Origin of the sequence: Microbulbifer agarilyticus S89 (assembly GCF_000220505.1) — a bacterium.
GTDB classification, from domain to species: Bacteria; Pseudomonadota; Gammaproteobacteria; order Pseudomonadales; family Cellvibrionaceae; genus Microbulbifer; species Microbulbifer agarilyticus_B.
The window spans coordinates 1-57,671 of sequence record NZ_AFPJ01000036.1 but is presented as its reverse complement, the minus strand read 5'-3'; the positions used below and the strand labels follow the sequence as shown (position 1 = coordinate 57,671).

General features: G+C 54.8%; 43 protein-coding genes and 1 tRNA gene (1 of these 44 running past the window's edge). 16 read left to right on the top strand and 28 right to left on the bottom strand.

Features of this window, described 5'->3' with window-relative positions:
- Positions 1 to 297, bottom strand: the beginning of a protein-coding gene (locus tag AS89_RS0111225; protein WP_029249963.1) for a DUF502 domain-containing protein. 333 nt of this gene lie to the left of the window's left edge; the window shows 297 of its 630 coding nt (coding positions 1-297); the start codon lies at positions 295 to 297; the stop codon falls past the left edge of the window.
- Between the two features lie 71 nt (positions 298 to 368).
- Here AS89_RS0111225 and AS89_RS0111220 point away from each other — a divergent pair, with 71 nt between their 5' ends.
- Positions 369 to 1,187 carry a glutaminyl-peptide cyclotransferase gene (locus AS89_RS0111220; protein WP_010132732.1) on the top strand — a complete coding sequence of 273 codons (819 nt, stop codon included), beginning with the start codon at positions 369 to 371 and terminating at the stop codon, positions 1,185 to 1,187.
- Positions 1,188 to 1,201: 14 nt separating this feature from the next.
- Here AS89_RS0111220 and AS89_RS0111215 read toward each other — a convergent pair whose 3' ends face one another.
- A complete protein-coding gene (locus AS89_RS0111215; protein WP_010132731.1) occupies positions 1,202 to 1,666 on the bottom strand; it encodes a hypothetical protein in 465 nt (154 codons plus the stop codon).
- Between the two features lie 162 nt (positions 1,667 to 1,828).
- On the opposite strand from AS89_RS0111215, the gene recQ reads away from it, so the two are divergent.
- Both recQ and AS89_RS0111205 read left to right on the top strand, forming a co-directional pair.
- Positions 1,829 to 3,700 carry a DNA helicase RecQ gene (recQ, locus tag AS89_RS0111210; protein WP_010132730.1) on the top strand — a complete coding sequence of 624 codons (1,872 nt, stop codon included), beginning with the start codon at positions 1,829 to 1,831 and terminating at the stop codon, positions 3,698 to 3,700.
- Positions 3,701 to 3,784: 84 nt separating this feature from the next.
- Positions 3,785 to 5,137, top strand: coding sequence for a serine hydrolase domain-containing protein (locus AS89_RS0111205; protein ID WP_010132729.1), 1,353 nt, complete (start codon positions 3,785 to 3,787; stop codon positions 5,135 to 5,137).
- A 15-nt stretch (positions 5,138 to 5,152) separates the two neighbouring features.
- Here the strand turns inward: AS89_RS0111205 and AS89_RS19055 are convergent, their stop codons facing one another.
- On the bottom strand, positions 5,153 to 6,091 hold the full coding sequence (locus AS89_RS19055; RefSeq protein WP_010132728.1) for a DUF533 domain-containing protein: 939 nt from the start codon (positions 6,089 to 6,091) through the stop codon (positions 5,153 to 5,155).
- 213 nt (positions 6,092 to 6,304) lie between these two features.
- Here AS89_RS19055 and AS89_RS0111195 point away from each other — a divergent pair, with 213 nt between their 5' ends.
- On the top strand, positions 6,305 to 7,291 hold the full coding sequence (locus AS89_RS0111195; RefSeq protein ID WP_010132726.1) for a calcium/sodium antiporter: 987 nt from the start codon (positions 6,305 to 6,307) through the stop codon (positions 7,289 to 7,291).
- A gap of 21 nt (positions 7,292 to 7,312) precedes the next feature.
- Here the strand turns inward: AS89_RS0111195 and AS89_RS0111190 are convergent, their stop codons facing one another.
- The 8 genes from AS89_RS0111190 to AS89_RS0111155 all read right to left on the bottom strand — a co-directional run bounded on the left by AS89_RS0111190 (position 7,313) and on the right by AS89_RS0111155 (position 14,741).
- On the bottom strand, positions 7,313 to 7,627 hold the full coding sequence (locus AS89_RS0111190) for a chaperone modulator CbpM (protein ID WP_010132724.1): 315 nt from the start codon (positions 7,625 to 7,627) through the stop codon (positions 7,313 to 7,315).
- A gap of 14 nt (positions 7,628 to 7,641) precedes the next feature.
- Complete coding sequence (locus AS89_RS0111185) at positions 7,642 to 8,634, bottom strand: DnaJ C-terminal domain-containing protein (RefSeq protein WP_010132722.1); 993 nt, start codon at positions 8,632 to 8,634, stop codon at positions 7,642 to 7,644.
- Positions 8,635 to 8,737: 103 nt separating this feature from the next.
- On the bottom strand, positions 8,738 to 9,511 hold the full coding sequence (locus AS89_RS0111180) for an OmpW/AlkL family protein (protein ID WP_010132721.1): 774 nt from the start codon (positions 9,509 to 9,511) through the stop codon (positions 8,738 to 8,740).
- A 439-nt stretch (positions 9,512 to 9,950) separates the two neighbouring features.
- Positions 9,951 to 10,256: a BolA family protein gene (locus tag AS89_RS0111175; protein WP_010132720.1), complete on the bottom strand. Its 306-nt coding sequence runs from the start codon at positions 10,254 to 10,256 to the stop codon at positions 9,951 to 9,953.
- Positions 10,257 to 10,292: 36 nt separating this feature from the next.
- Positions 10,293 to 11,081 (bottom strand): co-chaperone DjlA, encoded by a 789-nt coding sequence (djlA, locus tag AS89_RS0111170; protein ID WP_010132719.1) that lies wholly within the window; start codon positions 11,079 to 11,081, stop codon positions 10,293 to 10,295.
- Between the two features lie 188 nt (positions 11,082 to 11,269).
- Entirely contained in the window at positions 11,270 to 12,583 is a 1,314-nt protein-coding gene (locus tag AS89_RS0111165; RefSeq protein ID WP_010132718.1) for a sodium ion-translocating decarboxylase subunit beta, read from the bottom strand.
- Between the two features lie 11 nt (positions 12,584 to 12,594).
- Positions 12,595 to 14,403 (bottom strand): sodium-extruding oxaloacetate decarboxylase subunit alpha, encoded by a 1,809-nt coding sequence (gene oadA / locus AS89_RS0111160; RefSeq protein ID WP_010132717.1) that lies wholly within the window; start codon positions 14,401 to 14,403, stop codon positions 12,595 to 12,597.
- An 89-nt stretch (positions 14,404 to 14,492) separates the two neighbouring features.
- Positions 14,493 to 14,741, bottom strand: a complete 249-nt coding sequence (locus tag AS89_RS0111155) for an OadG family protein (protein WP_029249960.1) — start codon at positions 14,739 to 14,741, stop codon at positions 14,493 to 14,495.
- Between the two features lie 305 nt (positions 14,742 to 15,046).
- On the opposite strand from AS89_RS0111155, the gene AS89_RS0111150 reads away from it, so the two are divergent.
- The 3 genes from AS89_RS0111150 (at position 15,047) to ppnN (ending at position 17,991) form a co-directional block, all read left to right on the top strand.
- Entirely contained in the window at positions 15,047 to 16,090 is a 1,044-nt protein-coding gene (locus AS89_RS0111150; protein ID WP_010132715.1) for a tRNA dihydrouridine synthase, read from the top strand.
- Between the two features lie 239 nt (positions 16,091 to 16,329).
- Positions 16,330 to 16,406 (top strand) — tRNA-Arg (locus tag AS89_RS0111145).
- Positions 16,407 to 16,608: 202 nt separating this feature from the next.
- Positions 16,609 to 17,991, top strand: coding sequence for a nucleotide 5'-monophosphate nucleosidase PpnN (gene ppnN, locus AS89_RS0111140; RefSeq protein ID WP_010132714.1), 1,383 nt, complete (start codon positions 16,609 to 16,611; stop codon positions 17,989 to 17,991).
- A 332-nt stretch (positions 17,992 to 18,323) separates the two neighbouring features.
- On the opposite strand, the gene AS89_RS0111135 is transcribed toward ppnN, so the two are convergent.
- Complete coding sequence (locus AS89_RS0111135; RefSeq protein ID WP_010132712.1) at positions 18,324 to 19,175, bottom strand: SIS domain-containing protein; 852 nt, start codon at positions 19,173 to 19,175, stop codon at positions 18,324 to 18,326.
- Positions 19,176 to 19,406: 231 nt separating this feature from the next.
- Here AS89_RS0111135 and AS89_RS0111130 point away from each other — a divergent pair, with 231 nt between their 5' ends.
- The 3 genes from AS89_RS0111130 to murQ are packed head-to-tail and all read left to right on the top strand — an operon-like array spanning position 19,407 to position 22,945.
- Positions 19,407 to 21,017: a sodium:solute symporter gene (locus AS89_RS0111130; RefSeq protein WP_010132710.1), complete on the top strand. Its 1,611-nt coding sequence runs from the start codon at positions 19,407 to 19,409 to the stop codon at positions 21,015 to 21,017.
- Positions 21,014 to 21,922, top strand: coding sequence for a BadF/BadG/BcrA/BcrD ATPase family protein (locus AS89_RS0111125; protein ID WP_010132709.1), 909 nt, complete (start codon positions 21,014 to 21,016; stop codon positions 21,920 to 21,922). The genes AS89_RS0111130 and AS89_RS0111125 overlap by 4 nt, the downstream gene beginning before the upstream one ends.
- 48 nt (positions 21,923 to 21,970) lie before the next feature.
- A complete protein-coding gene (murQ, locus tag AS89_RS0111120) occupies positions 21,971 to 22,945 on the top strand; it encodes an N-acetylmuramic acid 6-phosphate etherase (RefSeq protein WP_010132708.1) in 975 nt (324 codons plus the stop codon).
- An 81-nt stretch (positions 22,946 to 23,026) separates the two neighbouring features.
- Here murQ and AS89_RS0111115 read toward each other — a convergent pair whose 3' ends face one another.
- From AS89_RS0111115 to AS89_RS17375, 10 genes are all read right to left on the bottom strand, one after another.
- Complete coding sequence (locus AS89_RS0111115) at positions 23,027 to 23,674, bottom strand: C39 family peptidase (RefSeq protein ID WP_010132707.1); 648 nt, start codon at positions 23,672 to 23,674, stop codon at positions 23,027 to 23,029.
- 14 nt (positions 23,675 to 23,688) lie between these two features.
- The gene (gene glcF / locus AS89_RS0111110; protein ID WP_010132706.1) at positions 23,689 to 24,996 is read right to left on the bottom strand and encodes a glycolate oxidase subunit GlcF; all 1,308 of its coding nucleotides are present in this window, start codon (positions 24,994 to 24,996) and stop codon (positions 23,689 to 23,691) included.
- Complete coding sequence (locus AS89_RS17385) at positions 24,996 to 26,072, bottom strand: FAD-binding protein (protein ID WP_010132704.1); 1,077 nt, start codon at positions 26,070 to 26,072, stop codon at positions 24,996 to 24,998. The genes glcF and AS89_RS17385 overlap by 1 nt, the downstream gene beginning before the upstream one ends.
- Complete coding sequence (locus AS89_RS0111100) at positions 26,065 to 27,528, bottom strand: FAD-linked oxidase C-terminal domain-containing protein (RefSeq protein WP_237709676.1); 1,464 nt, start codon at positions 27,526 to 27,528, stop codon at positions 26,065 to 26,067. Before AS89_RS0111100 ends, AS89_RS17385 begins: the two co-directional genes overlap by 8 nt.
- Before the next feature lie 14 nt (positions 27,529 to 27,542).
- Positions 27,543 to 28,730 carry an acyltransferase family protein gene (locus AS89_RS0111095; protein ID WP_010132702.1) on the bottom strand — a complete coding sequence of 396 codons (1,188 nt, stop codon included), beginning with the start codon at positions 28,728 to 28,730 and terminating at the stop codon, positions 27,543 to 27,545.
- Between the two features lie 3 nt (positions 28,731 to 28,733).
- Positions 28,734 to 30,587 (bottom strand): exo-beta-N-acetylmuramidase NamZ domain-containing protein, encoded by a 1,854-nt coding sequence (locus tag AS89_RS18435; RefSeq protein ID WP_010132701.1) that lies wholly within the window; start codon positions 30,585 to 30,587, stop codon positions 28,734 to 28,736.
- Positions 30,584 to 32,686, bottom strand: a complete 2,103-nt coding sequence (locus AS89_RS0111085) for an aminotransferase class I/II-fold pyridoxal phosphate-dependent enzyme (protein WP_010132700.1) — start codon at positions 32,684 to 32,686, stop codon at positions 30,584 to 30,586. The genes AS89_RS18435 and AS89_RS0111085 overlap by 4 nt, the downstream gene beginning before the upstream one ends.
- An 80-nt stretch (positions 32,687 to 32,766) precedes the next feature.
- Entirely contained in the window at positions 32,767 to 34,161 is a 1,395-nt protein-coding gene (locus tag AS89_RS0111080) for a Na+/H+ antiporter NhaC family protein (protein ID WP_010132699.1), read from the bottom strand.
- A 217-nt stretch (positions 34,162 to 34,378) separates the two neighbouring features.
- Positions 34,379 to 35,296, bottom strand: a complete 918-nt coding sequence (locus AS89_RS0111075) for a S66 peptidase family protein (RefSeq protein WP_010132698.1) — start codon at positions 35,294 to 35,296, stop codon at positions 34,379 to 34,381.
- A 207-nt stretch (positions 35,297 to 35,503) separates the two neighbouring features.
- On the bottom strand, positions 35,504 to 37,120 hold the full coding sequence (locus tag AS89_RS17375) for a serine hydrolase (RefSeq protein WP_158217359.1): 1,617 nt from the start codon (positions 37,118 to 37,120) through the stop codon (positions 35,504 to 35,506).
- Between the two features lie 150 nt (positions 37,121 to 37,270).
- On the opposite strand from AS89_RS17375, the gene AS89_RS0111065 reads away from it, so the two are divergent.
- Positions 37,271 to 38,767 carry a transglutaminase-like domain-containing protein gene (locus AS89_RS0111065; RefSeq protein WP_237709675.1) on the top strand — a complete coding sequence of 499 codons (1,497 nt, stop codon included), beginning with the start codon at positions 37,271 to 37,273 and terminating at the stop codon, positions 38,765 to 38,767.
- Positions 38,768 to 38,970: 203 nt separating this feature from the next.
- On the opposite strand, the gene AS89_RS0111060 is transcribed toward AS89_RS0111065, so the two are convergent.
- The 5 genes from AS89_RS0111060 to AS89_RS0111040 all read right to left on the bottom strand — a co-directional run bounded on the left by AS89_RS0111060 (position 38,971) and on the right by AS89_RS0111040 (position 47,595).
- Entirely contained in the window at positions 38,971 to 39,750 is a 780-nt protein-coding gene (locus AS89_RS0111060; protein WP_010132695.1) for a MurR/RpiR family transcriptional regulator, read from the bottom strand.
- A 34-nt stretch (positions 39,751 to 39,784) separates the two neighbouring features.
- The gene (locus AS89_RS0111055) at positions 39,785 to 40,879 is read right to left on the bottom strand and encodes a dipeptide epimerase (protein WP_010132694.1); all 1,095 of its coding nucleotides are present in this window, start codon (positions 40,877 to 40,879) and stop codon (positions 39,785 to 39,787) included.
- Positions 40,880 to 40,890: 11 nt separating this feature from the next.
- Positions 40,891 to 42,375 (bottom strand): NlpC/P60 family protein, encoded by a 1,485-nt coding sequence (locus AS89_RS17370; RefSeq protein ID WP_237709674.1) that lies wholly within the window; start codon positions 42,373 to 42,375, stop codon positions 40,891 to 40,893.
- Between the two features lie 186 nt (positions 42,376 to 42,561).
- On the bottom strand, positions 42,562 to 45,516 hold the full coding sequence (locus AS89_RS0111045; protein WP_158217358.1) for a TonB-dependent receptor: 2,955 nt from the start codon (positions 45,514 to 45,516) through the stop codon (positions 42,562 to 42,564).
- Between the two features lie 528 nt (positions 45,517 to 46,044).
- Positions 46,045 to 47,595, bottom strand: coding sequence for a tryptophan halogenase family protein (locus AS89_RS0111040; protein ID WP_100169356.1), 1,551 nt, complete (start codon positions 47,593 to 47,595; stop codon positions 46,045 to 46,047).
- Between the two features lie 148 nt (positions 47,596 to 47,743).
- Between AS89_RS0111040 and AS89_RS0111035 the strand changes: the two genes are divergently transcribed.
- Entirely contained in the window at positions 47,744 to 49,342 is a 1,599-nt protein-coding gene (locus AS89_RS0111035; protein ID WP_029249958.1) for a tryptophan halogenase family protein, read from the top strand.
- Positions 49,343 to 49,409: 67 nt separating this feature from the next.
- Here AS89_RS0111035 and AS89_RS0111030 read toward each other — a convergent pair whose 3' ends face one another.
- On the bottom strand, positions 49,410 to 52,112 hold the full coding sequence (locus AS89_RS0111030; protein WP_010132689.1) for a TonB-dependent receptor: 2,703 nt from the start codon (positions 52,110 to 52,112) through the stop codon (positions 49,410 to 49,412).
- 758 nt (positions 52,113 to 52,870) lie between these two features.
- Here AS89_RS0111030 and AS89_RS0111025 point away from each other — a divergent pair.
- The 4 genes from AS89_RS0111025 (at position 52,871) to AS89_RS0111010 (ending at position 57,646) form a co-directional block, all read left to right on the top strand.
- The gene (locus tag AS89_RS0111025; RefSeq protein WP_237709673.1) at positions 52,871 to 53,845 is read left to right on the top strand and encodes an MFS transporter; all 975 of its coding nucleotides are present in this window, start codon (positions 52,871 to 52,873) and stop codon (positions 53,843 to 53,845) included.
- Positions 53,842 to 56,115, top strand: coding sequence for a M1 family metallopeptidase (locus AS89_RS0111020; protein ID WP_029249957.1), 2,274 nt, complete (start codon positions 53,842 to 53,844; stop codon positions 56,113 to 56,115). The genes AS89_RS0111025 and AS89_RS0111020 overlap by 4 nt, the downstream gene beginning before the upstream one ends.
- Positions 56,116 to 56,222: 107 nt before the next feature.
- Positions 56,223 to 56,678 carry an NlpC/P60 family protein gene (locus AS89_RS0111015; RefSeq protein ID WP_010132684.1) on the top strand — a complete coding sequence of 152 codons (456 nt, stop codon included), beginning with the start codon at positions 56,223 to 56,225 and terminating at the stop codon, positions 56,676 to 56,678.
- Positions 56,663 to 57,646, top strand: coding sequence for an N-acetylmuramoyl-L-alanine amidase (locus tag AS89_RS0111010; protein WP_237709672.1), 984 nt, complete (start codon positions 56,663 to 56,665; stop codon positions 57,644 to 57,646). Before AS89_RS0111015 ends, AS89_RS0111010 begins: the two co-directional genes overlap by 16 nt.
- Positions 57,647 to 57,671 lie beyond the last annotated feature (25 nt).

Genomic DNA, 57,671 nt, shown 5'->3' with positions numbered 1-57,671 from the left:
ACCCGGTGCCAGCTTACCCAGCCAAAAATCCAGGTGCTTGTGTATCCAGCGCCCGACGCTGGTCTTGACCAGCAGGCCAATGACAAAGCAGATCCCCAGACTCAGGGCTATGACGATCAGGCGGGCAAAGCTATCCTTGAACTCGGTATGCGCCTGCATCCATTGTGTGGCCGGCGCCACCAATTCGCTGATCTGGCCAAACAACCACTGGAACAGCAAAATAAAAATCGCGATCGGTAGTACGACGGCCAACCCACCCAACAGGGTCAAAGTGATGAAAGCTTTTATTCTGGTCATAACACTGTATTAATCGAAAACTGACAAAAACCGGCACAACACCAGCGAACCCCGGATAACCGTATCAAAGCATGAAAATACCTCTCGCGGCACTGCTCTGGCTCACATTGTTTACTCCGGCACTGTCTACTCCGGCATTTGCCGCAGCTACCCCGGGACCCGTGGATTTCGAGGTGCTGGAGCGCAAACCCCGCCCAGACGACCGGTTTACCCAGGGCCTCTTCTTTGACGGCGAGCGCTGGCTGGAGAGCAGCGGCCTGTATGGACGCTCCTGGCTGGCGGAGTATACCGACCCCAGTGCTAACCCGGTAAGACGAAAATGGCTTGCGGGTAATCGCTTTGCCGAAGGACTCGCCGTATTCAATGACTACCTCTATCTGCTGACCTATCGCGCAGGCGAGCTGCAGATTTACGATCGCCGTAACTTCAACCTGGTGCACCTCCTGCACTACAAGGGCGAAGGCTGGGGACTGACCAGCGATGGTGAATCACTGATCATGAGCAACGGCAGCAATACCCTCACCTTCCGTACACCAGACGGGTTCAAGGTCACCCGTCGCCTCAAGGTTACGGGAGGCGGGCAGAATTGGTCCCTGTTAAATGAACTGGAGTATGTAAACGGCCTCATCTGGGCCAATATCTGGCAGGATTCCCGGGTAATCGCGATTGATCCTGAGACGGGGAAAGTTCGAGGCTGGATTGATCTTGCAGAGCTCGCCAAGCAGAGCCTGCGCGGACGGCAGCATGTGGACGCAGTTGCCAACGGAATCGCCTGGGACGAGGGCCGCAATGGGCTCTGGGTAACGGGAAAGTACTGGCCCGACCTCTACCTGTTGCGCCCGCAGGGGCTCGGTTTTGACTCTGCGGAAGAAGATAGCGGGACGCAGTAACGTAGGTACGACAGTCAGTTGCGGTAATAGTCGATCACGGTCAGGAAACCGCCGCTACGCATCGACTCCAGCGCAGGACCTCGCATCTGCAGCCGGTAACCGCGTCGCTGACGCTCGAGTGTGACGCCGTCCATTCCCTGATCGCCATCAAACAGCATCGCCTGCTGGCCATTTGCCGCCCGCCACTGTACCCCCTCTACGTTACGCATTCCCGGCAGTTCAATTGTCAGGGCCTGCAGGTCCACAGGCAGCTCACGCATTTCCATGCGCGCAATACCCGATGACGTCGCCAGGGAGTAGTTCAACTGATGGGCAGGGGCAGGCTTCCACCCCAAATGGGTATCGGCCACCGCTGACTGGGCAAGGCTGCGGGGGTTAATGGGCTCTGGCTGATTGGACACACAGCCGGCCAGGCTGAGCAAAAAAAGAGCAGCCAGTGTGCGAAAAATAGGCGTCGACTTCATTGTCATTGCGCGCATAGCATTATCCTTATCTATGTCGGCCTTGCCCGGATTATAGCTCAAGGTCTCATTTTTTGGACAAACAGGGCGCCAACAGCGAGGCAAGCCACGCCAATTTTTATCAATCAAAACCGCAGTGCTCGTTCGCATTCGGCCAAAACCAGGCGGTATACTCACGCCATGAATGACGCCCTATCCCCGCCGCAAATAACGCCCCAGTCGTCCCCCGACTATATTCTCGAGCACACCTTTGGCTACACCGATTTCCGCGGTGACCAGAAGGCCATTATTGACACGCTGGTAAGCGGGCAAGACGCTCTCGTGCTTATGCCCACCGGCGGGGGTAAGTCGCTGTGCTATCAGATTCCCGCTCTGGCGCGCCCGGGCTGCGGTGTAGTGGTTTCGCCACTGATTGCCCTGATGCAGGATCAGGTCGAAGCGTTGCGTGCCGTGGGCGTGGCCGCAGGTTTTCTTAACTCTTCCCTCGACTATCAGGAAGCGCAGGCGCTGGAGACGCAGCTGCTGCAGGGCGACCTTGACCTCCTGTACCTTGCACCGGAGCGCCTGCTGCAACCCCGCACATTGGATCTGCTGAGCCAGGCAAACATCTCCCTGTTTGCGATCGACGAAGCCCACTGTGTTAGCCAGTGGGGCCACGACTTCCGCGCCGACTATCTGCACCTCTCATGCCTACACGAGCGCTTCCCCAGCGTGCCACGAGTGGCCCTCACCGCCACCGCGGATCAGCGCACCCGGCAGGAAATTGCCAGGCGTCTCGACCTGGAGAATGCCCAGCATTTTGTCAGCAGCTTTGACCGCCCCAACATCCAGTACCGAATTGCCGCCAAGGACAACCCGAAACGGCAGCTGCTGCAGTTCCTCAGGCAGGAGCATGAGGGCGATGCCGGTGTCATTTACTGCCTGTCTCGCAATAAAGTTGAGACCACTGCCAGCTGGCTACAGCAGCAGGGCTTCAATGCCCTGCCCTACCACGCCGGCCTCTCGAGCACGGTGCGCGCCGAGCACCAGCGCCGATTCCTGCGGGAAGACGGCGTTATCGTGGTCGCCACCATCGCCTTCGGCATGGGAATCGACAAACCCGATGTACGCTTTGTGGCGCATTTGGATTTACCGAAAAGTATCGAAGCCTATTATCAGGAAACCGGCCGCGCCGGCCGTGATGGCGAAGCAGCCTCAACGCTGCTGTTGTATGGACTGGAAGATGTCGTAAAACTTAACCAGATGAACGCCAGCTCGGAGGGCAGTGAAGAGCACAAGCGCCAGGAGCGACAGCGTCTGGATGCAATGCTGGGCCTGTGTGAGATCACCAGTTGCCGACGGCGGGCGTTGCTGCGCTACTTTGGCGAGGAGCTCGAGCAAGACTGCGGCAATTGCGATACCTGCCTGAATCCGCCCGTCACCTGGGATGCCACCGACGCCTCGCGCAAGCTGCTGTCCTGTATTTACCGCACTGGCCAGCGCTTCGGCGCCGCTCACGTGATCGACGTACTGCGCGGCGCAGACACGGAGAAAATTCGGCAGTTTAACCACAACCAGGTTTCCACCTACGGGATCGGCTCAGACCTGAGCGCCAACGAGTGGCGTGCGATCGCGCGCCAGCTGGTAGTACGGGGGTACTTGCAGGTAAATGCGCAAGCCTTCAATGCCCTGCAACTCGGCGAGCTGTGCCGGCCGGTATTGCGCGGCGAAGAATCATTGCACCTGCGCACCCTACCCAAGGCATCGAAAGCGGGGTCGCGCTCTGGCAAAGACGGCCGCCAGACCGGTGCCACCGTGGAGGTGACAGTAGAGGATAAGCCGCTCTGGGATGCGCTGCGGGCCCTGCGCAAGTCACTGGCTGATGACCTGGGCGTGCCGCCCTATGTGGTGTTTCACGATGCGACATTGCGGGAGATGCTGAGCGCGAGGCCACGCAACGAGGACGAGATGTTGGCTATCTCCGGAATTGGCGACAGCAAACTGGCGCGTTTTGGTGCTCCCTTCCTGGCTCTGCTGGCAGAGTTTGGATCGGTCACCAATGCCGACTCTTAATAACCTAGAATCGAAACGCGCCATAGGGAATGATGGAGCGCATTGGGAGTACCCCGGCAAACCGCTCTTGGAAAACAATAATCTATGAAGAAATTTATCCTGACCCTGCTTGCCATCATCGCAGGGCTGCTCATTCTACTGTCACTCCTGGCCCCGACTCTACTCGGCTTTTCGATTACCCAACTGAGTAATGCCGTGCGCGTCTCCACGGGCATGGGCGCCAAGCTCGCCTGCTCAGGGCGCTACCTTTCCGGTTTTAGCCACACCCGTAACCTCGACGACCTCGCTTCCTACTCCCCAGCCAACCGGTTGCTTGATCTCGAGTACGACGACCAGGTCAAGCGCGTGACCGCAACACTGATGGGTATGGGGGAAACCAGTGCGACCTACCGCCCGGGACTGGGTTGCACACTGGATATCGGTGATACCAGCGCCCTGGATGACGTGACAACTACCCCCATCGCTCACTCCGCTGCCGCCTGGCCACGGGGCAACACCGTCACCAGCATCGTGCCGGATCAACAGCAGCGCCTGGAAGCGATCCTGCAACAAGACAATCACGCAGGTTTAAACACCCGCGCGCTGTTGGTGGTCCAGGATGGCGAACTTGTTGCGGAAGCCTATGGTGAGGGCATTACACCGGAAACACCACTGCTGGGCTGGTCCATGGGCAAAAGCCTGACCGCCATGATGGTGGGCCGCCTGCAAGCACTGGACCCGCAGGTGGATATGTCGCGACCCCTGTTTCCCCAGTGGAATGATGACCGCAGTGCCATCAGCATGGAAGATTTACTGCAGATGTCTTCGGGGCTGGCGTTCGACGAAACCTACGCTCCCGGGAGCGACGCTACCAGGATGTTGTTCCGCGCCCACAGCGCCTCAGATATTGCCCTGCAAAGCCCGCTGACCAAGGCTCCCGGTGAGTACTTCTCCTACTCTTCGGGCACCACGAACCTGCTGTCGCGGTGGATCTACGACCGGCTAGGTGCAACGCCGCAAAGCAACATGGACTTTTTCTACCAGCAGATACTCGCCCCACTGGGTATGCGTCATACAACGTTTGAAGTAGACGGCAGCGGCGTGTTTGTGGGCAGTTCCTATATCTATGCGTCGGCCCGAGACTGGGCGCGCCTGGGTCTGCTCATGCTGCAAAATGGGGATTGGAATGGCGAGCAGTTGCTAAGTGCTGACTGGGTGACTGACGCGCAGACACCCAACCAGAGCGACAACGAGCCCCGCTACGGCTACCAGTTTTGGCTCAATAGCGGAGGGGATGAACTGCGCTACCCGGAACTACCGGCCGATAGTTACTTCATGCTGGGTAACCGCGAACAGATCGTCATGATTTCACCGTCCACCAAAACCGTTATGGTGCGCCTGGGGTGGTCCAAAAAGAACTACCCCACCGGTGAGAATTTTGCGCAATTTCTACCGTAAAGGCTGCTTTGAGGCCTAACGCGGCAGCTGGGCTTCAACCACCTGTGCTGCCTGGTCGGAAACCCCAAGTCTGTCCGCGAGCGCGGCCATATAGGCTTTTTCCTGCGGATTATCCGGGTTGATAGTCATGGCTGAAACCAGGTACAGATTAAATGCGGTGGCCGGATCGTCCACCGCCTCGACCACTTCGTCCAAGCTAATCGGCGTGGTGAGGAAGGTGCGCAGCTCTTCCAGCTCGCTGCTGTCGAGCTGACCTTCCAGGGCTTGCATGATATTTCGCTGCTCCGACTCATCAATGCGGCCATCGGCCTGTGCCGCAGCCACCATGGCTTTCAGCATCAGCTCCGCCTGTTCACCTCCGGCTGCGCCATTTGCCGCCTCAGTATTCACAAAGCCAAACAAACCTCCTTTGCCCTGAGGCTCCAGCTTGTTCCACCCACCCGGGTTGTTTTGCGGCCCCTGCGGCCCCTGCTGACCGAACTTGCCGCCGGCACCACCAAAAATTTGGCCGAGTATCTCTCCCAGCCCACCCATTCCGCCGCCACTCGGTGCGGCACCACCGGGCGCTCCGCCAGGCATCCCTCCCGGGACGGCACCACCAGACTGCTGCATTTGGGCAAATATACGCCGCGCCATTTCCATCAGTACTGCGGCACCTCCAGCCCCTGCACCTGCAGGCACGGCTCCACCGAAAATATCGCCACCGCTCCCGCCACCACCCGGCGCATTACCTGGAGAATTGCCCGGTTTGAAACCGCCTGGCTGGCCCGCACGCGCAAGAATGTCCTCCAGACTGGGTGAACCATCAGTCGCACCCGGCTGTTTCGGTGGCGCCACCTTGGAGAAGTCTGGAGGCGGTGTGCCGGGAGCAGGCGCCGATTGCTGCCGAATCTTTTTATTCAGCATGGACATACCTGCCCCAATCAAGGCACCCAACAAAAGCTTCTTGTTCATCGCCCAACGCCTCCTGTCCACTCGCAGTAGCAGAGATAAAATCAGACCAAACTGTAGAGTCCGCCAGATTCGGCCACCAGATTTGTGTCATCTTGATTTTTGCACTGGAACTGCTTGGCTTTGTGGTTACAATCGGCCACCAGTTTTACCCCTGGAGTCACAGCCGGCGAAGCGGTTGCGACGAATGGACATTCAGAACTTTTAAGGACCGCTATGATTCTCGCCCTGATCGCCATCGTTGCCGGATTTATCCTGCTGATGTGGAGTGCTGATCGCTTTGTCGATGGCGCTGCTGCAACGGCAAAACATGCCGGTATGCCGCCACTGCTGATCGGTATGGTGATCGTGGGGTTTGGCACCTCTGCGCCGGAAATGGTGGTGTCTGCCATGGCCGCCCTGGACGGTAGCCCTGGCCTGGCGCTGGGTAACGCCTACGGTTCCAATATTGCCAACACCGGCCTGATTCTGGGTACTACTGCGCTCATTATCCCCCTGACCGTCCACAGTAAGATCATCCACAAAGAACTGCCGTTGCTGTTGGCAATCACCTGTTTAACTGCAGCATTCTTCTGGAATGGTGGGCTTAGCCGCACCGAGTCCTTCATTCTGTTGGCCGGCTTTTTCGGCGTGATTGGTTGGTCCATCTATTCTGCGATCAAAGGTAAAGGCGACGAAATCGAAGGGGGCATGGAACAAAACCTGGAAGAGCACGACATGCCACTGGGCAAGGCGCTGTTCTGGGTTGTGGCGGGCCTGGTATTGCTGATCGTGAGTTCGCGCATGCTGGTGTGGGGCGCGGTGACCATCGCCCAGCAGCTCGGCGTCAGCGACCTTATTATCGGCCTCACTATCGTCGCCCTAGGCACGTCATTGCCAGAGCTGGCCGCCACCCTGGTGGCGGCGAAGAAAGGCCAGCACGATATCGCCATTGGTAATGTGGTTGGCTCGAATATGTTTAACCTGCTGGCCGTGGTCGGCATCGCGGGCGCCATCGCGCCGATGCCAGATGTACCGCATGAGCTCATTACTCGGGACTGGCCAATGGTAATGGGTCTCACCATTGCCCTTTTCATCTTTGGCTACGGGTTTCGCGGGCGCCAGGGGCGCATCAATCGCGTGGAAGGCGCCATCCTGCTGGCAGCCTATTTGGCCTATACGTCCTATCTCGCCTTCGAAATCACCACCAAGGCAGTCGCCTGAGCAGCAAAGCCTGAACCGGTATTAACGGCGCTCAAGCCGCCGAATTCTAGCGCGGAGCTGCTCGATCTCATCGAGTAGCTCCAGTGCCAAGGCGGCACCTGCGTGATTCACCCCCAGATCCCTTTCCAGCCGGTACACGCGTCGAACTCGGCGGACACAGATACCACTGAACTGCACTCCACCACCTTGGGTTTCCGCATCAATGACGCCCTGATCCACCAGGCTCATCACCTGCTCGGCAGATAGCCCACAGGCGGCACACAGCTCGCGGAGCGTCATGCGGCTTTGCTCATCCAGAATTTCGACTTGCCCAATCCATTGATCATCAGACTGCATATTCGAGCCTCTCTTTACACACCGCTTCTTGGGTCAAACTGGAAGGCGCCCTGAAAATTGCGATACGCCTCTTTCTCTGCATCCGTATTCGCTGGTGGCGTCACCACATCCAGAACCACATACAGATCGCCCGGCTCTTTCGCCGGTAGCCCCTTGCCCTTCAAGCGCAGCTTGCCACCATTCTTGCTATTGGCAGGCAGCGTCAGATTAAGAGTGCCGTCTGGCGTTTGCACAGGAACCTTGCCGCCGAGTGCAGCCTCCCAGGGCGCCACCGGTAGGTCCAAATAGACCGTTTTCCCTTCAACACTGAACCGGGAGTGTGAATTGAATACGATTTCCAGGTAGAGGTCGCCGGGCTTGCCGTCGCCAATACCCGGCTGCCCCTGGCCAGCGAGACGAATCTGCTGTCCCTCCGTCACACCTTTTGGAATCGTGATATTGAGCTTGCGCTCTTTGATTTCAGGGCGTCCATCGGGACCAAGCTCCGAATGCTTGAGTGAAATTTGTCGCTTGCTGCCGCGATAGCTATCTTCGACATCAATGGCAATCTTCGCGTGCGTATTTTCCCCCTGCGCGTGAAACTGTCCTCCACCTTGATGAAAGCCGCCCTGATGAAATCCACCTTGATGAAAGCCGCCCTGGTGCGCACCCCCGTGCTGAAATCCACCCCTGCCAAATAGACTCTCAAAAAAGTCGCTGAATGCTTCCGGGTCCGCATCGGTGTAACCACCTCCGCGAAACTCAAACCCCTGATCCCAGTCGGGTGGCGGACGAAAGTCCTCGCCGCTATTCCAGCTTTTACCCAGCTGATCGTAGGCTGCGCGCTTCTCTGGATCTTTTAACACTTCATACGCTTCGCTCACTTCCTTGAAGCGCTCTTCCGCATCATCCTCTTTACTCACATCCGGGTGAAACTTGCGCGCCAGTTTGCGATAGGCCCGTTTGATTTCATCTTGCGCTGCGGTGCGCTCGACACCGAGTATCTGGTAGTAGTCGCGGTACTCCATGAACAGACCAGTCCATTAACTTCGAAACTATCTAAAGAAAAAGGCACCCGAGGGTGCCTTTTCCGTTCTTCCGTGAACGCTATCTATTAACTGCGGTTAGCAATTAAAAAGAGTAGCCAACACCCAGGTTGAAGATCCATGGGCTGTAGTCGACGCTTGAAGTCACTGCGCGTCGACGCGATGTCAGCGGATCAGTGACTATTGTTTCGGTGAAGTAAGTGGTCAGATCGGTATCGGCATCGATGTACAGTACTGCCGCATTCACCAGGAAGGCACTGTCACGACCGAAGCGGAAATCTACGCCCGCCTGGCCAGCAATACCCCAGGAATGTCCCAGGCCGTATTGAACATTACGAATATCCAAGCCAAGCAGCGGATCATTGATCGTGTCACTCAACGCAGCGCGGATATTCTCATCACTAAAATCGGTGTAGTTCACACCAATACCAATATATGGCTGACCCAGGCAATCACGGCTCAGTGGGTACCAGTTTACAAATGCGTTGGAATATTCCGCATCAAAACTACCAACCCGGAAACGCTCATCGGTATAGATGAAACCATCCGAATCACGAATACCTCTGATGTCGAGATCGTGGTTAGTAGACCCGATATACATCAGCTCTACGCCCCAGTGTTCCGCCGGCAACCAGGCGCCAGAAATGTTCCAGGTGGTATCCGAATCAACATCGAAATCAGCACCAAAAACATCGTCACTCAAGCGGAACTGCTTGTCGTCGTCATTGGCATCAACCCAGCTGGCACCAACACGAACAACAAAATCTCCATCACTCCACATATCAGCAGCTGCATGCTGGGCACTAACCATGGCAGCAACAGCGATCGCAAGCGGTGTCAGAACGCGTGTCATTTTCATTGAGAACTCCATCGTATTCGGCAAATTAAACAGCAATTAACCCAATCACTTGTCAGTCTAGACACGGAAGCGAACCGCTGTAGAAAAAACAACCAAAAAAAATCTTCAGTTGTGGAACTTTTGCGCGTTTCTGTCGTGCACTTCGTTAATTACAAATAACGATACGCCGGGCGTGAAAATCCACAGCATAGAAACACAAACCGTAGGCAGGGAAAAACGTGCCATTTTTGATAAAAATAGCGCCAAACCAGGGAGCAAAGATGAAACTCGCGCCAGGGATGCGTTCGCACAAACCGGCGCGTAGAAAGAAGAGGAAATTTTCCGTCAGCTATTCAAGCGTCAGGTTTTTTTGAAAACGGAACGTCGAGAAAGGTAAAGAAATGTTGTGAGAAAAAAACGGGCCGGATTTCACCAACCCATAGCCCTGCCCCTACACACCTTACCCCTTGCCACCACCAAGGCACTGCGGACTTTCCGGGGCCTGCCCCTGCCATTCTTGCGGTGTGTATAAATGAAGGGCGAGGGCGTGGATAGGGCCCGCCATTTCCTCGGCTAGCACTCCGTACACTTTCTGGTGACGCTGCACCTTACGCAGGCCGTCAAAGTCACTACTAACCAGCACCACTCGAAAATGCATTTCCGCCCCTTCCGGTACGTTATGCATATGGCTCTCACACTGTACCTCTATATGCGAGGGCGCCAGCTCTGATGAAAGTTTTTCCTGAATCTGTTGTGCAAGTGACATGGTCTTCTCTTGGATAACGAATTGGGATTGCCTTTATCAGGCCTGGTTCACCGCCGCCTCGCGCTTACGCGCGGCAACAATAGTGTCGTAAGCCACGGTAATGCTTTTCATCTGATCTTCTGCGTGGCGCATAAACTCTTCCGGCAAACCTTTGGAAGCGATTTTGTCCGGGTGGAATTCCGCCGCCTTGCGTCGGTAAGCCAGCTTGAGCTCTCGATCACTCACATCCGGGCTGCATTCCAGAACATCGTAATGCGCCTTGAGACTTCCCTCGCTGGTGGCGGGACCACCGTGGCCAAACTCATTAAACATGGCGGTAAAAATAGATGCATGCAGCCCCAGCTCTTCAGGGATCTTACGCAATATCTGCTCTTCCGCGGGATGCAGCTCACCATCCGCAAACGCCACCGCAAACAACAAGCGGTAAACCATTTCGCGCATAGCCTGATTGCGGATAAGCTGGCGATATTGGCGGGCATAGTCGTAAATCGAAAACTGATCTGACTTGGCATTCTGAAAAATCTTTATCGCCTGCCGGCGGTCCTCTACATTCAGGCGCAGATTGTTATTGATGAAGTCATCGATGAGCTGGACCTCAGCCTTCGATACCTGGCCGTCCGCCTTGGCCATTTTCGCCAGCATCGAAAACAGCGCGACAATAAATACCGTTTGCGCACCATCGCGATTGAGCGGGATGCCCTGCTCGCTGAGTCTTTTCAGCCCGGAGCTAAACGAACTGCCGACCCAGGCACCCAGGGCAGCACCAATCGGCCCACCAAACATCATGCCGATACCGGCGCCGATACCCGCTCCCAACCAGGACATAGCCTCTCCTTCCGGGCCCCGATAAGGACCACTGACAGTAAAACGGCAGCCATCTTACCACGAGGGAGGCAAGCACCCTATGGTGCGAAGCATCCGCCCCGGAAAGAAGAAACTAGTCGGTCACACGTAAGTTTGAGCAATAAAAAACCCCGCTAGAGCGGGGTTTTTCACCTAACCAGTCGCGGCCGTTAACCACCCATGGCCCGCACCATGGTAATCATCACCCCGGCGGCAACCGCAGAGCCAATTACGCCGGCCACATTGGGGCCCATGGCGTGCATCAGCAGGAAGTTGTGCGGGTTCGCCTCTAGGCCCAGTTTGTTGGACACCCGGGCCGCCATCGGTACCGCGGAAACACCTGCAGAACCGATCAGTGGGTTCACCTTGTTCTTGCTCACCATGTTCAACAGCTTGGCCATCAGTACGCCGGCCGCCGTACCAATCGCGAAGGCCACAATACCCAGTGCCAGAATACCCAGGGTTTTCGGATCGAGGAACTTGTCCGCGGCCAGCTTCGAGCCAACAGAAAGCCCCAGGAAAATGGTGGTGATATTAATCAGTGCATTCTGTGCGGTATCGGACAGGCGAGAAACCACGCCACACTCGCGCATCAGGTTACCGAAACAGAACATCCCCAACAGTGGCGCGGCATCCGGCAGGAACAGCGCAACCAGAATCAGCAGCACCAGCGGAAACACGATCTTTTCGCTTTTGCTCACATGGCGCAGCTGCACCATTTCGATACGACGCTCCTGCTCGGTCGTCAGGGCGCGCATTATCGGCGGCTGAATCAGTGGCACCAGTGCCATGTAGGAATACGCCGCTACCGCAATTGCACCCAGCAGGTCGGGCGCCAGCAGGCTGGATACATAGATGGCCGTTGGGCCGTCGGCGCCGCCGATAATACCGATGGCGGCCGCATCCGCGATAGAGAAATCCATAATGCCCATCGCGGACATGCCAACGGCACCAAGGACTGTGGCAAAAATACCGAACTGGGCCGCAGCGCCGAGGAACAGGGTACGCGGGTTGGCCAGTAGCGGGCCAAAGTCCGTCATCGCGCCTACGCCCATAAAAATCACCAGCGGTGCAACACCGGAGGCGATGGCAACGTTATAGAAGTTATACAGCATGCCATTGGAGAAGCCCGCGTCCGCGGCAACTTGCGCGGCGCGTTCCGCAGCGGCCGCCGGCGCATTCTCCAGAGCAACCTTGAGGCTTTCCATCGACTCAAAGCCCGCGAGGCCCAGCGCCTGGGAAAGCTGTGCAAGTACACCGGCGTCGCCGGAATACATCGCCGCCTCCACTGCCGGCAGCGCCAAATTCGCGCCGGGAATATTCGCCAGGATTCCACCGAAGCCAATCGGCACCAGTAGCAGCGGTTCAAAGTTTTTGCGGATCGCCAGGAACAGAAGCCCCAGGCACACCACCATCATGGAGAACTGCCCGATGGTCATCTGGTTTGCCCCAGATGACAGCCAGAGATTTGCTAAATTTTCCACTGTGGCCTCCGTTACGCGATGGCCAGCAGGTCATCGCCCACCGCCACGGCATCACCCTCTTTCACAGTGACGCTGGTCACGCTGCCAGCGCGCGGTGCGCTGACCGCGGTTTCCATTTTCATGGCTTCCAGGACGACGATGGTCTGGCCCTCGGCAACCTGATCGCCCGGCTTTACCAGCACCTTGAAAATGTTGCCGGCCAGAGGTGCTTTTACCGGCTCGCCGGTGCCCGCCGCTGCCGGCGCGGCAGCCGCAGCAGGTGCCGCGACAGCTTCACCGCCGACTTTGACCATACCGGTAACGTCGCCACCATCGGCAACGGTCACGGTGTAACTCTCACCTTCCACCGACACGGTGTACACACTTTCGCCGTCGTCGTTCTTCACCTCGGAGCTTTCGTTGCCGGTAGGCACAGGCTCAAATGCATCCGGGTTATTGCGGTTCTTGAGGAACTTGAGGCCAATTTGCGGAAATAGCGCGTAGGTCAGCACATCATCGATCTCGCCCTCACCTGCAGTCAGTGCGATATCGTCCTCGGTGGATTTCTGCTGCAGCTCGGCAGACAACTTGTCCAGCTCCGGCGCAATCAGGTCCGCGGGGCGACAGGTAACCGGCTCGGCGCCATCCAGTACCTTGTCTTGCAGTTCTTTATTGACGTCCGCTGGCGTCGCACCGTATTCGCCTTTGAGCACGGCAGCGGTTTCTTTGGAAATGGATTTGTAACGTTCACCAGTGAGGACGTTCAATACCGACTGGGTGCCGACAATTTGCGAAGTTGGGGTAACGAGTGGAATGAAACCCAAGTCTTTGCGCACACGCGGAATTTCTTCCAGTACTTCATCCAGGCGATCGCCGGCACCCTGTTCACGCAGCTGGTTTTCCATATTGGTCAGCATGCCACCTGGTACCTGCGCAACCAGGATTCGGGAGTCGACACCCCGCAGGGAGCCTTCGAACTTCGCGTACTTCTTGCGCACCTCGCGGAAATACGCCGCAATTTCCTCGAGCAGATTGATGTCGAGACCGGTATCGCGATCGGTGCCTTCCAGAATTGCTACCACCGATTCCGTGGGACTGTGACCATAAGTCATGGACATGGAAGAAATGGCGGTATCGATATTGTCGATGCCCGCTTCCACGCACTTCAGTGCGGTCGCCGTAGACAGGCCGGTTGTCGCGTGACACTGCATATGGATCGGAATGTCCACCGCGGCCTTCAGCTTGCTTACCAGCTCGTAGCCTTCATAGGGACGCAGCAGGCCCGCCATATCTTTGATGGCGATAGAGTCCGCACCCATGTCCTCGATCTGGCGCCCCAGGTCTACCCACAGGTCCATGTTGTGAACCGGGCTTACGGTATAAGAAATAGTGCCTTGCGCATGTTTACCCTGCTTCTTTACCGCAGCCAGTGCAGTTTTCAGGTTGCGCATATCATTCATCGCATCGAACACGCGGAATACGTCCACACCGTTGGTGGCCGCGCGCTCAACAAACTTATCCACCACATCATCCGCGTAGTGACGGTAGCCGAGAATATTCTGGCCACGGAACAGCATTTGCTGCGGCGTATTGGGCATCGCTTTTTTCAGTTCGCGAATACGCTCCCATGGGTCCTCGCCAAGGTAGCGAATACACGCATCGAATGTCGCACCGCCCCAAGACTCGAGAGACCAGAATCCGACCTTATCCAGCTTTTCTGCAATTGGCAGCATGTCATCCAGGCGCAGGCGTGTAGCAAAAAGCGATTGGTGGGCGTCACGCAGGACTACGTCGGTAATCCCAAGCGGGGATTTTTTAGCTAAAGAGTTAACCTCAGTCATAGCTGATCTCTCTTCGAAAATTGATCTTGGAAAAATGAATGTTGTCGTTATGTGCTCCGACCTAAACCGGTGCATTCATTATGTAAAAACTATTTGGGACGATTGCGGTGTTGCTTGATGGCCTCTTCGATGATTTTACGAAGACGCGCATTGCCGACAGTCGATTGCCCCGCTGATGCAGGGGAAGGAGCGGCTGCGGGTTCAGCCTCGGGGAAAAAGCGCGTCATCACGCGTGACATGACGGTGGTGCAAATCACCAGCAACAGCAGAAATGTAAATACAATGCCCATGCCGAACAGTGTGATGTCCAGGCCCTGCTGCATTAATGCTTCTTGCACGGTTCTTCCCTCATTTTTTGTATTTTATTGATGCGGTATTGGATACCAGCCATTGAGCGGGCGATATTATCGGTAAAAGAACCTTTCAAAATCAAACACTTATTAGTTACAGAAGCAACCAAGAACCCCTATAAAAGCGTCATTTTCGTCCATTTTACCTGCCAGATCTGTCCATCTAACTTTTCACGCCCAGGGGGTTTCACAGGTTACCGAGCCCCGCCAATCGCCATTGCGCAATAACTAACCAAGTGAGAGAAATTCTCGTACAATAGCCACCCTGTTGTACCGCAATACCACGCCATTTCATGACCACAAAACCCGACGCCAAGCCAGCTGCATCTTCGATCCCGGTTCCGCTCATCTACCAGGCCCCGATGGAAGGTGTGATTGACCACCACGTGCGCGCACTGCTGTCCAAGATTGGCGGGGTCGATGTTTGTGTCACAGAGTTCGTACGCGTTACCCAAACCAAGCTCCCCAAGCGGGTCTTTACCCGCCTTTGCCCGGAGCTCGACCAGGGCGCGCAAACCCCTTCCGGTATTCCAGTGCGCCTGCAGCTTTTGGGAGGCAACCCCCAGGCGATGGGGTACAACGCAGCGCGCGCAGTAGAAGCCGGCGCGAAAGCGATTGACCTGAATTTTGGTTGCCCCGCGAAACAGGTGAATAACAGCGACGGCGGCGCATGCCTGCTGCAGTCTCCCGCGCGGGTCGAGGGAATTGTGGCGGCGGTGCGCAGAGCAGTGCCCGATGAAATACCGGTGACAGCAAAAATTCGTCTCGGGTTTAACGACCGCAGTAGCTACATGGATAACGCCAGAGCCGCGGAGGCCGGTGGCGCCTCTGAACTGGCCGTGCACGCGCGCTCCAAGGTCGATGGCTACCGCCCGCCCGCGTACTGGGAATACATCGGTGAGATCCGCCAACAATTGGGTATCCGGGTGATCGCCAATGGTGACCTGTGGACACTGCAAGACTTCCAGCGCTGCCGTGAAGTTACCCAGTGCGATGCCTATATGTTTGGTCGCAGCCTGTTGGCGCGCCCGGATATTGGCCTGCAGATTCGTGCCCTGTGCGCGGGGCAAGAGGTCTCGCCCATGCCGTGGACCCAGGTGGTTGGGATACTCCACGAGTACTACATCACCACCAAAGATCTCTACCCGGCCAAATACCTGGGTAACCGGGTCAAGCAGTGGCTGGCGTACCTGAAACTCAGCTTCCCGGAAGCGCAAAGCTTCTTCGAACAGATCAAGCGACACCGGGACCACGACATTATTGAGCAGGCGTTTGCCGTGCACCGGGGTACACAGGCCCCCTCGCCCACATCCATACGGGAAGAAAACGCCGCCTGAGCCCCGCAAGCTGGCCCACCAAAGGCCACATTTCCCGCCCCGCAAGAAAAGTGAAAAAACTGCTTGCATTGGGGGAACAGGCGCGGCAGAATGCGCGCCCTATCGAGCTGAAGCGAAGGTTTCGGCCAACAGCCAAAGCTCGGTAACTTGCGGATTTTAAAAGAGTTTTTAAAAAAATCTTTTAAAAAAAAATGTTGACGAAGCCAAGGCAAGTCACTATAGTTCGCAACCACAACGACGCGCTCGTAGCTCAGCTGGATAGAGTACCTGGCTACGAACCAGGCGGTCGGAGGTTCGAATCCTCCCGAGCGCGCCATACAAGAAGCCCTGAACTCGAAAGAGTTCGGGGCTTTTTCTTTTCCCCATGTGAAAATTCAACCCGACTCCCCCGTCAGCTATCCTTATTCAGACACCGGCCAATAAAACCTCTGTCGCGTGGCGCCACCCACGGAAAGTAATCCGGCGCACCCGGCATTGAGTAAAACGGTTACTGAATAACGAGTATTACAGGGGGCTGTATGACCACTGAACTTATCGATCTTGTAGACGCGCGCGTATCGCCCACGGGCCAGTTCGATATCCTCTCCAAATACGAAATCCATAAACTCACTGATACCAGTCGCGGGCCCGAAAATACAATTTTTCGCAACTGCGCCCTCGCCGTCCTGAACTGCGGCAACTACCAAGACGACGGCAAGGAACTCCTCGAGCAATACGCCGACTTCAATATTTCCGTCATCCCGACAGAGCGCTCGGTCAAACTCAAAGTGTGCAACGCGCCCGCGAGCGCGTTTGTCGATGGCCGCATGATCCAGGGCATCGCAGAGCATCTGTTTGCCGTCCTGCGGGACATCATCTACGTTCGCAGTGAAATTACCGGGGACCCTCGCTACGACCTGGTATCGGCGCAAGGGGTAACGGATGCAGTTTTCCATATCCTCAGGAATGCCGGTACCTTCGACCGCACCCGGGCACCGCGCCTAGTAGTGTGCTGGGGTGGGCATTCCATCTCGCGCGAGGAATACGATTACACCAAGAAAGTGGGCTATGAGCTTGCCTTGCGCAGCCTGGATATCTGCACTGGCTGCGGCCCGGGCGCAATGAAAGGCCCAATGAAAGGCGCCACCATCGGCCACGCCAAGCAGCGGGATCGCGATGGGCAATATCTCGGTATTACCGAGCCGGGGATCATCGCTGCCGAGGCGCCAAACCCGATCGTGAATCAGCTGGTGATCATGCCGGATATTGAAAAAAGGCTGGAGGCGTTTGTGCGCACCGGGCACGGCATCGTTGTGTTCCCCGGCGGCGCTGGCACCGCAGAAGAAATTCTCTACCTGCTCGGCATTTTGTTGCACGAAGAAAACAAGGATCAGCCGTTTCCGCTCATATTTACCGGCCCCGCCAGTGCGGAAGAGTATTTCTTTCAGATCGACCAGTTCATCGGCGACACCCTTGGCGAAGAAGCACGCGCGCGCTATCAGATCATCATTGATGACCCTCAGGAAGTTGCACGGCAGATGTCTGCGGGGATTTTAAAGGTACGCCAATTCCGCAAGGAAACGGGCGATGCCTACTACTACAACTGGCAGCTAAAGATATCCACGGAGTTCCAGCGGCCATTTACCGCAACCCACGAAAATATGCGTGACCTGGCCCTGCACAACCACCAACAACCTTACTTGCTCGCTGCCAACCTGCGCCGCGCCTTCTCCGGTATCGTTTCCGGCAACGTGAAGGATGAGGGCATCCGGCACGTAGAAAAGCACGGTCCCTACGAACTCCGCGGTGATCCATCGCTGATGAAGAGTATGGACAAGTTGCTGGATTCCTTTGTGAAGCAGCAGCGCATGAAACTCCCGGGCTCAGAGTACAGACCCTGTTATCGAATAAGTGCTGGCTGACGCCACACCCCATGGAATACAGGCGCGACTGAACTAAAGAGGGAGGGGTGAACTAAAGGAAGAGGTGAGAAAAAATTGGAGCCCTGCAGGGCTCCAAAGCCAATTCAACAAAGAGGAAATCAGAATTGGAAGTACAAGGTGAATGACACCGGAACGGTAAATTCTCACTTACTGAGCCAGCGTCAAAGCCCGCGAGGTCATAGGTACTGTCGCTATCAAAAACAATAATTCCACAACCGCACGAGAAACAAGAATATATTATTCCTTATTTGTTAATTCAACCCCAGATCAGGCATTTTTTATTACAGGCCCGAATTCAGCGTCAAAGGACGTTAGGAATCACGGCGTAACACTTCAACCGCTTGTCGACTGCGCTCAAACAGCTCATTCGCTTTTTCATCGCGCTGGGAGATCAAAATAAACAGCAAATCTGTGATCATAAATTGAGCGGTACGCGCCAGAATAGAAGAGCTGCGCGCTTCTGACTCATTGGCTACACAGAACAGGCTGTGCGTCGCCAGCTCGGTCAGGGGGTTCCGGGCAAAGCGGGTCAATGAGATAACTTGCGCGCCCTGCGACGCGGCAGCCTGGGCAACACGAATCACATCCTGGGTTACGCCAGACTCTGAGATTGCGAATACCACATCCCCCTCACCCAGTGTCGCGGCGTTGGCAACCTGCACGTGGGTATCGTTCTCGACCAGAACCGACTTGCCCAGCTTCATGAGCTTGTAAGCCACATCTCTTGCGACCAGCGAAGAAGCCCCCACACCAAACAGCAAAATGCGCTTGGCACTGAGCAGTGTCTCGGCTGACTGCAGCAAAACCTTTTCTGAATTTGCCATCAGCGTTTCATTCAGGGCCAGGTTTTTTCGCGCGATCAGTTTTTGCGCGACTGTCGCGAGATCGTCATCCGCTGCAATATCCCCATGAATCGCTTTCGGCAACATCGCAGAGCGCGCAACGGATTCTGTCAGGGACAACTTCAGGTCGGAATAACCTTTGTAGCCCAGCTTCTGGCTGAACTTCACCACACTGGATTGGGAAACGCCGACCTGCTCGGCCAATGCCTTGGAGGACTGCGCGCGTACAGCGTCTACGTTTTCCAACACAAAATCCGCGATACGCTGCTCGTGATTGGACATCGTGTCGCGCATGGCGCGAATTTTAACCAAAGTGCTCATTAGCTGTTCGGACCCTATTGCTGCAGGAAGTTTTCGCAAGCGTATTCACAATCCCCGCACGGCCCGTAAAACACCTCGCCAGCCCCCGAAAATAGGGAGCTTATCGGTAGCGCCGATGGAAAATACTTTGCGTAAAGCAAGAATAAATGATACCAATTACACCCAAAATCAGGAATAAAAAATTGGTCTCGGGTTTACGAAGGCCATTTATTTTCAAGCGAGTGACATTCGATGGAATTGCAGTTTACCGGTTTGGATTGGGGAATATTTGCGCTGTACTTGGCAATCCTGGCCGCGTCCGCATGGTATTTCAGCCAGAATCGCGCAAAAGATAGCCGCGACTACTTTCTCGCTCGCAACAGTATGCCCATGTGGATGGTGGCCATTTCCACTCTGGCAACCACCCAATCCGCCGCCACCTTCCTGGGCGGTCCCGATTTAGGTTACCGCGGCGACCTCACCTATCTGTTTACCAACGTCGGCGCGATCATTGCCGCGTTCATTGTGGCAAGCGTTTTAATTCCCAAATTCTACGCCAATCGAGTGACAACCGTATACGAACTCTTGCAGTCGAGATTTGGTGAAAAGGCAAAACACCGCGCCGGTGGAATTTATCTTTTGGGGCGTGTATTCGCCAGTGGCGCCAGATTGTATATGGCCGCCATCGCCGTTTCGATGATTCTGTTTAATGATATCGCCGCAAACCATGTGGTTGCTGCGGTTGTTCTCCTCACCGCGGCTGGCCTCCTGCAAACCTTTATCGGCGGCGTGCGCTCAGTCATCCAGAGCGATGTGCTGCAGTGTGCGGTATATGTCAGTGCAGCGCTTGCCGTGCTGGCCGTGCTGATCACACAGATCCCGGCGGACTTCGGCCAGATCATTGCCGCACTGGGCGCCCCTGCAGAGGGACCGTCCAAACTGACACTCATCGATACCACCTGGGACCTGAGTGACCCATTTAACTTATGGGCAACGCTTACCGGCTTTGTCCTGCTGAACATCGCAGCCTTTGGACTTGATCAGGACGTGACGCAACGTGTGCTCACCTGTAAAACCCCGCGGGAAGGCGCGCGCGCAGTACTCTTCTCCGTAGTTATGGTGATCCCGGTGATGGCCGTGTTCATGGGCATAGGGCTGTTGCTGCATATTTTTTACCAGAACCCTGCGCTTATGGGCGGTGATCCCGTTTCTGTTCCCACCGGCGGAGATGTGACGGTATTCATGCACTATGTGCTGCATGAAATGCCCGCGGGTCTGCGTGGCCTGGTAACGATCGGTGTGATTGCTGCAGCGCTCTCAACCCTGAACTCCAGCCTTAATTCCATGGCGAGCGTGCTGATCGAAGACCTTTACCGTCATCGACTCCAGCAACGGGGCATTGAAAAAGATACACAACATTTTGTGATCGCCGGGCGCTGGGGTATGACCCTGGTTGCCACCGCGCTTGGCCTGATGGCGGTGCTGTGTTTCTACTGGCAACAAATCAGTGATTTGCCACTGATTACCTTTGCACTCTCGGTGATGGTCTTCGCCTACTCCGGCCTACTGGGTGTCTTTTTCACCGCACTGTTCACCGGCCGAGGCAACGCAGCCAGTGTTGGTTGGGCCCTGGCGGCAGGTTTTACCGTCACCCTGCTGCAGCAGCCCTGGATGATCACCATGATTACCGGCACCGACGAGCCGCCGATCATTGCTTTCCCCTGGCAGCTGTGTCTCGGCACGCTGGTTTCCTTTGCCGTGTGTAATCTCGGCCGTCCGGCGGCGGCGAGCGCGCAGGCGGGCGATGAAACGGAACCCTCGGCAACAGAAACCAAGGAACTCAACGCAGCACACTCAAAATGAGCAGCTACTTTATAGGGATCGATGGTGGCGGAACCAAAACCCTGGCGCGTCTTGAAGACGCGAACGGGGCGCTGGCCACCGCAAAATCGGGAGCCAGTTCGCTAACCCAAGACCTTGATGGCGCCATAAACAACATCACCAATATCAGCCGACAAGTACTGACAGGTACCCCAATTACCCCGGATCAAGTCCATGTCGTCTGCGGTGTTGCCGGGGCAGGCAACCCGAACTCAGCCGCCAAGCTGCAACAGGCACTTTTGGCGCAGGGCTTCCGCAGCGCGCAGGTGACTTCTGATGCCAGAACCTCACTGGTGGGCGCAGGCGCAGGGACACCAATCGTCATGGTCGCAATTGGCACGGGTTCGGTCGCCATGCAACTGGGGCGCGATGGCAAGACCCGGCAATTTGGTGGTTGGGGGCTGGCGGTGGGTGACGAAGGTAGCGGGGCTGCCATTGGCAAAAGTGTGGTGCGCGCCTTGTTGTGGGAGCTGGATATTTACGGCCGTGCAAAAAGTCCGGTCTGTGAAGAGATCATGTCGGTTGTGGGTGAGGAGCGCGCGCAGATCTTGCCCTGGCTGCAAAGTGCGGGCTCGCGAGAATACGCTGCCCTGGCGCCAACGGTTTTCAAGCATCTCCCCCACTGCGCATTGGCAGGTGAAATCGTCCGTAAAACCGCCGCCGAAGTAGACCGCCTGATTGAGGCGGCCAGCGATGGCGACACACTCCCGCTGGCACTGCTTGGGGGCTTGGCAGATAAGTTAGGTCCCTATTTGCATTCTGCACATCAGGCGCGGCAGATACCCGCGCTGGGAACGGCGCTGGACGGTGCCTGCATACTTGCTCGCCAGGATAGGGAGCACACCGCCGCGAGCAACAAGACAAACACGATACAGCACGACTCATAAATGAGCGGCTTCTGAACATTGGCGACGACATTGGAGTCCAACTAAGCCATGAATGCACAATTGCTTAATGAACTGGCAACGCTGACCAGCGAAGCGCGCAACCCAGATACACTGGATATTGACCTGCTCTCCAGCGAGAAGATTCTCGAAAAAATTAATAATGCCGACCGCGAAGTGCCCGAGGCCGTTCATCGTGAAATACCACAAATCGCACGTGCGGTGGATGCCATTGCAGAAGCGTTTAAATCCGGTGCCCGACTGATCTATATGGGTGCAGGTACCAGCGGTCGCCTGGGTATTCTCGATGCCGTGGAATGCCCGCCTACCTATGGCGTCGAAGAAGATATGGTAGTGGCACTGATTGCTGGCGGTGAGGAAGCCGTATACCGCGCACAGGAAGGCGCGGAGGACAGCTTTACTCTTGCGGGCGAGGATCTGGACAAGATCAATCTGTGCAAGGACGACGTTGTCGTCGGCATCGCCGCGAGCGGCCGCACCCCCTATGTTATCGGCGGGCTGCGCCATGCGCGCGCAATGGGCTGTACCACCGTCGCACTGTCCTGCAATAAAACCGCAGCCATTGCCGCAGAAGCGGATATCGCCATACTGCCGGAAGTGGGCCCCGAGATCCTAACCGGATCTACACGGATGAAAGCGGGCACGGCGCAAAAACTTGTGCTTAACATGCTCACCACTGCCAGCATGATTCGTATTGGTAAAAGTTTTTATAACTTGATGGTTGATGTCAAAGCGACCAACGAAAAACTCGTTAGCCGCACGCGACGTATTGTTATGGAAGCCACCGGTGTCGAACTGGAAGAGGCCGATCGCGTACTCCGCAGCTGCGAACACAATGCAAAACTCGCCATCATGATTATTTTGAGCGGACTGGACCGGAAAGAATCTGAGGCAGCGCTGGATCAGGCAAACGGCTTCCTACGCACAGCACTGCAGCTGGCGAAACAAGGCGGCACAGCGGCCCGCAGCGCGGTCGCGAAGGAACGCATTCGTACACCTGCCTGAGTACGAACCTCACGTTGCACTGCGTAATAGGCAAAAAAAAACCGGGGTGATACCCCGGTTTTTTTTTCTAGCGAAGGCTGCTTACTTGAAGACATGCAGCCACAAATCGTCGCCGGTGCCGTTATCGTTGATGGCAAATTCAAAGGCTTCCCGCGGATAACGCACGCCCTCCCCCGACACGCTCGTGTCATAGCTGCCCCATTTCTCGCGATTCCAGCGACCAAATGGATCATGCACCGTGTAATGTTCACCGTCGAAGCCGGTCACCACGACAATATGGCCGGACGCGGTAAACCAGCCGTGAATGATCGTGGGAATCCCTCGGGACGCCAGGCTGCGCAACTCATCAATAGTGCCATTCTCCCGGCCATGATTTCGCACCGGGCTACCCATTTCCTCCGCCAGCTGGTTAAAACCATCTCTTAAAGCGGGTACCGTTTGCAGAACGCCGCCAAAGTACTGGTGAAGATAATCCGGGGTACGCATTCCCAACTTTTGCGGATTGGTGACCCCGAAAAAATCGGTAATCATCGCCATGGAAGTGAGGGAGCAGGTCCGCAGGGGCTCATTTTCATTGTCGAGCTGACTCCAGTAAGGGATTTCCGACCGCTCCGACACGCTGCGACACGCACTCGTTGTATCAGCCTGCTGTTTGCCCTCGGGGCATGCGGCGAATACCTGTGCGCTCAGTAGCAGTGCAGGCAGCAGTAAAATCCGTAATTTCGACATGGCAACCTCAGTTATTACTTATGCAATTCATCAGCATGCTCGACGCTTGCCGGAGGCTGCAATGCGTCTGCGACAATTTCCAGCCAGTGACGCACTGGTTTTTCAGTGCCACCCTGCAAGTGCAACTGGCAGCCGATGTTCGCGGTAATTACCGTATCGGGGTCTGTTGCCAGCAAATGCGCTAACTTCTCCTCGCGCAGGCGCTCAGACATCGCCGGCTGCAATACCGAATAGGTGCCTGCCGAACCACAGCACAGGTGGCTGTCTGCAATTGTGGGCAATGTAATACCCAACCTGCGCAACAATCGTTCCACGCGATGGTTGAGCCCCTGACCATGCTGCAGCGTACACGGGCAGTGAAATGCCAGGCGCTGCTCGCCTATCGACGACGAAAGTGCGGGGGGAGCGTTCGAGAATATTTCTTCCAGCAGCTCAACCGGGTCTTTAACCAGGCGGGCTAATTCAATTGCCTTTTCTCTGTAGTCATCATCATCCTGCAGCAAGTGCGGGTAGTCCTTCAGGTGCACTCCGCAGCCCGAGGCCGTCGATACAATTGCGCGCAATACGCTGCCGTCAGCTCCCTGGTGCAGGTTCCACCAGCCATCGATATTCGCCCGCGCAAGATCTCTGGCCTCTTCTTCACCGCTGGTATGAAAACTCGCCGCGCCGCAACAGCTGGCAAAAGTGCTCTCAGCCACCGGCACACCACTGTGATCCAGCACCTTTGACAATGCCAGGTCCGTGTGCGGGCGCAGTGCTGGTTGCACACAACCGCGCACGATCAGTACCGTGCCCTTTTGCAGCGAATTACCAGGGGCAGCCGCCGATTCCAGATGAGGCTTGGTGTCGGCTCGCTGGGCATCGACAAAATATACTCTGCGCATTTTTGCGGGAAGCAGCCAAGAAAAAAGCCGCCCTACGCGTAACAGGCGCGCAAACAGGTCACGCGTCACCATGAGTTTGCGCAAACCCCAACGTACCAGTTTGTCACGCTTTGCGCGCGGAGCCAGGCGCTCTACGGTGTGACGGCCGATCGCTACTAACTTGTGGTATTCCACTCCAGAAGGACAGGTGGTTTCACAGCTCAGACACGTTAGGCACCGGTCCAGATGTTCGCGGGTATCCTTGGTCGCTTCACCGCGTTCGAGCATTTCTTTCACGAGGTAAATGCGCCCGCGGGGGCTATCCAGTTCATTGCCACCCTGAAGGTACGTCGGGCAGGTGGCGGTACAGAACCCACAGTGCACACAGGCATTCAAAACCTGCTCCGCACGTTGCTTTTCGCCGTCCTGCAATAACCCATCGATCAAGTTGACTTGCATTATGCGCCCCCCTCATCGACGAAGTGTCTTTCAAAATAGGCAGGATTAAATACGCCCTTTGGGTCCAATGCTGATTTCAGCGCGCGATGCCAAGCCGGGGTTGTCCCCGCAGAGCTCACTGTGGGGCCACGCATCACTCGCACAAAACCACCGAGTTCAGCGGCATCACGGGCTAAGGTGAGGTGATCACCATCGCGCACCCAAACGCGCGCGCCCTCCCACTCGACAAGCGCCTGCCCGGTGGTGAGCGGTAACGAGGCATACCGCGGTAAATAGGCACACGCCAGCCGCTCGCCATGGAAAAATGCTGGCCTGAGATCCATGAGTGCACGCCAGTCCAGCCCACTCTCTTCCCCGCCAAGCTGCTTCAGTACGTCGTTCACTGCGCGCTCTCGCCCACTGAACCGCAAATGCAGGTGACCTTCAAAATAGCAGGTTCCCGATAACAGCGGCCGCAGGGCACGTGTGCGCTGCCACCAGTCATGCAGCCCTGCCGGGGCAACTTCAAACCTAACGGACTTGGTGCACTCCGCTTGTGGCTGCAGACGGAGAGTGACATCCAGTATTGCGCCCAGCGTACCAAGTGCGCCAACTTGTAAACGCGCGAGATCATACCCGGCCACGTTCTTCATAACCTGGCCGCCAAATCGCACGGTTTCCCCGCGGCCATTTACCAGCTGGCAACCCAGAACGATGTCCCGCAGTGCGCCGCCAAAGGCGCGCCCAGGACCATCCCAACCACAGGCAATCGCACCACCCAGGGTGCTATCCGCAGAGGGGCTGGGTATCTCCGCAGCAAACCGTTGATTATGTTTGCCCAACAGCGCCTCTATCTCTGACAGCGGTGTTCCCGCGCGGGCACGCAGGATCAGCTCTTCCGGTTGGTAATCCACAACACCGGTGTGTCCAGCGAGAGGCAGAGTCGCTTGATCAGCCAGGCCAAATGCTGCGCGCGAAGCACTCCCGCCAAGGCATAAGGATTCAGTATCACCCCTGCCGTGATAAGCGGCAGCGATCTGGGTAGCGATATCGGCAGAAATATCACGCACCAAATGAGGAGCAGTAAAATCAACCACAACAACTCCTCAGCGCACGGTATTCCTGGCAGCGCGCCAGGCTCGGAATTTGTTTATCTGGGTTCAACAGCTTGTGCGGGTCGAGTGCCGACTTGATGGCGCGGAACTGTGCCAGCTCCGCATCACTGAATTGGACCGCCATCTGATTGATCTTCTCGACACCCACACCATGCTCACCGGTAATAGTGCCGCCTACTTCGATGCAGTATTCCAGAATATCCGCCGCGAGCTTTTCAGTACGCTCGAGCGCATCAGGCTCGCGTCCATCGAACATGATAATGGGATGAAGATTCCCATCCCCGGCATGGAATACGTTGGCGACGCGCAGGGCATACTTCTCAGCAAAGCGCTCGGTAGCTTCCAGAACATCGCCAATCCGGTGCCGCGGCACGGTGCCATCGATGCAGTAATAATCCGGCGATAGGCGGCCAATCGCCGGGAAGGCACTTTTGCGCCCCTTCCACCAACGCGCGCGTTGCTCATCATCCGCGGCGAGATGCACGGTAACAGCACCGGACTCCGCGAGCACCTTCTCGACAATGGCCAGCTCGGCCGCGACTTCGAGGGGATGACCGTCAAGATCGATCAATAAAATACCAGCGGCATCCAGGTTATAGCCTGCCTTGCAAAACGCTTCCGTGGCCGAGATGGCGAGCTTGTCCATCATTTCAAGCGCAGCGGGAATAACACCGGCGCGCACGATCGCAGAGACCGCATCTGCTGCCTGTCGAACACTGGCGAAATCCGCCATCAAGGTGCGGGTATGCTCAGGCACGGGTGTGAGCTTGACCGTCACCTCGGTAATGACACCCAGGCCGCCTTCGCTACCATGAACCAAGGCCAACAAATCGAAGCCCGGCTGGCTGAGACACGCGCTGCCGAGGGTAATGACTTCACCGAAGTTTTCCTCGGCCGCAGATACGAGGCGTACCGAGAGCACGTTCTGTACCGTAACGCCATATTTCAGGCAGTGCACGCCGCCTGCATTCTCTGCCACATTCCCGCCGATCGAGCAGGCAATTTGCGACGACGGATCGGGAGCGTAATAAAGGTCATGGGGTGCAGAGGCAATAGACAACTGTTGATTTATCGCTCCCGGCTGCACCCGTGCCGTCATCGCAACCGGATCAACTTCCAGAATTTGCTTCATGGGTGCGGTCACCAGCAGCAACCCACCCGCAATCGGCTTGGCGCCCGCAGAAAGACCAGTACCGGCGCCACGGGAAACCACGGGAATGCCGAACTGCCTGCACAGCTGCAATGCTTCCACTACATCTTGTTCGGATTCCGCTAACGCCACCGCAAGGGCTTGGGTCGTATACACCGGTAACGCATCGCATTCATAGGGTGAAAGGTTTTCCCGGCTCACTAACAGCCGTTCACCATGGAATACCTTTTTCAGTGCGGCAATAAAGGATTGCTCGTCCACTGTACGTGCAGAATCAATATGGCTCACATTCACTCCCGCGCCTAAACCTTCCAGATGATCTGACGACGATACATTTGCCACATAACCCAGTAAAACGCGATCAGGCAACTGGCTGCGAATGCGAGTGAACCGCCGTAACTACCAAAGATTGGCTGGAATACAGAGCCAAATAACCACCCCTTCAAGGTACCGTCGCCTACTGGGATCATGATGAGGATCCGTCCGACGACACCAGCCAGCATAAACAATGCAATGGCGTTAACACCAAACACCAGCAGAGGGGCCAATGCACGACGGCGCTCACGGATATCGACCAAGTAATAGAGCCCCGCCATCAACAGCAGGGATACACCAGCGGTGACCAGGACAAAACTGGGAGACCACAAGGCCTTGTTGATGGGTACGATGGAGTGCATTAATTGCCCCACCAACACCATCAGCGTACCGGCAACCAGCCAGTTGCGGCACAGGCGCAGCTGCGCCTCACCATTGCTATCCGCTGACTTCCAGGCAAGGGCAGCCAGGACGCCAAGCAGGCAGGTTGAAGCCGCAGAGAAGGTAGTCAGTACGCCCTCCGGGTCAAAAGCAAAGGGCTGTGCATCCCGGTAATACACGTGCGCACTTCCCAACAGCCACTGGTCCAACCAGGCTGCGAAATGATTGCCGAATGCCAGCTGCCCCTGAAAGACTTCTCCACTGGCACTCTGGTAGGGCACCACTAACATCAGTGTCCATGGCACGACACTACACAATATGGCGGCAACCAACAGCCCCTTCGCCGGCAGCCAACGCACCAGGTAGCAACACAAAATGTAAACCAGTGCGATGCGCTGCAGCACACCCATCCAGCGAATGCCTTCCAGGCGATCCTCAATCCAGTTGTACGACGCATCGCGAAAGTTGTAAAAAAAGATGGCGAGAAAAAGCCCGAGGGCAAAGAGCTTGAGCGCCCTGCTCCACTGTGCCCAGCCCACCGGCGGAAAGTCGCCTCGCTTGCCGGTAGACAGCACCATCGATACGCCCACAACAAACAGGAATAATGGGAAGATCACGTCCGTGGGCGTCCAGCCGTGCCATTGCGCATGCGCCATGGGCGCATAAACAAAAGACCAGCTTCCCGGATTATTTACCAAAACCATGGCCGCTATCGCGATCCCGCGCAATAAATCGACCGACATCAAGCGACCATGGGGTACCTGGGCAAGGATTTTGTTGAGATGCTGCCCCATTGCTCAATCCTCCGGATAGAGTAAGTAGGGTTGTCGCTGTGCCCGAAATGCCAGCAACCCGTCCTGCCACGACGCACGAATCTGGTCTGCATCTTGCCCGGCGATAACCGCCTTCCTCAATGAATCCGTGCCCGCCAACTTGTCAAAAAATGCAGCACGGGAAAAGAAGTCTTGCGGGGTCTCGCCAGTACGCTGGGACCAGCTCAGCAGAGGCTCCAGACTAAAGCGGCTCTGCGCATCCGCTGACCGCAAGTCGTCGCCATGCAGTTCCACACCTTTGTGTTTAGGGTTTTCACTGGCACCGGGGACCGGTTGCGGTGTGAATAAAAACTTACCCTCACGGTCGGCGGGGTGCCCCAGAGCCTGAAATGGAAAATCCGTTCCACGTCCCACGCTGACGGTTGTTCCTTCGAATAACCCCAACGAGGGGTACAGGCGAATAGAAAGGTCATTGGGAAGATTTGGCGATGGCCTCACCGGTAACCCATATGCCATGCTTTTGCGGTAGCCGGCCACCGGAATCACCGTCAGCGCACACTGGCCCTCACCTTCCAGCCATCCTTCACCGTTGATCATTTGCGCCAGTTCGCCCACCGTCATGCCATGCACAAGTGGGATCGGGTGCATGCCCACAAAACTCCGAAACTCCTCCTCGAGGATAGGACCATCGACATAATCACCATTTGGATTGGGGCGATCCAAAACCAGCAGAGGTACGCCGTTGTCCGCACAGGCCTGCATTAAATAGTGCAGAGAGCTGATATAGGTATAGAAGCGAACACCGACATCCTGAATATCGAACACTAGCCAGTCTAAATTCGCCAGGCTTTCCGGGGTTGGCGTATACTTGCCACCGTACAGGGAGACGATTGGCAAACCGCTGGGACCATCGATACCATCATCGATTTTCCCACCATTTTCCACATTCCCGCGCACACCATGTTCCAGTGCAAAAATGCGCTCGACGCCCACATTTTTCTCGCGCAGGAAATCAATGAGGTGGGTGTCGCCAACCCGCGAAGTCTGGTTTACGACCAGGCCCACCCGCTGGTCTTTCACCAAGGGTAAATAGAGCTCAGATTGCTCTGCACCGGTACGCAACGAAGTGACCTGCGGCTGGGTTATGCTGGAGTGGTCAACCGGCACATCGAAGTAACTTTCGGGAAATGGCTCTGGCTTGAAGGTGTAGTGCCACCATTCCTGAGAATAATTAACAAATCCTTCGGCGGCCATCACGTCGCGCAACTTAAAGCGATTGGCTATGGCTTGGGCGTCCTCCAACGGATATTCCGTGGCCGAACGCTCATCCATAAAGTCAAAACCAGTACCCATATCCAGCGCTTCACCGCTATCGAGGCGGTACAAGGTCAAGTCAATGGTAGCACCGCGGCTGTGCCCAGAGCGCTCGGCGATATAACCACGCTCGAACATCTGCGACTTTTCTTCACGCGGGTAGAAATCAGCTTTTGTCGAATGATCCTCAGGCGCCGCCGCCCAACGCACAAAGTGATTTACTGCGCTCTGTGGGCGGTAGCAATCGAACACCTCAATTCCGAGCCCCTCACTGGCAAGCCGGGCTGCCACCTTCTGTAGTGCTGCCTCCGCATCAGCGGCCAGCAGGCATACATTCGCTTTGTAGCCATCGAGAGGCTCGCCTACCAGGTTATCCGCGGTGAAGTAGCGCATCGCTACCTTGATATTGCTCGCATCAACCGAAACAAACTGCGGTGCGATGTGAGTTACACCATGCGACTCCTGACGATCACCCTGAGGGGCGTCGACGGGACTGTCCTGACACGCTGCGACGAAACAACTTACCGCAACAAGTGTCGCTGCACGCTTCCATAGTCGGTTCATACAAGTTCCTCCGCGTCAGTGTTCACGTCACTGTTCATGTCACTAGCAGCCGCTTTACGCTGTTTTTTTCCCGAGGACGGTTGCTTGAGCATGCTGGAATCGATGTCTCTGTTGAAGGACTGGGCAACGTCCTGAAACTCTGCAAGCGCGCGCTCGGTTTCCTGCACGGTCAAGACACGGATAGCGGGCTCACCTTTTAACTTGCGCAATCCGTGCATTTCAAGATCTGTGCGATCGGAGGTGAACGCAGCAATCGCATCGAGAATTTCGGCGGTAATTCGCTGGCCAGGCACCAGCAACGGGATGCCCGGCGGGTAGGGTACGACTTCATCGCACGCAACGGCGCCGATCAGCAATTCGCGACCACCCCCCATCCAGGAAAGCTTTTCGCCTTGCGCAAAATAGGCGGTTCTCGGCAGTGCGACTATCTCACTCAGCGCTGGCAGATTCTGCCCAACGCTTTCCTCCGCTATAGCCACCGCCGCCTTTTGCGTTTTACTTTTTTTGGCCTTCTCCGAGAGGCTGCGCAGGGCTTGTTTCAAGCGCAGCACTTTGCTTTCAGTGGTGCCAATGGTGACAAGGAAGGACAGTGTGTTGTGGGTATTCTTTTCTACCTGTATACCGAAATCGGTAAACAGTTGCGCCTGCGCTTCCGGGGCACTCAGACCCGCGCAGCCAACATCGATAGTGACCTTCGTCGGGTCAAGCCGAATCCCATCATCGGTGAGTGAGTCATCACAGAGGTCAAGAGCAGACAGATTACTGAAGACTGTGTGATCACGCACGAACGCACGGATCTCCTCGGCAAAGCCGAGTGTACGCTCGAGCACACTAAAGCCCTCAATACTCATTTGCTTTCGCGCGACATCCAAGCTCGCAATCATGCCGTACTGCGGACTGGTGGAGGTATGCATATTGATGTCTTCGCGGAAACCTGCCGCATCAAAACACGCAGCATCGTCCACGTCCTCACGCCAGCCAAAATCACCGACATGGATCATACTGGCCTGAGAAAATGCAGAGAGCATCTTGTGCGTTGACTGGGTAACGAAATCCGCACCACATTCCAGCGCGGTTGGGCGCATTTCTGGATGGAAGCGACCATGGGCATACCAGGCCTCATCAATCAACACGAAGAGACCCGCAGCATGGGCATATTCAATGATCGGCTTCAGGTCATAACGCAGGCCGTCATAGGTACAGGAAGTGAGCACCAACAATCGTGCACCGGGCGTACGGTCAATTGCCGCAAAAATTTCACTCTGTGGTACTGGCCCATAGATCCCGTAGTGCTGATTGACCGCCGATTCCAGATATACCGGTACCGCACCACTCATAATCATGGCGTGATGAACCGATTTATGGCAGTTGCGGTCAACCACGACCCTATCTCCATGGCGCAACAGATGCTGCAGCACAATCTTGTTGGAGGTAGACGTGCCGTTGGTAACGAAATAGCTATGCCGTGCACCGAAGGTTTTGGCCGTTAGCTGTTGTGCCTGACGAATAACACTAATGGGATCCATCAACGAATCCAGCATTTTCACACTGACAGAAAGATCCGTATTGAAAACATGCTCACCCATAAACCGGTGGAAATCGGATATCCATGGGCTGCTACTGAGGCTGTCACCACTGGAATGGCCCGGGGTGTGCCAGGAATCACGTGCCGCGAAGACGTACTCGCGCAATGCATCGGCAAACGGTGTGGCGATACGTTCCAGCAGGATTCGCCGCAAGGTACGGTATACCACGCCATAATTTGACTCGCCGCGTGAAATAACACACTCGAAACCTTCCTGCTGTGCATCATTGGCGCCAGTCAGCAGCACACAATCAATTTCCGCTCTTTGCAAGCGCACCGCATTCAGTGCAGAGCGTGCTGTCTGGTCGCCCAAGCTGACATCATCAAGAACAAGAATCTGCGTATCGCCGGCGTGCAGCACAGAAACAAGGTCCTGGTATTGCGCGTGTACGAACTTGAGGGCAAGCGGCGCTTCCGCATCATTCTCGGCCAGGGGTGTCAGCTCGGTTAACCAGCGGGATGCAAAATCGCTATCCATGGTCAGTAGCACGATTTCACATGGACTTTTTTTCATCACTTCAAAACTCTTCGTATTTCGCATTATGGATAATTTGATATTCAGGCGCGCTCAGAAAACCCGCGCGCCCTGCTACTTCACAGCATCAAATAACCAAGGGCGATAAAGCCGAACGCGCTCACCACACCGGCGCGCAATGCATAGGGTAATTGGGTACGCACATGGTCGATATGCTCGGTGCCGGCGGCAAGCGAGGACACAATGGTCGTATCAGATATGGGGGAACTGTGATCGCCGAAAATGCCCCCAGACAGTACCGCAGCAACAAATAATGCCGGCTCGGCCCCCAGCGCACTCGCTACAGGAATCGCAATCGGAAGCATGATCGAAAAAGTGCCCCAGCTGGAACCTACAGAGAAAGCGATCACCCCAGACACCAGGAAGATCACCACTGGCAGTAAACCCAGCGGTATGGCGTCACCCACCAGACCGGCTACGTACTGGCCAGTACCGAGGGTTTTGGAAATAGAGCCCAATGCCAATGCGAGAATCAGGATGATGGCTAACGGCAGCATACGCCCCGCACCTTCCATCCAGGTATGACTGAGCTCATCCAGCGTCATAGTGCGCTGCAGTAGAACCAGGAAGGAAACTGTCGCCAGGGCGGCAAGCGAAGCCCACAGCACAGAGGTAGAACCGGATCCTTCAAAAATCTTTCCGTCTCCGGTGATCCACAAACTGATTGGCATCGCCAGGATGAGCACCAGCACAGGCAACAACATATTGAAAGCACGTGGCTTTACGTGGCTTTTTTCACCCAAGCTAGCGCCGATATCAATACCATCAGCATCGCCTCCGCTGGTGCGCGCCTGGGCTTTTGCCATGGGGCCCGGGTTGTAATCGCGAGAAATTGTATAGGCAGTGAGCAATACCGCGGTGATCGCATAGAGATTCAGCGGAATACTGGCGAGCAGCACTTTTAGCGGATCCTGGACGCCGAGACCATCGAGCAGGCCAAGGTTGAATGCACCCCACGCATTCAGCGGTATCAGCATACATATTGGCGCGGAAGTTGAGTCGATAATATAGGCAAGCTTTTCACGAGCCACACGGAAGCGATCAAATAACGGGCGGGAAACGGTACCGGCTACCAGCACAGTGATATTGGATTCGATAAATATCACAATCCCTGTCAGCCACGCCATCCACTGCGCACGCTTGCCATTGGTGACCCAGCGGCTGCGTTCCAAAAAGCGCACAAAACCGCTTACCGCCCCGCAACGCTCCAGAGTAATAATGAAGGCGCCGATCACCAACGTAAACATCACCACCCGCGCATCACCCGGGTTGGCAAGGACGCCCAGTACCCCATCCAATGCCTCGGCGAGGGATGGGAAAAAACCGGAACCATTCAGCAAGAAAAATCCAAGCCAAATACCTGCAAACAAAGCCAGGTAGACTTGGCGAGTGAGCAGTACCAAGCCGATAGCAATAAATGGGGGAAGTAACGTCAACCAGGTAAGTTCATTCATAGGAGCAGGAGCCTAAAAGCATCTTTTTATAATTTATTTATGATTTGTGAGGGGCCCACCGGCAACCACCGCAAAGTGTTGCAAGCTACCGCATGCTACCAGCAGACCACACAGGGGAAATGTCGGCACTTATCGCTGCGACCGATACCCAAATGGAACCAAACCCAAATGGATCAAAAACCACTTGGATCAAAACCACATGGACCGTATCGAGCGATCAGGCCAACGGCCGCTCCAGCAGAGTCAGGGTACCCTCTTCGCCGTCCAGTTCGGCCAATGCGCCCACCGGCACCACTGTCTGGTCATCCACGTGACCAATCATCAGGCCCCGAACAACCGGTATACCCAGGCTAGCGGTACGCTCTCGCAACACGTGCTCGATACTAAAGGTATTGCCATCGGTACCGGTTTCGGTGAACTTGCCAAAGACAATGCCAGCAACCTGCTGCAATTTACCCGCTAACCAGAGCTGAGTAAGCATGCGATCCACTCGATAGGGCGCTTCGCCGACGTCTTCCAGAAACAGGATTTTACCGCGGTAATCCGGCTCAAACGGGGTGCCAACCAAGCTTGCCATTAACGACAGATTGCCACCGATCAGGCGCCCTCGGGCAACACCGCCAGCAAAACGGGTAATGCGATTGCGCTTCTCAACCCGTCCCGGAGACACCTCAAATGCCGGAGGCGCACCGAGCAATACCCTGGACTGCGCATCCACCAGCACTTTCTGATACTCGGCCAGCGTATACTCGGTGAAATTTTGTGCAGCAATGGGGCCATGGTATGTCATCACCCCGCTGCGATGATAGATCGCATTCAGCAGCGCGGTGATATCGCTATAGCCCAGCAGGATCTTGGGATTGCGGCGAATGAGCCCGTAGTCGAGCATCGGCAGGATCCGCGGGGTACCATAGCCACCGCGCAGGCAGAACACTGCGTCCACGTCGGGATCTGCAAACATCGTATTCAAGTCTTGCGCACGGGCCTCGTCTGGCCCTGCAAGGTATTGGGAGCGACGATACAGGTTCGCGGCTTCCTTTACTTCAAACCCTAACGATCGCACGACATCGCCGGCAAAACGGATATCTTCATCCTCCCAGGCGTTACTTGCTGGCGTCACCAATCCCACAGTCATTCCGGGTTTCAAGCGTTTGGGCCGCAACAACCCCTCACCTTCTGTTTGGCTACTGAAACCAGCGCTCGATAGGTCAGCCGCGCCTGCAGTAGCCGCGGATGCCCCAGCTGCCAGCAGGGGTGCTGAAACCAGGGATTGAATAAGCGTGCGCCGTTGCATAGCAGCCTCCTAAAAACGCGTCGTTCGTAATGTATATCTTGGGGAAAATTATTGTATTGAGGAAACGACCGGTATTTCTGCCGATTCGGCCCCGGAAACCTGCTCAAACCTGAGATCATGGAAGTCGTAACTGAAATCCGTACCTCGGGACTTGGCTTGCATGGTTAGCAGTAGCACGCCGGACTCAGTGCGATCAGCCATTACCCAGGCATCGGCATTGAGACTGCGGTCATCCCAGTCCACTCCCCAAACGCCGTCCCCGGCCGCCTTCATTGTGCCGGCCAGGCGCGGAGACTTCAGCGCGTACCAGCGCAACACACCCTGCTCGTCTACGATTTTGATGTCGCCAAACCAGGGGTCACGATACAGCCCCAGTAGCTCCGGCGTTGAAACCCGGGTAAAGCCGACCGGCGCGGTGAGCGCCTCCGGCTCCACGGCCTCTGTCGGCGTGCCGTAAAGCTGCTGGAAATACGCGAGCCAGTCCTTTTCCGGCGCATTCAGGTAGGGCTTGAGCAGGCCGTAAATCAGAGCCTGCCGCGCTGCACCCGCACTGCGATTCATCAACACAACAATTGCCAGGTCTTCCTCCGGTACCATCGCCGCCCACGCATACATTCCCGACAATGACCCGGTATGATGCACGACTTTCTTGCCATGCATATCTTGCACACGCCAACCCAATGCATAGGCATAGAAATGACCGCCGTCGCGCGCGGCGCGGGACTCTGACAATGGCATCAACGTCTCGGGCCGCCACAAGCGGTCGCGAGTCTGCTGGGTAAACAATTGATTGCCGCTGGGCATTTGTCCACCGGCCAAATGTGTACGCAACCAGGTAAGCATGTCGGATGCACTGCAATGCATCCCCCCCGCCGCAGCGAGAACGATCGGCTCGAAGCCGGCCAGGTTGGGCGTATCCACTACCAATTTGCCACCCTCAGCACCTGTGGCTTCGAGCCTATGGGGGTCGGCAAGATTTGTGCGCGCGTCGGCCGGAACCGGGCCTGCATAACAGTTACCCAGCGCCAGGGGCGCCAGCAGTTCCTGTTGCACAAAATCCTCGTAGCTCAAGCCTGACACCGCGGCAATCAGCTCACCGGCGACAATATAAAGCAGGTTGTCATAGGCATAATCCGCGCGGAAACGCCGGTTAATCGGTAAAAATTCAATTCCCTTTAACACGTCTTCGCGGCTATACGTATTCGGCTGGGGCCACAGCATCAGATCGCCCGCTCCGGGCCCAAGGCCCGAGCGGTGCGTCAATAAGTCCACTACACGGAATTCTGCCGTAATCCAGGGGTCGCCCATGCGAAACTGGGGAAGGTAATCCACAACACGGCCATCCCAATCCAGTTTTCCCTCCTCAACCAGCAGACCGAGTGCCGCGGTCGTAAACGCCTTACTGGTCGAGGCTAGCTTGAACAAAGTGTGTTCATCGACTGGTCGAGGGTTATCGACATTCGTTACCCCGAACCCTTTCATCAACACCTGCTCACCGCGATGCCAGATGGCAACGGCCGCACCCGGCACCCGCTCCTGATCCAGCACCTTCTCTATGTACGCCACGGTATCGGCTTCGCCAGGCGGCTTGTTGTCACAGCCACCGAGCAAACTGAAGCCAAGTGATGAAAAAACACACAGGGTAATCGTTGTAAAACGGCGCATGGTCACGATGTACTCCGCAGACACAGATAAAGAAGGGGCGAATCGACACGTCACAGCCTTGACGTATCGCCAACATCCGAATAATTTATCAACCATGAAAATTTATGTAAATAATAAATTATTCCTGTTGAATTATTGGCGGAGCATACCGTGAGAACGAGCAACCTTTCCCACATCAATTTGGGCAAATTAGCCCGCCCCCTGGCAATTGCGGTAGGCATTCTCTCCTCTGGAGTCGCGCATAGCGCTGAAACGAGCGGCTACAATCTGGCCGCAGTGCGCGCACAGGTCGATCAGGGAAACTATCAAAGTGCAAAATCGGTAATTCAGCAAATGCGAGATGACAGCACGCACGAGGAAGTCGCGTCGGCACTCGCGTTCGAAGCGGAACGCATGCGCCGAATTGAGATGGAGTTCACACTGAAGCAGGAAGATCTGCTGGGCTCCATACAGCGCTACATCCCTGACGCCACCGAGAAAGATGTTAGCCAGTGGAATAGCGAAGGATTACTCGAATACAAGGTTATCAATGGTGAGCGCCGTTATTTTCGCAAGGCCGCCTACAACCTTGTGCATGTATCCAATGAAGCAGCGGCGCGCACGAATGACTACCGTCGCTTCACCGACAAGGCACCGCTGTATCACCTCCATCCGCACCACGCGGCGGTAGTAGACGCTCACCAACAGGCCAAGGCGCCTTTAAAACAGCGCTTTGAGGTAACTTACTCACTCACCGTCGACGCAGACGCAGTACCCGCGGGCGAAATGATTCGTGCCTGGCTACCCTTCCCGCAAGAAATTGCCGGACGCCAGGAGCAGGTCGCCCTCCTCTCCAGCGCACCAGCAAAAAACCAACTGGCACCGAAGAGTCAGGCACAACGCACTATCTATATGGAGCGAGTCGCTGAGAAAGGTGTACCCACCGAGTTTTCTGTACGTTACGCATTCGACAGTCTGTCGCGGTTTACCGAAATTGAAGCCGATGCGGTGAAACCGGTGAGCACTCAGGCCGCAACCAGTGAAAACCTCACGACCTACCTCTCCGAGCGCGCACCACACATCCAGTTCACCCCGGAACTGCGCGCGCTTTCAGAAAAAATCGTCGGGGATGAGACCAACCCCTACCGCATCGCACAGAAGCTGTTTACCTACGTCGATCAAATCCCCTGGGCTGGCGCACGCGAGTACTCCACGATTCGCAATATCAGCCAATATGCCGCACAGGCAGGCCATGCAGACTGCGGGCAGCAAACCCTGCTGCTGATCACACTCTTGCGCATGAATGGCATACCTGCGCGATGGGAATCCGGCTGGGAGTTTTCCCCCGAGGGCTTTGATACGATGCACGACTGGGGAGAGTTTTACCTCGCACCCTACGGCTGGATGCCCATGGACGTGACCCATGGTGTGCTAGATAGCGAGAAAGAGGCAGAGCGCTGGTTTTACCTTGGGGGCCTGGACAGCTATCGGCTGATTTTCAATACCGATTACAGCCAGCCTTTCTTCCCCGCCAAGCAGCACTTCCGCTCCGAAACCGTCGACAGTCAGCGCGGTGAAGTGGAATGGCGTGGAGGTAATCTCTACTTTGACCAGTGGAGTTACAACATGGATTGGAAGCCGGTTGATAGCAGCGGAGACGCCAATTAACAAAGGTGTCAAATCACCCGCCTATAAACCCACCTACAGAAAAGGGCCGCCGGATCATACCGAGCGGCCCTTTTTATCGCTTATTACTGCTTATTACTGCTTATTACTGCTTATTATTGCTTATAGCAGCTTTACGTCTGACCTTTACCTTCCCACCCTGGGGGGCGCGCAACGGTATCTAAAGCAAAAACGCGCTCGCAACCTCAGCCTTCAAGCAGGCCACTAATCAGCCCCTCAATCACATGTAACTGCGCAGAGCGAAACAGCAAACGCTGGAGCGCTTCATCGTCTTCCGAGGGTACGACATACAGTCGAATATCCGAATGAATACTCGCCGCATTGTAGTTATAGCGAGTCAGGCTCAAGACTTTCACACCGTGCTCACGGGCGCGGTTAGCCACTTCTACCAGAGACTCCTCCCCGCCGAAGTCACACAAAATACACAGCAAATCATCATCGCGCAGCGAGTCCGCAATTTTGTGCTGCAACTGGCCACCCTCATCAAATACGGCCCAACAACCCAGCTCGAGCAGCTGGTGGGTCAGGTAGCGCGCGACGGAAACAGACCCCGCGCACGCCGAAACCTGGATACAGCGAGCCGAACGAATTGCCTGAATTGCCGCGGACAATTGCTCTGACTCATTGATATTGACTGTATTCTCAAGCACCTCGAGCTTCTTCTGCCCCAAAGTGCTTAGCGGGCTATTTGCCTGCCCCAGATGCCGGGAGTGGTCCTCATCGTTCGCAATACCTGCGCCGGCATAAGACTCGTATACCGCCAGCTTTAGGCTCGGATAACCGCGATACCCAAGCTTTTGCGAGAATTTGACCACACTGGACTGACTTACCCCCACGGCATCGGCTAACTGCGAGGACGAGTAATCGCGCAGCAACTGCGTGTTATCCAGAATAAAATCCGCGAGCTTGCGCTCGTTTACCGATAACTGTTCGCGCATCGCGCGCATTTTCAACAGACAGTTCATGGGGGTACCAAGTTACTCCGCGTCAAACTGGCACTCAGGCCAGAAGCTGCAGGCCCTCAATCTTTTCAACACCCAGGCCCGGCGTTTCATTCAGAATGATATCCGCATCCTTATAGCTAGCGCCACCGACCACGGGGTCAAATTTACACAACGAAGGCACATCCAGGTCCAATTTGGACACCACTGGTGCCTTTGCTGCTGCCACGTGTGCTGCAGCGGAAACCCCAATACTGGTTTCCAACATGCAACCCACCATGCAGTCCACATCGTTCAAATCCGCGATATCTGCGATTCTGAGGGCATTGGAAATACCGCCAGTCTTCATCAATTTAATATTGATGATATCCGCCGCACGCTGACCAATAACCTGCATCACTTCGCGCGGACCAAATACACTCTCATCCGCCATAATCGGCGTTCTTACACGCTCGGCGATATAGCGCATACCGTCCAGGTTGTTGGCCTTGACCGGCTGCTCGACGAGTTCGAGTAGCACGCCGGCATCCTCGAGGCCCTTTATAGCCAGAACCGCCTCTTTTGGCGTCCACCCCTGGTTGGCATCCAAGCGCAATAGTGCACGGCCTTTCACTGCAGAATAAACCGCTTTAATACGCTCGATATCAAGGCCGATATCTTTGCCTACTTTCAACTTGAGGATTTCAAAACCACGCTCGACGGCACTCTCCGCGTCGGCGACCATTTTGTCGATATAGTCGACGCTAATGGTGATATCCGTCGTCAGGCTGCTCTCACCACCACCAAGTATCTTGTACAGGGGCGTTTTGTAGCTCTGGGCAAACAGATCAAACAGCGCGATCTCCACCGCCGCCTTGGCACTGGTGTTATTGATCATCGCTCCCTGGATCTGCCGCGTAAGCTGGTTCAGGTCTGCGACATTGCGCTCGAGCAGCAGCGGCGTAAACACACTGCGCACCGCCTCAATGACCGACGCGTGCGTATCACCAGTAATAACCGCGGTAGCCGGTGCGTTACCGTAGCCAATATGCCCGGTATCGGTTTCCAACATCACCACAACATCCTCGACACATTCAACGGTCCGCAACGCGGTCTTGAATGGAGTAATGAGAGGAACACGCAGCATGCCCAGTTTTACGTCAACAATTTTCATGGCTTTACCGATCAAATTATGGTTTTTATGGCGTAGATGCCATCCACAAAACTTTTTTCTTTATTCAAATACAGTGGCGTCAGAGGAGTAATCGATACGCCCGACAAGGTACCCCGATAGAAAGACTCGTCCTTCTGGTAATAACTGAGCCCGGTCACATCATGGATAACAAAAGGCTCCCCATCGATGGTGCCGATATACATCATCACATGACCTGGAATATAAATTAGGTCGCCGACTTGAAGCTCAGCCAAGGCTTCAGCTCTGGCCACATCATCCCCTGCGGCAAAGCGCTTCGTCGGTGCAAAATGACTTTTGCCCTGCTGCCCGGAGTTACGTGGCATCAGGATTCCAAAGGACTTGTATACCTCACCCACAAAGCCGGTGCAGTCACGACCATTGTAATCGTGCCCCCAGCCGTAGCGCTCGCCAAGAAACTTGAATGCTTGCTGCAAAACGAGCGCGGGCCGATATTCCAGCAAGCCCACGGAGACATCCTGCGCACGCCCGATCAGCGTGGGTGCAAACTCCAGCACACCCGCTTCACCTCGTACAGGCAACGACACAATATAACTGGCATGCGGGTTTTGCCCATTGATGTTGTGACCAACGTCCGCAGCACTCAATAACGGCAGCGACACTCCCATATCCAAAACGACCTCGGAGGTTCTGGAGTCTACCGGGTTGTAATTGGTTTTGACCTGAGAGCCTGTAACCGTCAGCCGGTGCGCATCCTCATGCCAAGTATTAATTTGTTCACGGACCCCAATTGCCACCGCAGTTTTTGGCACCCACGCGGCGTAGTGGTAGTTCACCGCAAACCACCACTCTCCGTCGGCACTCTCGTGCAAAATTGCGAGGCGCTGTCCCGGAAAAACACCGGTCTCCTGAAAACGATCCAGGTCGGCATCATCGATGCTCTTCAGCACACGTGTGGTAGTCGGATAACTACGCATGCTTGCTCGTGTAACCACCACCCCCCACTGCACTTCGACCGAGTCCGGGACTGCAACACGCTGCACCGCAGCCTCCAGTGCCGCATAATCCTGCTCCGAAACCAGGCGCCCGTCCACGTGATAACGCGGCGAGGAAGCCGGGCGACTCACCTGATCGATCAGTTCAACCACCTGCTGATGGGTCAGCACTTCAGGGAAAGACGAAAGGTCATGCAGGTAAGTATCTTGAGAGAGACTCTCGGAGTTCAGCATGCCTACTTCTGCATAACTTAACCGCGCCGTATCCCGTTCAATCTTTTCTTGCCAAAACGCAACATCCAGCATGGCCTCGGTCAGCTTCGGCACATCCGAAACGTAAGCAGACTGCGCAGCCACATCCAGCGAAGCAGATTCTTGCCCACTGGTCTTACCCGAGTGTACGTCGCAAGACACGAGCCCTAAAAGGGTCAGCCCAGTCACGATTACCCGAGCGAAATTCGGCGCTGGTATGGCATTCAGAAAGGCAAATTTCATAGGGAGTTTTGAAATCGTTATATCCATTTACATCACAGATAATAATAATTTTGCCGTCGAATTACGAATAAATTATTCAAAAATTTTGAGACGATCGACTATTTATTGAATAAATTTTACTGCTCTATTTTTGGTGCCCATCACGAAAAAAGCCCCGGCAAAGCCGGGGCAAGTCATAGGATCTAAGAGAGAAACTCTAGCTTACAAATTCGATTAGAAATCGACTCCAAAAGAGAGCTGCAAGCGACGAGAGTTGAAGTAACTCTGAGGATTACCAAAGTCTTCTGCACGCAGGCGCTGCTCAATGTTGTAGCCGGTCTGACGATCGAACACATTAAACAGGTCCGCACGGACATTCAAAGTGTAATCATTGAACACCTGGAAGTTTTGCGTGTAGTTCAAATCCAGCTGCCAATGTGCATCGGAGCGACGTACACCCGCCTTCTCACCGTAGGCACCAGTGTCATTACCCAGGGTTGGAGAGTAACCGAATACGGTACCATCCTGAATCTGCCAGGGCTGACCAGACTGATACACAAAGTAGGCACCTACATTCGCATTCCAGTCGGTGGTGTAGTAACCAAATGCCTTGAAGATATGCGGCTTATCGCCAGTCAGAGTACCTTCACGGTTATCCCAGTAATTCAGAGTCTCCCAATCCATCAGGTTAGAGGAGCCAATAAATACGGCCTGGTCATTATTTACGGTGGTGTTGTCCTGGTCAAAGTTACCGGAGTAACGGCTACGCACATAAGAAGCATTCAGGTAAGTACGGTCGCCAAACCATTCAGCTTCCAAGCTCGCTTCCCAGTACTTGGTGTATGCGCCATCGATTTGCGCAATTACATAAGAAGAGGTAGTAGGCAGCTCTTCGCGAATTTTTACCATCTCATCGTAGGTATACGCATAGAACTCCTGACTCGCAACCTCTTCCGGGATGGACTCAGGGTTGTTGAAGTACCAGCCGGATGGAGTGTAGTAAGGAGTATCTTCCCAGAAGTTATCGTTTTCACGGTAACGGACGTGGGCACGAACATTCAAGCCTTCCATTACATTACGGGTGGTACCCAGAGTAATTTCTTCCATCAGACGCGGATCCATGTCTTTCTGGAACACTTTACCGCTGGAACCGCGAGCCGGCTGGTAGGCCAGGTAGTCACCATTCTCGTCGAAGTACACATTCAGGCTACGACGAGTGTTACGCGCCCAAGATGCTGCACGGGCAAGAGAACTTGCCTGCGGGTTGTAATGTGCGTAGTTCAGGAAGACAGTGTCTTCTGCATCATTGTAGCGGTAGGTCACGCCGAGACGCGGCTGAATCATGTCCTTCCAATCAACGCGATACATCTCGTACTTGTTACCGGCTTCCTCTACAAACCCGGAGAAGTTGTCGGCCTCACGCAGGCCTTCACCGTAGAGAATATCTTCACTGATCAGGAAGCCAACGTTGAAGGTGAAGTCGTTCCAGTCGATCTTGTCATTCACTTCAAAGTTATAGCTTTCGGTGAAAGAGTTGATCGGAGACACCGGTGCACCGTCAATACCCAGACTCATCTGCTGAATAGAAGCACGGTAGTACACTTCAGAAGCAGGGTCCGCGGAGCTTACGAAGGTCGCCGGATCCAGCTCAAGGGATTCCAGAGTCTCCAGGCCACCCAGAACCGCGATTGCACCCCAGCCGTTGGACAAAGAAGTCAACTCTTCTTCACCCTCATTCCACTGGAAGCCGATGTGGATTTCATGGCTGGTGCTACCCCATTCGAGGTTGTGATCCAGCGCCATCTCAAAACTCTTACGGTAGAAGTTTTGATCCCAGATAGTGCTGTATGCACCGACGCCACCACCGCCGGTGATTTCGCCTTCATCATTCACATAGCCGTACTGATCGATCAGCGGCTGAACGAATGCATTGAATTCATCTTCACCTTCAACCAGGGAGGGTACAGTCAGGTAACCTTGATCTGCCAAGCTATTGATGGCGAGGCCAGCCTCGAGGCTTGGGTTTACACCACCCAGCAAACGGTCCGGCTGGTCAGCACCTTCTTGCGCGTAACTGGTGAACTGCGCGGAGAAAGTAGTATCGTCATTGATGATCCAGGAGCCATCGACGGTAACAATTTCCATATTGGACTTGCTGCCGACGGAAACAGAATCGGCCTCAAAGAAGCCAATCGAGCCACCCTGATCAATACGCTCGGAAGTACGGAAGCTACCATTCAGCAAGATGTCTTCGGTAGGTGCCCAGGTCAGCTTACCGAAGTACTCGTCACGTTCACTGGTAAAGTCTTTTACATCACCGTAAACGGTTTCTTTATTCTCGCGGTCAGAACGTGGGCCGTAGTAGGAGCCGTAGAAGAACAACTGATCTTCGATGATCGGACCGCTGGCATACATGGTAGTCCAGCTGTTATTCGTGGTTGCCTTAACACCACTGTCGGTTTCACCCACGAAACCCTTCGGCATGATTTTGTGCTCGAAACCAGCCTGGAACTCGTTGGTACCAGACTTGGACTTGGAGTCGACAGAAAAACCACCGGAGCGGTTAAAGCCAACAGCGTTCGCACCACCACGCTCAACGGAAACCATCTCGATGTCGTGATTCGATGGTTCGGCAGACAGGGTTCCGAACATTGGCAGGGTGATATTCACTCCGTCAAATGCATAGGTGTTGTCCTGACCAGAACCACCCGCGCTCGCACCACGCACAGCGTTTTGGGTGTACTGCACGCCTGGGATCAACTTCATCATGTCACGGTAGTTGGTACCAGTAGGTACACCATCTACCACATCGGAACCCAGTGCGTTCGACAGGGTTGCTTCGCCACCAACCTGAATGATCTGACCTTCGACAAACACCTCTTCCAGATCAGCGCCTTCGGCTTCCGGAGCCATCATCACGCTTACGGTAGACTCTTGATTCAGCAGAACACGAGTCTTTACCGTGCGGCTGATACCGTCTTCGGTGGTCAGGGTCAGGGTGTAGGTACCAGGAATCAACGCAGGCAGTTTGAACTCACCCTCCGCATTGGATTCTACGGTACGGCTCTTCGGCATTACCGGGCTGCTCGCGGTAATGGTTACGCCAGATGCTTCAACATTGTCATCGAGGTAAACGGTACCCTCGATGCTACCGGACTGCTGGGCTGCAACCGAAACTGAGAACAACACTCCAGCCACGGCCGCTGCAGAGCGGGTAAAAGTTGACGACATTGCCTTATTGAGCGAGGAGCTCAATTTTGTTTTTTGGAACATGGATGGCCTCCCAGGCTTTTATTGTGTGTGTCCCCACAGGGAATAGTTGGTTGTTATTCGCAACTTCCCATCAGCGCCCACTAAATACGAACTTATTGTTAAATCATCGATATCTTCTATCGGCGAAACCGATAAAATATACCTTTCGCATCTAGCGCAATGAATAAGATATTCCACAGCCATTCTGCGAAAAAAATTCGCCTAAGGCGAGGTGAAAATCATAAAAAATTCAATAAAATTTCTCTAAAAGAAAGAAATGACAGGTAAGACAACCAATACCAAGGTCGCAGTTACGAATTGTGACACGCCAATCATCCAACTTATTCAGCAAGGCAATTCAAATTGGAATAAATATGAATAATTTATTGAACAAATAACGCTCAACTACAAACAAGCTTCTCAAACAACGCGGCACAAAAAAAGATTTAGGCGCCACGCGCGCCCCTATGACAACTGCCGGAGATAGGCGCGGTGATCATTGAAGCGCCCTGAGTTACCCCCACAAAATGCCTGCAATTCCCGAATCAACCGCTGAGACTCAACAGACTGTGGTCCCACCTCAGGAAAACGCCCCATACCTGCAAATAGACAATACCAACTGGCCATTGAATAAATTTTGTCCGCACCAGATGTGGCAAGAAGCTGGGCGAAATCTCCCCCATTCTCCCAACACTCAATCAATCGCAGCAAACGTTCGGGCGACTCACTAGGGTCCCGCGCAGCTTGCCAGTAAGCAGTATCTTCGCGACTATTCAACAGATAATGCCCGACCACATAATCCCTCACGCCCTCGAACATCTCGTTAATTGTGCGATTGAAACGCTCACGGGGAACATCTAAATCCGCGCTGACAAATGCGCCGTCCTGATTCGCCATACGCTCCACGGGCAACGAGCGAGCGAACTGCTCGATGGTGAACTGGACCAACATGAGTGCCGTTGCCTCCAGGGGCTCGATAAACCCTTGGGAAAGGCCTACCCCCAGGCAGTTGGCCGACCAATGCTCGGCGACGCGGCCCACACGCATTTTCAAATGTCGGCACTCAAACTCGTCCGATTTGCCCAGCCGCGCACGCAATTCCAGCTCCGCATCCGCGGCAGACAAAAATTGATCACTGTACACGTAGCCGTAGCCCGTGCGGCTCTGCAGGGGAATATCCCACATCCACCCGGCAGACATGGCTTCAGAGACAGTCTCAGACCGGATCGGGTCCACACCCTCACTGGGTACCTGTAAGGTAACCGCAGCATTATTCAACAAGGTCCCACTGTAATCATGGAAACGGTAGCCTGGCAGCGCAGCCAGCAGCGTGCCGCGGAAGCCGGTACAGTCAATGTAAAAATCCGCCGACAGATCTTTCCCAGAGGCAGTCTGCAAACTTGTGATTTGTCCCCCCTCCACTCGCACCTGCTCAATCGTGGCCTGCTCATGCGAGACTCCTGCCGCAACCGCCTTATCACGCAAGAATTTACCAAGTAGACCGGCATCAAAGTGATAGGCGTAATCCAGCTCGAACGGCAGTGGACGCTGTGGAATTGGTGCCTTGCCTGCGGCAGAGAGATATGGCGCATGGAAAAAATAGTCAGGCAAGGCTTCGACAGCACTGCCCTGCCGCTTCAAATCCGCCTGTGCAAAAAACTCCTGACCAGTCTCACGATCGAGAGGAGAAAAGAATGGGTGATAGTAGGATTCATAGCCCTTTACCTTGGACCAATTCGGGAAGCGAATCCCACATTTGTAAGTCGCGTCGCAAGCGGGCATCCATTCAGCTTCTTCGATACCGAGGGTGCGGAAAAAATTCTTTAGGAATGGGGTACTTCCCTCGCCCACGCCGACGGTCGCAATCTCGCTCGATTCAACCAAGGAGATTTTGACTGAACAGTCTTTCCAGTGATGTGCAAGCAGGTTCGCAGTCATCCAACCCGCGGTACCGCCACCCACAATCAGTACCGAAAAATGATTACTCACCTTAACCCCCAAATCTTGTCTCGACATCAAACCACTACTGCTACAACGAACCTTTGGCAGCGTCACCGCAACGCTTTAAGTGGCACCTATTCAGTGGCACTATAACCCGGAAAACACTGAACGATTTATTACAACACCGAAATCAGGTTGCGACAATCGCGCACCGAGGTTTTAAATGAAATCAATAAAAAATGTTGTTGTGGTCGGAGGGGGAACAGCTGGCTGGCTCGCTGCCGCCAGCCTCGCGCGCCACCTGGATCCACTCAAGCATCACGAATACTCTGTCACGCTGGTGGAGTCTCCCGATACACCGATTATTGGCGTAGGCGAAGGAACCTGGCCGACAATGCGCAATACATTGCGCAACCTTGGAATCGATGAGTTCGAGTTTATCCGGGAGTGCGACGCATCCTTCAAGCAAGGCACGCGCTTCGTTAACTGGCATACCTGTGGCAAAGACGAAACAGATGGGGTCGGCGGGAGAGATGCCAGCTATTTCCACTCATTCGAACTCCCCCGTGGCATGTGGCCGATTCCACCCGGACCCTACTGGCACCACATGCAAAAAGAGCTGGGGCTCTCCTACGCAGAAGCCATCTCGCCCCAGCCTGCAGCATGTATGCACCATCTTGCCCCCAAAGGACTGGACACACCGCAATATGAGACAGTGCTCAACTATGCGTATCACCTGGACGCGGGGAAATTTGCTACATTCCTGAGAAAGCACGCCTGTGAAAAACTGGGCGTTACGCACCTGCTTGCGCACGTAAATTCTGTAGAAGTATCCGAATCTGGCTTTATCAAATCCATAATTACAAAGCAAGGGGACCAGATTTCCGGGGACTTATTTATCGACTGTACTGGATTCGCCAGCCTGCTGCTCGATAAGACCTATCACATTCCATTCCGTGGCGTTAGCGATACTCTTCTAGTCAACAAGGCTATCGCAATGCAGGTTCCATATGCGGATGAAGAAGCACCAATCAACAGTCCCACGCTTTCTACCGCGCAAACTGCAGGCTGGATTTGGGATATTGGCTTGCAAAGTCGGCGAGGCACCGGGTATGTCTACAGCGACAATCACACATCCCCCGATCACGCCGAAGCCACACTTCGCGCCTACAACAAACAGGCACTCAACTCTCAAGGCGGCGGCTCCGTCACTATTGATGTCGACCAAATTGAGGCCCGTCAGATTGACCTGCGGCTGGGATATCGTGAAAAGGTATTTCACAAAAACTGCGTGGGCATGGGGCTCTCTGCCGCATTCCTGGAGCCACTGGAAGCCAGCGCCATCTTTCTGATTGAAGCATCCTGCAACATGCTGACGGAGCTATTCCCTCAGCGCAGGGAACAACTTGCGACACTTGAGAAGAAATACAATGCGGTTTTCACCGAGCGGTGGCATCGGGTGGTGGATTTCATCAAGCTGCACTATTACCTCTCGCGGCGTACCGATAGCGATTTCTGGCTAGACAATACCAACGAAAATTCGCTGCCAGACTCACTCAAACAGCAACTGGACTTCTGGAAGCATTACCCTCCCACACGGTTCGATATGCCCAGTGCTTTAGAGCCATTCGTGCGCGAGAGCTACGAGTTCATTCTTTACGGCATGGAATACCATGCGGACTATGCGTGGAGCTCAGGGCAGCTGCCACACCTGCACGATGCCCGGGAGAATTTCGAACGCATTCGAAAACTTAGTGCTGAAATTACCGATGTGCTTCCAAGTAACCGAGCGCTAATAAACAAAATCCTGAAAATGCGTTAGCCTTAAAAAAAGAAACCGGCCAAAGGCCGGTTTCTTTTTGCACGGTTATAAACCTACGGGTAAGAACTTAGAACTTAACCGCAGCGTTTACAAACCAGCGAGTGCCACCGTCGTTGATCAGCTGGAAGATACCATCCCAGGAGTCCTGAGAGTTCTTGGTACGGTACAGCTCACCAGTCAGGTTTACACCCTGCAGACTCAGAGTCACGTTCTCAGTAACCTCTGCAGAGAAAGCAACATCTACCGAGGTAAATGCTTCTGTTTCAGATGCGGTACCAATACGGAAGCCGTTGAAGAACTCGCCACGATGGTTTGCCATCAGACGTGCGCTGTAACGGTCATTCTCCCAGTAGGTGGTTACGTTCCACATATTTTCGGAGTTGCCCGGCAGGTTCAGACCGTCCTGGCCGTTGTTGTCGATAACTTCCGCGTCGGTGAAGGTGTAGTTAGCGCTGACACCAAAGCCGTAAGCGATCTCGGACTGCACCTGCAGTTCGATACCCTGCAATTCAGCTTCACCACCGTTACGCTGACGAGAAACGATCAGGTCACGGTTCACGATATTTTCAGTGCCTTCCTCGACAATGTCGTGGTTCTCGCTCTCAGAAATGGAGAACAGGAAAGACTCAATATCTTTGCGGAAGTAAGTCGCGCTAGCCAGTGCACCTTCAGCGAAGTACCACTCGACGCCCAGGTCTATTTGATTGGCCAGCCACGGATCCAGGAACGGGTTACCCGCAGAACCAGTCAGGGTGGTGCTGTTGTAGCTGAAGGTGTTACGCAGATCTTGGTAGTTCGGCAGGGCCATGACGCGCGCCGCAGCACCACGAATCAGCAGGTCATCGTTGATGTTGTAGACAACGTTCAGGCTCGGCAGGACTTCAGAGTAGTCATTGTTGGTGGGAACATTCAGTACGTTCTCACCGTTAGCCACCTGGTTCGCAATGGATTCCAGATCGTAGTCAACATAGCGTACGCCGAAGTTACCGCTGAACTTGTCGTATTCAAACTCTGCCATTGCGTACAGCGCGAGCTTGTCTTCGTTCAGCTGGTAGAAACCACCCAGGTTCACTTCCTCACGCGTATTGGAAGGAGTCAGGCTGGCAGACACGTTACGGATACCAGCCAAGTCCAGAGTCGGCAGGCAGGTCAAAGTAGAGCTCTTCGCTGTTTCTTTGAACTGGCCACAACCGGTGTTCACCGGCAGGTTCGCGTAGGTTGCGCCATTTTCCAGCATCAATTCATCGGGAATAATCGCATTAAAGCTGTACTGGTTACGCTCATTGGTGTGTGTCTGGAACTTCAGACCGGTTTTTACGGAGGTCACGAAGCCAGCGTTGTCCAGAGGTACCGTCAGGTCGAACTGCGCATAGGTCTCTTCGTCAGAGTCCTCGATGTGCGGGTTCACGGCACGGACTTCCAGAGGATAGTTAGCAGGGTTGGATGGATCAAACCCATCGAATTCAACACCGAGCTTGTTGCCGGTCAGGTCCAAGGTCAGGACTTCGTCACCAGTCAGGCCAGCAGCTGCCATGTTAGAAGCATTCAGCTTACCGGAGTAGCCAAGAACGATAATATCGCCTGCAGCTTCGGTGTGACCAACCTGAGCGTGCGCCTCAAACAGGTCAGTACTGTAAGTCACGTCAAGGTCAAACGCCTGCGCTTCCGGATTGGTGTTACGGAAGAAGGTATCCGGACCAAACCAGTAATCGTCACCGGATACACCAGCAACATCACCCAAAGTGGAATCGTGCTTGAGCACGCCCACGCCTGCTGGGAACTGCTGAGTAGCGGTCACATTGTTGATTTCGTCAACACGGCCAGGGATAACCAGGTAGTTGGAGTTGACGTTGTCCGCCGACAGAGCAAAGTTCAGATAGTTGGCGACGATGTCCAACTCTTCAGTCGGGCGCCACTGGGCAGAAAGATTATAAGCGGTACGCTCACGCTCCTGCTGGAAGATCGCGTGGCCGGCACCCCAGGTCGCGTTGGTGAAGTTGCCAGAACCGTCGGCGTCCTTCGCTTCCACGTTAGCACCGTAGTAGTTTTCCATGGCGTCATAGGTGGTGAAGCGCTCCTGATGAGAAGCAGAAATCAGCACACCAAACTTCTCGTCTTCGGTCTTCCAGCTATAGAGACCGGAGAAAGCTGGATCCCAGCGCTCCGCATTCTCGGAGTACTGATATTCCATAGAACCGCGGGCAGTGCCACTCTCAAGGTCCAGCGGGCGTGCCGTCTTAATGTTAACGGTACCACCGATGGAACCGTCTGGCAGGTCAGCACGCGGTGATTTGTAAACCTCCAGAGAGGAAACCAGCTCCGCTGCCAACATGTCGGAACGGAAACCACGAGTAGGACGATAGCCTTCGAACCACTGCGCAGTAGAGATGGACTGGCCATTGAGATAAGTCAGGCTCAGTGAGGGATCAAGGCCACGGATACTTACACCGTCCGCCTCACCGAAGCGACGCTCGATACCCACACCAGGAATACGCATCAGCGCATCACCGATGTTTTTATCGGGGAATTTGCCGATGTCTTCAGCACTAATGCTGTCCATAACCATGGTTGCATAGCGCTTGGCATCAACACTCTTTTCAAGAGCCGCGCGGAAACCTACAACCTGGATTTCTTCCAGGGAAGCAGTTTCTTGTTTCTTCTCATCCTGCTGCTCGGCATCTTGCGCAAATGCCAGAGGCGCAGCGACGCCGGCGAGCGCCAGAGCGACACCGTGTGCGAGCAGGTTTTTACGGAAGTCATTGGATTTCATAGTAATTTTCCGTTTTTATCGTTAGTCGGATTAGTGCTTGTCAGCGTCCCTTCGCCCCAACCTGACCAAAGTGACATCGCTGTCATTTTGACCAAGTCCGGTTTGGTTACCTCACATCCAATTGCGCCAATTCCTCTCAGCGCAGGACTAGACTACTTAAAAAATTCCAAAATGACTACATATAAGGAATTATTTATTTGTAGAATCGATAAACTGAAACAGAAACAGCGCGTGAAGCGTCCTAAAAGATCATTTTGACGCCATCAGAAATAAAATATGCTGTTAGTGGATGGCGCCCGGAACCATCGATGGAACCATCAAACGAAACAGTCGATGGAAAAATCGATGGAAAAAATCGATGGAAATTCAAACGACGGACCAATAACTCATTGTCTATAGCCGCGACCGATTGACAATCATTCGCCGAGAAATTCCGCTGACATAAAATTGAGGTGCTATCGCCCGCACATGGCTGCACCTACCTACACCTGAAAGCAGCGAATCTTATGGGCAAAAATTGATCAGAAAATCAGAATAAGTAGTAGAACATGTACCCAGATAAAGACCGGCCTAACTCCGCCCAAAATCTCGTAAGCCTGCTATTTGTCGCAATGATGGGGGCATCCATCCTCACATTATTGCCGTTATGGGTTGGCGCCCTATCGGATCGCGGAAATTTTTCGGGCCAGGAAATTGGTTGGTTAGCCTCGGCAGATGTCATCGGAATATTTCTCAGCTCCACATCAGCGATTTTCTGGGTGCGTAAGCTGTCGTGGAGACCGGTCGTACTTGCCGGGCTCGGGTTATTCGTGGCCGGTAACCTGGCGAGCCTCTCGGTGGATAACTTCGGCTCATTGATGGTTATCCGTATCATCGCGGGGATCGGCTGCGGGTCAGCATACGCAATTGCACTGGCTGGGCTTGGCGATCGTCGCAATCCTCAGCTCGCGTTTGGCCTGATGGTTACCGCGCAGGTCGTGTTCGGTACCATTGGCTTTTTCGCCTTGCCCCGTCTGATGGGCGAAGCCGAGATAAATCCGTTTTTCCACTATCTCAACGGTTGGCTCCTCGCCACCCTGATTCTGTGCGTCCTGAGCTTTCCAAAGTCGCAAAAGTCTCCGTCTAATGAGGCTGACAACATTTTCACGACCCTCCTCTCGGGTAAAGCGCTATTGGTATTCGCGACTACGGTGGTGTACTACTGCGGTGTCTCCGCGGTATGGGCCTACCTTGAGCGCATAGGTATTAACCTGGGTCTGAGCAGTGCGGATGTTGGAGACTTGCTGGGTATCGGGTTTGCCATTAGCGGCTTGGGCTCCCTTGCGACCCCATGGCTCAGCAAAATTGTCGGCCGTGCATTTACTCTGCTAATTGCATTCACCATCCAGGTCCTCACCATGGCGGTACTTACCGGCGAATACTCCGGTAGCGCTTATGCCCTGTACGCAAGCACATCGATTGTTTTCCAGTTCTTCTGGAGTTTCTCGCTACCGCTGCTGATGGACCAATTCAACCGGGTCGACGACACTGGGCGTTTTATTGTTCTTTGTGCCAGCGCTTTCAAGGTCGGTGAAATAGCCGGCCCCCCAATAGCGGCGGCACTCATAGCTGCAAGCGACTTCACTGCAGTGCTGTGGCTGGGCATGGGGTGCATGGCGGCAACGCTCGTGATGGCGCTCATTACCGAACGTCGTCAGGCCGAACCCTCTACGATGGTCGCGCAATCCGTATGAAGGTTATGCATGCAAAGGATCAGAATACGCACTCCGAGATAGGCTCCAAGCGTCTCTCATGGCGCGGCATGGTGATGTGGGGACTTGGTTGCTCCCTACTGATGAATATCACCAGCGCCAATGCGGCCGCAGCTGGAGAGCGTTCCACTGCGGCGACCGTAGACCCTTTCCTCAAGCTCACCCAGACTGACTTGGACCTTGGGTTTTACCGAAGCGCCAATGGTCTACCAGCAGCAAACTACTGGCAGCAGTGCGTTGATTACAAAATCGACGCGACACTGGACCCGGTCACCCACAACATCACCGCTACCGCGACCATCAACTACCAGAACAACTCGCCGGACACATTGACGCACCTTTATTTTGCGCTGGATCACAATGCGTTTCGCCCGGGGGCAGATGCCTCTTTCCAGCTACTGACCTCGCAAAAGTCAAACAGTCCGTCGCGGACAGAAGCGCGTGCGACAGCCACAGGCTTCACGATCACGGATGTACGCGATAAACGTGGTAACCAACTCGGCTGGCATGAGCGCGGTACCCACCTACAGGTCCCCCTGCCCAAGCCTTTGCTTTCAGGAGACAAGCAACAACTCGAGATTTCCTGGTCTCTCTCTCTTACCGATAAAGTCGCTACCGGCGTCCGCAGCGGATATGAAACGCTTGCAGACGGGGCGCGAATCTATGTAGCGGCACACTGGTTCCCACGGGCGGTAGCCTATACCGACTATGCGGGCTGGCAATTGAAGCCCTTCCTGCAACAGGGGGAGTTTTCGACCGAATTTGGCGATTACACCGTCAGCCTATCGGTTCCAGAGAACTATACCGTGGCCTCCAGCGGTCATTTGCAAAACCCTGCGCAGGTATTAGACACAAAAAGTCTAAATGCCTGGAAAAATATCACCCAGGAACCAGTGCCGGTTATTGGTGCGCAGGAAGCCCTGCGCCGTAGGCAGGCTTCACCTGATGGCAGTGTACGCTGGGTTTTCACCGGTGAAACCATGCGTGATTTCGCCTTTGCCGCCTCACCCGCCTTCCTCTGGCAAGCCAAGCAGGATTCGCAAGGGAGAGCACTGCAGCAGTTTTACCCGCAAGAAGCAGCTTCGCTGTGGGAGCGATTTGGCCTCGCGGCAATTGGTCATACCCTAAACGTCTACGACAGCGCACTGATGCCATTGAAGATGGACAGCATCAGCGTGGTAAACGCTGCGGGTATTGGCATGGAATACCCAGGAATGGCCACCGTCGCTACGCGCCCGGAGCGCGATGCAGCCACTGCAGAACAACCGGCATGGGACCGCCTTACCAAATACGATTTTATCGGCAGTGTTATCCATGAGGTGGGTCACAACTACTTGCCGATGAAAATCAATACAGATGAGCGCGAGTGGGCCTGGCTCGACGAAGGCCTGGTGAGCTTTATTGAATACCGTGCTGAGCATAGCTGGGAAGCCAGCTTCGATGTGATCTATGGTGAACCACGCACTATCGCAGCATACACCAAGCACTCCCTGCACCAACCCATTATGACCAGTGCCGATAGTTTGCATCGTAAAATTGACAATGCTTACAACAAGACGGCAAGCATGCTCAACACGTTGCGACACCTTGTCCTGGGACCCGAGGTCTTCGATCCCGCACTCTCCGCCTTTGCGACTGCCTGGGAAGGTAAACGCCCAATGCCCGGGGACTTTTTCCGCGCGATCGAGACCTTCTCGGGGACCGATTTAAGCTGGTTCTGGCGTAACTGGTTCTATGAGGGCAAGCGTATTGACCTGACAATCAGTGCGGTCACCTTTGGAGAGCGCCCACTTACGATCACAGCCAAAGACATAAGTGCTCCCCCGGCCATGGCCTACACCGTTGGCCAGATACGGGAATTTGTGGTTGATCAAGATGCAACGCTCGTGGACGCCTATACGGCACCTCTAAACGATTTTCATGCAGAACAAGATTTTCATGCAGAAGATCAGCCAGAAACGAAATCAGATGATTTCACCCAGGGCCGAACGCCGCAGCCGGCACACTGGTACACCTTCACCATCGAAAATCTTGGTGATGGCATACTCCCAATTCCGATGCAGCTCAATTTTCACAAGGCATCGCCTCAGAACCTGACAATACCTGCATACGCCTGGATGAATGCGGAAAGCTCTACTTTGCAGTTGAAACTACCGCTGGACAACCTGCTGCAATCAGTCTGCATAGACCCACTATGGGTTACCCCAGATACCGACCGAAAAAATAATTGTGTGGAAATCGAAAGCCGATGAAAAAAATCATTATCTTGCTATCTCTGGCAATACTGTTGCCCACTAGCGCTTGCAGTCAATCCAACGCCGGCTCTGGCGCACCAGAGAGAGCTCAGAATGTCGAGCCCATGGCAAGCAAACTCATCAAGGCTGCACTGCCGTGGGAAGGCAAGGAGTATCGCGTAGGCAAGGCCGAGCAGTGCATGAACTGGACCAGAGAAGTACTTGTCGCCGCATGTGGACCGCACTTCAAAACTCTGGAGACCCAAAACCCCTGGGACGCGCATCTGCTCGGCCCCGATGATAAACTGCTACCAGAGCACGTGGATTCACTGGCTGCCGATGAGTTTGGGCAAAAAATCGAGTCCATCGACGCGCTGCAGCCTGGCGACCTGGTATTCCTGAAAAACACCTACGGTAACTGGGCCGAGGGTGTGCTGACTCATGTTGGCATTGCCCTAGGGGATGGAAATTATATTCACCGAATGACCTCGAATGATGGTTTTGTCAAAATCCAAGCGATCCCGCAAGACGATTTTGACTCTGGTATTCGCCTGAAGGAGTCACTATGCCAGTCTCAATAAGTATGTTTCCCCTCAAACGGTTCGCCATGGCCGCTGCTATGAGCGCTGCGGTGTTCAGTAGCGGCTGTGGTACCACCGGTGTTGGAATAAATCACCAAAGCGATGACTATAAAATCGAGGTTGTCGAATCGAAAAACGCAAGTGAGCGAGTGCGTTTCCTGGTAATGCACTTTACCGCGATTGACTTTGACACCTCGCTGCGTGTGCTGACCCAGCCGAGTTCTTCTCCAGTCAGCTCGCACTATCTTATCCCGGAGCATAATGACCCGAGTTATCCACATGACGACCTGCGTGTCTATCAGTTGGTAGATGAGCATAGACGCGCGTGGCACGCAGGCCCAAGCTGGTGGGAGGATCGCTCACAGCTAAATGACCACTCAATTGGCATCGAGATCGTCAATCAAAGCTACTGTCGCCCTCCCACGGAATCCACTCCGGGTATTGAAGCCGAGCAAGTGTGCTTCTTTCCCGAGTTTGACCCTGAACAAATTGATCTTGTCATCGCGCTGTCCAAAGATATTCTTGCGCGCTACCCAGACATCACCCCTACCCGGGTAGTTGGCCATGGCGATATTATTCCCCACTACAAAATTGACCCGGGCCCCAAATTTCCCTGGCAAAAGCTGGCTGAGGCCGGGGTCGGCGCTTGGTATGATGATGAGACAGTAAAGCGTCATCTCGACTTCCTTAACGGAAACACCACCAGCGACAGAGAAAGCGTGCGTCGGCGTTTCGCACATTGGCTGAACGATTACGGCTACGGAATCAACCCGGAAGAGTCCAGCGAAGAGGAAATCTCTCTATACACTCGTGCGTTTCAGTACCACTTCCGCCCATGGAAAGTAGACGGCGAAGTGGACAATCAGACCCGCGCCATTTTGCTGGCGCTGTTGGAGAAGTATTTCCCGAACAAGCTGAGCAATTACTCAGAGGTGCCTGCAGGAGCGATTGCGGCTGCTAACAACTAACCGTGTATAAAGAATAAAAAAAGCA

Coding starts and splice junctions, on each gene's coding strand:
- AS89_RS0111220 (WP_010132732.1), top strand. CDS start 369: ATGAAAATACCTCTCGCGGCACTGCTCTGGCTCACATTGTTTACTCCG.
- AS89_RS0111215 (WP_010132731.1), bottom strand. CDS start 1,666: ATGCGCGCAATGACAATGAAGTCGACGCCTATTTTTCGCACACTGGCT.
- recQ (WP_010132730.1), top strand. CDS start 1,829: ATGAATGACGCCCTATCCCCGCCGCAAATAACGCCCCAGTCGTCCCCC.
- AS89_RS0111205 (WP_010132729.1), top strand. CDS start 3,785: ATGAAGAAATTTATCCTGACCCTGCTTGCCATCATCGCAGGGCTGCTC.
- AS89_RS19055 (WP_010132728.1), bottom strand. CDS start 6,091: ATGAACAAGAAGCTTTTGTTGGGTGCCTTGATTGGGGCAGGTATGTCC.
- AS89_RS0111195 (WP_010132726.1), top strand. CDS start 6,305: ATGATTCTCGCCCTGATCGCCATCGTTGCCGGATTTATCCTGCTGATG.
- AS89_RS0111190 (WP_010132724.1), bottom strand. CDS start 7,627: ATGCAGTCTGATGATCAATGGATTGGGCAAGTCGAAATTCTGGATGAG.
- AS89_RS0111185 (WP_010132722.1), bottom strand. CDS start 8,634: ATGGAGTACCGCGACTACTACCAGATACTCGGTGTCGAGCGCACCGCA.
- AS89_RS0111180 (WP_010132721.1), bottom strand. CDS start 9,511: ATGAAAATGACACGCGTTCTGACACCGCTTGCGATCGCTGTTGCTGCC.
- AS89_RS0111175 (WP_010132720.1), bottom strand. CDS start 10,256: ATGTCACTTGCACAACAGATTCAGGAAAAACTTTCATCAGAGCTGGCG.
- djlA (WP_010132719.1), bottom strand. CDS start 11,081: ATGTCCTGGTTGGGAGCGGGTATCGGCGCCGGTATCGGCATGATGTTT.
- oadA (WP_010132717.1), bottom strand. CDS start 14,403: ATGACTGAGGTTAACTCTTTAGCTAAAAAATCCCCGCTTGGGATTACC.
- AS89_RS0111150 (WP_010132715.1), top strand. CDS start 15,047: ATGACCACAAAACCCGACGCCAAGCCAGCTGCATCTTCGATCCCGGTT.
- ppnN (WP_010132714.1), top strand. CDS start 16,609: ATGACCACTGAACTTATCGATCTTGTAGACGCGCGCGTATCGCCCACG.
- AS89_RS0111135 (WP_010132712.1), bottom strand. CDS start 19,175: ATGAGCACTTTGGTTAAAATTCGCGCCATGCGCGACACGATGTCCAAT.
- AS89_RS0111130 (WP_010132710.1), top strand. CDS start 19,407: ATGGAATTGCAGTTTACCGGTTTGGATTGGGGAATATTTGCGCTGTAC.
- AS89_RS0111125 (WP_010132709.1), top strand. CDS start 21,014: ATGAGCAGCTACTTTATAGGGATCGATGGTGGCGGAACCAAAACCCTG.
- murQ (WP_010132708.1), top strand. CDS start 21,971: ATGAATGCACAATTGCTTAATGAACTGGCAACGCTGACCAGCGAAGCG.
- AS89_RS0111115 (WP_010132707.1), bottom strand. CDS start 23,674: ATGTCGAAATTACGGATTTTACTGCTGCCTGCACTGCTACTGAGCGCA.
- glcF (WP_010132706.1), bottom strand. CDS start 24,996: ATGCAAGTCAACTTGATCGATGGGTTATTGCAGGACGGCGAAAAGCAA.
- AS89_RS0111095 (WP_010132702.1), bottom strand. CDS start 28,730: ATGGGGCAGCATCTCAACAAAATCCTTGCCCAGGTACCCCATGGTCGC.
- AS89_RS18435 (WP_010132701.1), bottom strand. CDS start 30,587: ATGAACCGACTATGGAAGCGTGCAGCGACACTTGTTGCGGTAAGTTGT.
- AS89_RS0111085 (WP_010132700.1), bottom strand. CDS start 32,686: ATGAAAAAAAGTCCATGTGAAATCGTGCTACTGACCATGGATAGCGAT.
- AS89_RS0111080 (WP_010132699.1), bottom strand. CDS start 34,161: ATGAATGAACTTACCTGGTTGACGTTACTTCCCCCATTTATTGCTATC.
- AS89_RS0111075 (WP_010132698.1), bottom strand. CDS start 35,296: ATGACTGTGGGATTGGTGACGCCAGCAAGTAACGCCTGGGAGGATGAA.
- AS89_RS17375 (WP_158217359.1), bottom strand. CDS start 37,120: ATGCGCCGTTTTACAACGATTACCCTGTGTGTTTTTTCATCACTTGGC.
- AS89_RS0111060 (WP_010132695.1), bottom strand. CDS start 39,750: ATGAACTGTCTGTTGAAAATGCGCGCGATGCGCGAACAGTTATCGGTA.
- AS89_RS0111055 (WP_010132694.1), bottom strand. CDS start 40,879: ATGAAAATTGTTGACGTAAAACTGGGCATGCTGCGTGTTCCTCTCATT.
- AS89_RS17370 (WP_237709674.1), bottom strand. CDS start 42,375: ATGGATATAACGATTTCAAAACTCCCTATGAAATTTGCCTTTCTGAAT.
- AS89_RS0111040 (WP_100169356.1), bottom strand. CDS start 47,595: ATGTCGAGACAAGATTTGGGGGTTAAGGTGAGTAATCATTTTTCGGTA.
- AS89_RS0111035 (WP_029249958.1), top strand. CDS start 47,744: ATGAAATCAATAAAAAATGTTGTTGTGGTCGGAGGGGGAACAGCTGGC.
- AS89_RS0111030 (WP_010132689.1), bottom strand. CDS start 52,112: ATGAAATCCAATGACTTCCGTAAAAACCTGCTCGCACACGGTGTCGCT.
- AS89_RS0111020 (WP_029249957.1), top strand. CDS start 53,842: ATGAAGGTTATGCATGCAAAGGATCAGAATACGCACTCCGAGATAGGC.
- AS89_RS0111015 (WP_010132684.1), top strand. CDS start 56,223: ATGGCAAGCAAACTCATCAAGGCTGCACTGCCGTGGGAAGGCAAGGAG.
- AS89_RS0111010 (WP_237709672.1), top strand. CDS start 56,663: ATGCCAGTCTCAATAAGTATGTTTCCCCTCAAACGGTTCGCCATGGCC.